Below are 54,514 nucleotides of genomic sequence, written 5' to 3'. Positions count from 1 at the left end.
GTGCCTGACCGGCGGGACAGGAGGGGCCGCGACCTCGAGCGCGCCAGCGCTCCAACAAACACTGTCAGACCGGCATGACATCATGCGAGCACCATGGAACTACGTAAGGGCGCGCACGCGCCGGTCCCGACATCGCTTCTCGCCGTGGTTCTTTCATGGCGGTCGGCGCATGCCGTCGATGCGCACGCACTGCTGGTCACCGAGTCGGGGCTGGTGCGCGGCGATCGGGATTTCGTGTTCTTCAACGCGCCGCGGCATGCCTCGCAGGCGGTGACGCTGGATCAGGAGCCCGCGCCGGGGACCGCGCGGTTGAGCGTGTCGCTGCCGCGGACCGAGGCGGAGGTGGCGCGCATTGTCGTCAGCGCGTCGCTCGACGAGGGCACCTTCGATCAGCTCACCGATCTCACGCTGACCGTGCACGCCGCCGACGGTCCGGTCGCCCAGTTCGTGCTGGACGGCATCGAGGACGTGCAGGCGATGATGTTCGGCGAGTTCTACCGGCGCGACGGGCAGTGGCGGTTCCGGGCGATCGGCCAGGGGTGGTCCGGCGGGCTCGCGGGGCTGGCCACCGAATTCGGCGTCACCGTCAACGAGCAGGCCGGCGGACAGCCCGGCGCCGAGCGATCGGGAACCCCTGCGTCGACTTCGGCGGCACGGCAGGCGTCGTCACGCACCGCCGATCGTGCAGAGTTCGCCCGGGTACCGCACGGCGACTCGACGTCGAGTGCGGCCGAGTTCTCCGACCACGACACCACCGCCGATCCCGGCACCCACGCGCACACCGGACGGTCGCCCTCGCGCCCGCCTGCCCTCACCCGGCGCGTCATCGATGTCCCGCCGCCACCACCACCGAACCCGGAACTGGCCGACTGGCATCCCGACCCGCAGGTCCCCGGGCAAGTGCGCTGGTGGGACGGCGACGAGTGGACGACGAGCACCCGCCCGCACATCCAGGACCACCGTGCCCGCTGCCCCCGCTGCGGCAACCCGTTGCGCCGCAAGATCTTCGGCGGACACGGCCAGTGCCGGTCGTGCGCGGGTGAGGTGGAGGAATTCCTCACGCACTGGCGCAACCGGGCCCGGCGGGTGCTCACCGGCCCCGGCACCATGTCCGATGACTGGCTCGAGGTGTGGGCGGCCTTGCGCTACCAGCGCATCGACGAGGAGCACGGGCGGGCGGTGCTGCGCGAGGCAGGACTGACCCAGGTGGAGCGGATGGTCGCGTTCGCCTTCGCCGACGGTGAGGTGTTCGCCGACGAACTGGACGCGTTCGAGCACGTGGTGAGCGAACTTGCCCTGTCCGGCCCGATCGTCGAGGACCTGCGCCGCCGGATGCACCGCGGCCGCACCCTGTCCCGGCTACGCGCCGGCGAACTGCCCACCATCGACACCCCGGGCCTGCACCTGGATCCCGAGGAGCGGGTGCACCTGGACCTGCCCGCCGTGCACATCAGGATGCTCGCGCGCGGCCCGCGCAATACCGAGGGCCGGTTGATCGGCAGCTCCAAGAAGCTGCGTTTCGTCGGCGACGGCACCGGCATCGAACTGCCGTGGAACCGGGTGGTTTCCGTGCACCCGGAGCACGGCACCGTGGTGCTCGCCGCGACCTCGGCGCGCGGCGGCGCCACCTTCGGGGTCACCGATCCCGACTATGTGGCCGCCGCGCTGGAAGGTGCGCTGCGCGTGGCGAAACGCCTGGTCCTGACACCGGGCCAGCGCGACAGCCGCAGCATCCCGCAGGACGTGAAAGCCCAGGTGTGGCAGCGCGACGGCGGTCGCTGCGTCGAGTGCGGTGACGGCCACTACCTGGAGTTCGATCACATCATCCCGCTCAGCCGCGGTGGTGCGACGAGCGCGGCGAACCTGCAGATCCTGTGCCGGGGCTGCAACCGCGCCAAAGGCGCCCGGATCTAGCCGAGGATGGCGTTCATGATGGTGCCGCCACTGGTGGCCACCACGCCGCCGATCATCGCGCCCGCGATCATCTTCGGCGACTCCATGGAGCTGCCGTTCCACTTCTCCCAGGCGAACTTTCCGCCCGCGACGGTGATGGCCAGCACACCGGACAGGATCATGAACCAGGTCAGGTACTGGACCATTTGCATGATCTTGTCCGACAGCGGCGGCGCCTCGGGCGTAGGATTGCTGACCTGCGCGAACGTCGTGACAGTCTCGGCCATCGACGTCAGAATGATGCTCATAGCCTGCTCCCCTTTTCGCATGATGCGAACTGCGTTCCAGCACTGCCGTATTCGAACGAGTCCAGGATACGGGCGCGAACCCCCGGCACACCAACAAAACCGATCGGTCCGCTCCGGGTGGGCGGCTGCGGCACCCGATTCGACCGGATAACATCAGCGACAGCAGTTCATCGCCGTTCCCCCCGAGTACCGAGTGAGAGCAAACATGATTCTGGCCGCCGTCACCGATACCTTGGCGCAGATGGGCAATCCGACTCCCGAAGCACCCCCGATGTCGGACAAGATCTTGCAGCTGGTGCGTTATTTCACCTGGTTCATCCTGCTGTCGGGCGTCATCGCCATCACCTACGCGGGCGGCAAGTTCGCCTGGGAGAAGTGGACCGGCGGCGGTCTCGAGTCGCCGAAGATGATCGCGGGCGCGATGATCGGCGGCGCGGTCGCCACCAGCGCGGGCACCATCATGAACGCCATGCTCTGATCCCTGTCCGCTCGCAGGCAGTCCGGGAGATTCCCGGGCCACCTCGACCGGCAAGGCACCCGACGACCCGAGTTCTGTTGTCCAGCAGGAGAACTCGGGTCGTCTGGCGTGCGGGGTCTCGAGTGTCGGCACATGGCAGCTACCTCCTTTGTCGGGTGGCGGGCGAATCGGCTAGGTGTACAGGCGGTCCAGGAAGGCGTAGAGGTTCTCGCGCACCCGCTGCGCCTTCTCCTCCGGCGTCAGGTCCTCGCGATACCGGCTGCCCAGCGCGGGCCGCTTCTTGTTGCGGGCATACAGCGAGCAGGCCAGATCGGTGCAGAGATAGCTGCCGATCGTGTTGCCGCGCCGTCCCGACTCACCGGCCTTGTTCGCGGTCATCAGCGAGACGCCGCCGCCGGTGTGGGTGGTCAGGCAGAACGCGCACATCTGTGTCTTGCCCGATCCGCCGGTCTCGTGCCGCAGGGCGACGCCGACCAGGTCGCCGTCACGCGGCACCGCGAGATAGCAGCGGCCCGGGGACGACGGGTCGGTCCAGCCGAGGAAGTCGAGATCGTCCCAGGGACGAGCATCGAGGTCACGCGGCACGGACAGGCGTTTGGCGTCCCCTTTCGAACAGTTGACGAACGACGACCTGATGTCGCGTTCGGTGACGGGCTCCATGGAGTGTCCTCTCGGTGTGTCGGTCACAAACGGTAGACACGCTAACGATGCCCCCTGAGCACTGACAACCGAGTTTTCTGCCGCTACTGGTCGAGGAGCGCCGCGACGGCGCGTTCGGCGCTCTGGACGGCGCTTTCCATCGTCGCCGACCAGTCGGTGCGAGTCCAGTCGCCGGCCAGCATCAGGTTCGGGACCGACGTGCGCTGACCGGGGCGCAGGTTGTCGGTGCCGAGGACCTGGGAGAACGTCGCCTTGGGCATTTTCACCACGTGGCCGGTCACGACCTTCGCCTCGGCGGCTTCCGGATAGTAGCGGCGGATGAGGTCCATCTGCTCGGCGACGATCTCGTCGTTGCTCTTGTGGACCTGCTCGTAGGCGCCGCTGGTGGTCAAGCAGTACAGCCAGGTTCCTTCGGGTGTGCGACCGTGCATGCGCTGCCGGTCGAAGACCTGATCGATCACGCCGGTGCCGCCGATCAACGCCTCCATGGCCGACTCGGTCTTCAGTGGCCGGTCCAGATACAGGTTCGTGCTCACGATCGGGGTGACACCCAGCTTGTCGGCTGCGGCGTATATTTCGGCATGTTCGGGCAGGTCGTCGAGGAGCCCGCCGATAGTGGAGTTCGGGACCGCGCAGATCACCGCGTCGGCCTCGATCACCGAGCCGTCCGCCATCTGCACGCCGGTCGCCCTTCCGTCGGTGACGACGATCTTGCGGGCCACCGCCCGGTAGCGCACATCGACGCCGTGGCGTTCGAAGACCTTCTCGGCGCCGGAGATGTAGAGGGTGTCCAGGTCCACGGTGGGGTACCCGATCGTGACAGCCACCCGGTCCCGCATCCCGATCCGGACCCCGGTGGCCAGCACGTCGGCGAACACCTTCGCCGACTCTCTGTCCACCGGCTCCGCCGCGATGCCGAGCGCGAGCCAATCCCACAGGGCTTCACGCGCTTTCGCCGGCATCCCGACACGCTGGAACCACTGTTCGGTGGTGATGTCGGCGAGGTCCCTCGGCTGCCACAGCGCCTGCCGGACCAACAGCAGCGAGGACCGCAGCGCACGCAGCCGATCCAGCGGGCCCGCGTCGGGATGCGCACCCATCAGCGTGCGCCATGCACCGAAACCCTTGGTATACAACATGACTGCGCGACCGCCCGGCCAGCGCAGACTCCCGGCACCCGGAAACTCCACGTACTGCCGGGTGCCGACACTGTCCAGATACCGCCACAGCATGTGGTACCCGCTGGCCACCACATGCTGGCCGTTGTCCGGGAGGTCGTTCACCTCGGCGACGCGCATCGCCTGCGTGCGGCCACCCAGCCGAGCTCGCCGCTCCAACAGCGTCACCTGCTTGCCGGCCTCCGCCAGCCACACCGCGGCAGCCAAGCCGGCCAGACCACCCCCGATGACGACGAACCGGCGCGAATCGCTTGTGCCCACCATTGAGACAATGTAGCTCGATTTCTCTCTTTATATCGCCGAACCGGCGCGGAGGAGTCCGGACAGGGCAGCATCGATGTCCTGATGTGTGGGGTGGACGACCTAGACGCCCCGACAGACTTCGCCAACACTGAATTCGTGAAGACAGTTCTCATCCTCGGCTTTCCGGGCGTCCAGGCCCTCGACCTGGTCGGCCCGTTCGAGGTGTTCACAGCCGCGACCCTGTACCTCACCGGCCAGGGGCACGGAGAGGACGGCTATTCGGTCCGCGTCGTCACCCGTACCGGGGAACCCGCCACCACACGCACCGGCCTCGCCCTGCTCGCTCAGCCATTGCCCGATCCGCGCGAGTCGGTCGACACGCTGGTGCTGCCCGGCGGCCTCGGCGTCGACGATGCGCGGCTCGACCCGGAGCTCGTCGAATGGATACAGGCTGCGGCCGAGGGCAGCCGCCGCATCGTCAGCGTCTGCACCGGCGCGTTCCTCGCTGCCCAAGCCGGCCTGATCGACGGCTGCGTGGCCACAACGCACTGGGCCTTCGCCGGCCGGATGGCCCGCGAATTCCCTTCGGTCACCGTCGATCCCGAGCCGATCTTCGTCCGCAGCTCCGAGCGTGTCTGGACCGCGGCGGGCGTTACCGCAGGCATCGACCTCGCCTTGGCGCTCGTCGAAGACGACTACGGCCACGAGGCCGCGCAGATGGTGGCGCGCTATCTCGTCATGTACCTGCGCAGACCGGGCGGACAGACCCAGTTCGCCGCGCCGGTCTGGACGCCGCGCGCCAACCGTGCGCCCATCCGCGAGGCACAGGAAGCGATCGAGTCCGAACCCGCTGGGGCACACAGTATTCCCGCACTCGCCAGCCGAGCGGCGATGAGCCCGCGGCACTTCACCCGGGTGTTCACCCGGGAGGTCGGTGAAGCGCCCGGCGCCTACGTCGAGCGAATCCGCACCGAGGCCGCGCGCCGCCGGCTCGAGGAGACCGACGACACCGTCACCGTCATCGCCGCCGGTTGCGGGTTCGGCAGTGCCGAATCGCTGCGCCGCATTTTCGTTCGACGACTGGGCATTTCGCCCGATCAGTACCGCAAGACCTTCGCCTGACAGAGGAGACGACAGTGCAGATCGCCATCGTGGTGTACCCCGGATACACCGCACTGGACTTCATCGGCCCCTACGAGGTGCTCGGGCGCCTGCCCGACGCCGAAGTACGCTTCGTCTGGCACGAGCCGGGCCCGGTCCCGGCCGACTCGGGAGTGCTGCTGATCGGGGCGACCCACTCTTTCGACGAGACCCCGTCGCCCGACATCATCCTGGTGCCCGGGGGCATGACGTCGATGGAGCACGCCCGCGACGGAAAGCTGCTCGACTGGCTCCGCCGCGCCGACGAGACGTCGACCTGGACGACGTCGGTGTGTTCGGGCTCGGCGATCCTGGCGGCCGCGGGCCTGCTGCGCGGCCGGCGCGCCACGTCACACTGGCTCATGCTGCCGGTGCTGCGGACATTCGGCGTCGATGCCGTCGGCGACCAGCGGATCGTGCACGAGGGCAAGATCGCGACGGCAGCGGGCGTCTCGGCCGGAATCGACCTGGCGATCTGGCTTTTCGGCCAGATCTGCGGCGAAGCACCGGCCAAGGCGGTGCAACTGCTCATCGAATACGATCCGCAGCCGCCGTTCGACTCCGGCCATGTGTCCAAGGCGTCGGCGGCCACCAAGGCGCGAGCGACAGCCCAGCTGACCAAGGAGTCCATCCAGCTGCATCAAGTGCTTCCGTCGGTGCAACTGCTGTGGGGCGCGGCGATCCAGCGGGTCCGTTCGAACCGATCCCGCGAGCGGGCTAGCGAATGATGCCCGCGGTGCGGGCGGCGCGGAGCCAGTCGGGGAATTCGCCGAGGAGGCGGCGGTAGAGTTCGGTGTCGTCGACCTGGTCGATGTCGTCGAGCGCGAAGAAGCCTGCGTTGTCGACGACGCGTCCGTCGAGTTCGTCGAGGGTGCGCAGGACGCCGAAGTTGGCTTTGCCGAGGCCGATGAACTGCCAGAAGGCGGGCAGGGCCGCGGCTTCGCGCATGAGGGCGGCGATTTCGCGTTTCTTGGCGAAGCCGCCGTCGGTGAAGAACAGGACCAGAGTCGGGACGGCGCCCGCGGTGAGGGTGTCGATGACGGCGCGCATCACCGGGAGTTCGTCGTTGCGGCCGCCGATGCCGTCGTAATCGATGCCGTCGTGGGTGCCGGTCAGATGCAGGTACGTCTGGGCCCACTGCTCCCCGCCCGCGACGGTGATGTCGGGCAGTTTGGCGAAGGTCAGCGCGTAGAGGTAGGCCTCGAGGGTGCCGTCGTCGTCGAGCTGAGTGGCGACGGGGATCATCCGCTCCACCACGCGGTGCACGGTGCCGCCGCGATACAGCTTCTGCATGCTGCCGGTCTTGTCGATGACCAGCACCACGCGCGCCCGCGTACCGAACGCGCTCTTGTCGATGAGCACTTTCGCGACCTCGTGCTTACGCATGTCCAGCTTCTGCCGCTTCTCGAACGACAGCGCCGCTTCTCCGGGCACGGTCCGAATCTCGGGCTGCGCCACGGCTTCCGGCTCGTCGTCGACGCTCACCCCATGATCGGTGACCAGATCCGCGAACCCACCGGCATATCCCTGCCCGACGGCCCGCACCTTCCACTGCTCGCCGCGCCGGTACAGCTCGAGCGCGATCACCACCGACTCCTGGTCGAGCCCGTCGATCACGTACTCGTACAGCACATTTCCCGCGGCATCGGCCACCGATGCCACCGGCGGCGCCGCACCACCGAACGTATCCCCTTCTGCCGCAACAGTGATCACCGCGCGAATCTGCTCGATCTCGGCGGGCACCACCCCGGGCGACACCGTGAGCACCGACCCGCTCAGCCGAACCCCCGGCGCCTGTGGCTGATTGAAGAACACGAAGTCGGCGTCGGACCGCACCTTCCCGGTCCCGGTCACCAGCAGCGCCGACAGATCCGCCGCCACCCCGCCCCGCACGGTCAGCACCACCTCCGGCTGTGTCAACCCCGCGTTCTGCCCCTTCACCAGCGCAGCAGCCACCGCCACTCCCTCATCCGTCCGCCGTAATGCACCACACCTTAGGCGCAGCGACCGGCGTGGGCAGCGCGATCCGCTCTAGATCCAGCCCTTCTCCCTGGCCTTGAGCGCGGCTTCGTAGCGGTTGGAGACGCCGAGCTTGCTCATCGCCGACGACAGGTAGTTGCGGGTTGTGCCTGGTGACAGGTGCGCGCGGCGGGCGATGTCGTCGACGGACGCGCCGTCGGCGGCGAATTCGAGCACGTCGGCCTCGCGGGCGGTGAGCACGGTGTCGCCTGCGCTGATGGCCTCGGCGGCCAGTTCCGGATCGACGTAGCGGCCGCCGTTGTGCACGGTGCGGATCACCTCGGCCAGGGTCGCCGCCGAGGTCGTCTTGGGCAGGAAGCCGCGCACGCCGGCCGACAGCGCGCGCTTGAGATAGCCGGGCCTGCCGTGACTGGTGACGATCAGGGTGCCCGCGCCCGGCGTGATCCGCTGGAGCTCGACCGCGGTGTCGATACCGTCCATGCCCGGCATCTGCAGGTCGATGACGGCCACCGCCACCGGTTCGGCCGCCTCGGCGCGACGTCGCCAGAGGTCGACGAGTTCCGTCCCGGAGCCGACGTGCGCGACGACCTCCAGGTCGGTCTCCAGATCGAGCATTGTCGCCAGTGCGGCGCGGATGAGGGTCTCGTCGTCGGCGAGGTAGACCGGAATCACTTATTCTCCCAGTGGATTTCGAGGATGAACTCGTCGCCGGTCGCGGTGACGTCGAGGGTCGCGCCGACCGCGGCGAGCCGCTCGGCCAGTCCACGCAGCCCGGAGCGTTCACCGGTCCCGCCGTGCGGGTTGTCGTTGCGCAGCGACATGCCCGCGCTGCCGAGCGCCAGCGTCGCCACGGTCGCCGCGGAGTGCTCGACGATATTCGTCGTGCCCTCGCGCACCACCCAGGCCGCGACTTCGTGGAACTGCGGCCCCACCTTGGCCGCGTCACCTTCGACGACGAGCTCGCAGCCAACGGCCGACAGCAGCGAGCGCGCCCCGGCCACTTCACCGCGCAGATCGATATTGCGGTAGCCGCGCACCAGTGTGCGCATCTGCCCCATCGATTCGACCGCGAGCTCCCGCACCTCCTCCATCTCCGCCACGGCCCGCTCCTGGTCACCGGAACGCGACAGCGCCACGGCCAGTTCGCTTTTCACCGCGATCGCGGAGAACCCGCGGCCGACGACATCGTGCAGATCGCGCGCGAATCGCAGTCGTTCCTCGGCGACCTGCAGTTCGGCTTCGACGAGTTTGGCCCGGTCGAGTTCGTCGACGACTCTGAGTCCCCACACGGTGAAGGCCGTCAAGCCGACGACGACTACTCCGGTGAGCAGATACACCGCCGCCAGCGCCAGTGCGGACAGTGGCGACGATCCGAACGCCAGACCGGTGGCGAGGCTCAGGCCGAGCAGCACCCACCACCGGTGCCGAATGAAGGGGATGACGGCGAACATAGCCAGCAGGGCCGCGAGTCCGCCCGCCACCCGCGCGTCGCGGACGGTCGACTCGGCCGTGGCCAGCCGGGCGATCGCCGCCGAAACCGCCCACATCGCCAGCAGTGTCACCGCCGCCAGCGGCGGCGTCCACTGCCGCGAGACCCCACCCGGCACCGTCGCGAAATCGTCCTGTGCCGCCACCGCGAGAACGGCGGTGATCCCGGCGACCACGATCACCGGGGCCGACCACAGCGAGCCCGCGGAATTCAGCATCACCACGACCACCCCGAGGATGCTCCCCTGGAAGGTGAGTCGCGTGGAGAGACGGAACTTGGCCGCACTCGACAGCTCGTGCCACCAATCAGTCCATCGGCTCACCCGCGATCGTCCCACCGGAAGCTCGTGCGGGTCAGCGCGAGCGCCAGGACGGTCCATATCGCCAGTGTCGCAAACGGGCGGCCCGCTTCGGTGACGGTGCCGGCGAAGCTCGATACCGCGTCGGACTCCGCGGCCGTCGCCGTCTTGCCGGACGCACCGAGAAAGACCAGGTCGGAGACGGCGGCGAACGGTGTCCAGTCGGCGAGCGTGGCCAGCCGGTCGGGCAGCACGGTGCGGATCGAGGCGAGGCCGACCATGGCGAGGGCCATCACCGGCAGCGAGGTGATCTGCGCGGCCTCGGCGTTCTTGGTCACCGCGCTGGTGGCCAGCGCGAGCAGCGAGAACACACCGATCCCGGCCACGAACGCCAGCACCATCAGCACCGGGTTGACCGGTGCGGGCGCGCCACTGCCGTAGACCGCCGCGGCGACGGCGGCGGTGCACACGAGGGTTACCAGGACACCGGGCACCGCGGGGGCGGATTGGATCTGCCAGTCGGCGGCCTCACCGGTGCGCAGCCGCTTCAGCACGCCCTCGCCGCGGCGCGTCGTCACCATCGACAGCACCGAGTAGTACTGCACGAAGATCAATGCCATGAGCGCGAGCATTTCGAAGGCGACCGCCGCCATCGCGGTCGTCGGCTCGGTGTCTTTGCGGGCGATGAAATAGGTGACCAGCGGGATCCCGACCGGGAACAGCGTCGCCATGTAGACGAGAGTCTTGTTTCGCCGGAACTGCAACCACTCCGCCTTGGCGAGCGCGGTGAGCGGGCGGGGGCGAGGTGCGGTGATGGTGGTCATCGTCGTGCTCCGATCAGTTCGGGGGTGTTCGGCCGCGCATCGGCGTCGCCCGCGATGTCGAGGAAGACCGATTCCAGGGAGGCCGCGCGAGCCTCGAGCCCGGTCAGCCGAACGCCGGCCTCGCGCGCCCAGGCGAGCAGTTCGAACAGGTGACCTTGCAGGTCGTCGGTGCTGACGGTGACGCGCTCGCGTGCTTCGATATTCGCGCCGCGCAGCGGCGGCACCGGCAGTCCGGGATGGTCGAAGACGATGCGCGCCGGATGGTCGTCGACGATCTCGCGCAGCGTGCCGCGCCGGGCGATCACGCCCTTGTCCATGATGGCGATGCGGTCGGCCAGCGACTCGGCCTCGTCGAGGTAGTGCGTGGTGAGCACCATCGTCACCCCGGCGGCCTTGAGGTCGGCGAGCAATTGCCATGTCCTGCGGCGGCTTTCCGGATCGAGTCCGGTGGTCGGCTCGTCCAGGAACAGCAGGCGCGGCTGACCGAGCAGCGCGCAGGCCATGTCGACGCGGCGCTGCTCCCCGCCCGACAGCGAACCGACCCGCACCTCGGCGCGATCGACCAGGCCGACCTGTGCGAGCACAGTCTCGACGGTGGTCGGGTTGGTGCAGGTGCCGCGCCACATCTCGAGTGTCTCGGCGACGGTCAGTTCGGCGGGCAGCCCACCGGATTGCAGCATGATGCCGACCTGCGCGCGGACCTGATCGCGGTGCCGGAGCGGGTCCAGGCCGAACACCTCGACCGCACCGGCCGACGGGGCGGCGAGCCCCTCCAGCAGGTCCAGCGTCGAGGTCTTGCCCGCACCGTTGGTGCCGAGCAGCGCGAAGACCTCCCCCTCGACGATGTCGAGATCCACGCCTTTGACGGCCTCGAAGGCCTGCTCGCCGCGGCCGTAGGTGCGCCGCAGTCCGCGCGCGGAGATGACGATGTCGTTCATCGTGTGCCCCTTTCTCACACCTTCCACGGTCGCCGACGGGGGCCGTCACCAGTAGTACGCGCGATCACCGATTACCGATGAGATCCGCATGGGCAGACGATGACAAAAGTCATCCCGCCCTCCGCAGCAGGGCGATGCCGTACGCGGCGAACCAGATCGTCCACAGCAGCCAGCCGGAGAGGCCGATCAGACCGAGCGGACCCTTCTCGTCGATGACGACCGGCGCGATCGTCGCGGCGGTGAATTGCAGTGCGGCGGCGAGAAATCCGAGCGTCGCGTGCCAGCGTGGAACGAGGCCACCGAAACGTCCGGCGATCGTCAGGCCGACGAGTGCCAGTGCGAGAAAGGTTCCGTTGAGCGCGAGCAGGGCATCATGCAGGGCCCACAGCGCACCACCGTCGGGCGAGATCCCCAGGGCGTAGCGGATTCCGACGATCACCGTGAAGGTGGCGTTCTGCAACAGCAATCCGGCGAAACCGACGAGCGACCATGCCGTGCCCGCCGCGCGTTCGATCGGCCGCAGCACCGTCAGCACGCCCGCGCCGAACAGCACGGCACAGAACCACGCCAGCGGTGTCGGCGCCATGACGGCGGCCACCAGGCCACGATGATCGGCGAAGAAGGCGGCCGCCTCGCCAGGGTCGGTGCCGGGCGTGGGAAGTCCGGCGGGCACCAGAATCAGATTCGCACCCAGGATGACCAGCACGAACACGATGCCCGCGAGACCGGCGACACGCCGGAACCCGGACCCGCTCGCGATATTGGATTTATCACTCATATTTTGAATATAGTGACCGTAAAACGAAAGGGGAACCGTTGTCCAGCGAGCCACCGCGCCGCCGCTACGACTCACTGCGCCGCACCCTGCAAGCCCAGGCCACCAGTGTCGAGATCGCCCAGGCCGCGCGCCGCCTGTTCGTCACCCAGGGCTGGGCCGCGACGACCGTCCGCGAAGTCGCCCGCGAGGCAGGCGTTTCCGTCCCCACCGTGTACTCGGCGTACGGCAACAAGACCGGCCTGGTCCAGGCCGTCGTCGACGCCGCCGACCTGTCCGCCGACGCCCCACGGATGCTCGCCGAACTCGAAGCCGCCGTGGGCGACCCACCCCGCCAGCTCGCCGCCATGGCGGGCTACGACCGCCGCCTCTTCGAACGCGCCGCCGACGTCATCGCTCTGGTCCGCGAGGCCGCCCGCACCGAACCCGACCTGGCCACCACCTACCTCGACGCCCGCCGCCGCGCCGACGACACCCGCATCCAGGTCTTCACCTCCTGGCCGGATTGCACCCTGCGCGAAGACCTCGCCACCTCGGTCGACATCTACGCCGCCCTGTGCACCATCGACGTCTTCACCACCCTCACCGCCGAACGCGGCTGGTCACCGGACCGCGTCGAAACCTGGTGGACCACAACCCTGTCCCGCGAACTCCTCGCCTGAGCGGTCAGCGGCGGCGCAGCGAGGCGTCGAGCAGTGACGGTGGGGTGTCGTGCTTCTCTTCGGGGGCGAGGTCGACGCCGGGGGCGACGATGGCGTCTATCGCGTCGAGAACGTCGGCGGGCAGAACGGTGTCGGCGGCCGCGAGCTGAGAGTGCAAGTGCGCCATGGTGCGTGGGCCGATGATGGCACTGGTGACGCCCGGGTGGGCGGTGACGAAGCCGAGGGCGAGCTGGATCATGGTCAGCCCGGCCTGGTCGGCGACCACGGCCAGCTGTTCGACGGCGTTCATCTTGGCTTGATTGGCCGGGATGGCGGTGTCGAAGCGATGTGGCATGAATGCCGAACGGCTGGTGGCTATTTCGCGGTCCGCGCGGATCGCGCCCGAGAGCCAGCCCGACGCCAGTGGGCTCCAGACCAGCACGCCGAGTCCGTATTCCTGGGTGACCGGCAGGACGTGAGTTTCGATGCCGCGCTGCAGGATCGAGTAGTTCGGCTGCTCGGTGACATACCGGCCCAGGTGATGTTCCCGTGCCGCCCACTGCGCCTGCACGATGCGGTACGCGGGGAATGTCGACGAGCCGAAGTAGCGGATCTTGCCCGCCCGCTGTAGATCGGTCAGCGCCGACAGCGTCTCCTCGTCGCTGACGCTCGGGTCCCAGCGGTGGATCTGATACAGGTCGACGTGGTCGACGCCCAGGCGGCGCAGGCTGTCCTCGAGCGCGGTGACCAGCCAGCGGCGCGAGCCGCCACGGTGATTGCGCTCCTCCCCCATCGGCATGCTCGCCTTCGTGGCCAGCACGATGTCGTCGCGGCGGCCTGCGATGGCCTTGCCGATCAGCTCCTCCGACTCGCCCTGCCCGTACATGTCGGCGGTGTCGACGAGGTTGATGCCGCCGTCGAGAGCGACGTCGACCATGGCGGTGACCTCGTCCTGCGTGGAATCGCCCAACCGGCCGAAGTTCATCGCGCCGAGCACGAGACTGCTGACCTGCACGCCGGTGCGACCGAGGCTGCGGTACTGCATGAATTGCTCCTCCGTGAGCTGTGCGACTTGGTCCAGGTCGCCGGATCTGACATCCTGAACAAACGGAACCACGTTCCGCTAATCAGCATACGGAACATTGTTCCGCTTGCCAACCCCTGGAGGCATGGTGGCCGACAAAGACAGCGCGCCCGCGGCGCCTCGCAAGCGCGCCGACGCGCGGCGCAATCAGCAGACGCTGCTCGACGCCGCCGCCGCGGCCTTCGTCGCGTCCGGCGTCGACGTCCCCGTGCGCGAGATCGCCACCGCGGCGGGCGTCGGCGTCGGCACGATCTACCGCCACTTCCCCACCCGTGCCGACCTCATCGTCGCCGTCTACCGCCACCAGGTCGAAGCCTGCGCCGCAGCGGGCCCCGCACTCCTGGCCACCAGCGCCTCCCCCCACGCCGCCCTCACCGCCTGGATCGACCAGTTCGTCGACTTCCTCGCCACCAAACACGGCCTCGCCGAAGCACTCCAGTCCGACGACGCCGCCTTCGAAACCTTGCACACCTACTTCCTCGACCGCCTTATCCCCACCTGCGCCCAGCTCCTCGAAGCGGCCACGGACGCAGGCGAAATCGCCTCCGGCACAGACCCTTACGAGTTCCTGCGCGCGGTCGGCAACCTGTGCATCGGAGCCGGAAGCCACCCCCGCTACAACCCTCGTCGCATGGTCGCGCTCCTGGTGCGGGGATTGCATAATCAGTAATCACCCCACGAACCACGCTGCGGTGGCGGATCATTGGGAAGATGAGGTTCGATGTCGCGTTTCTGCAATACGCCGGCTCGGGTCCGATGCGGCACGAGGAGCGGTTACTCACCGAAGGGCTGAAGCGTCGCGGCATTCCGGTCCGCCACTACAGCATGAAGCGAATCCACCACCGGCAGTTGCCCTTGGGGCCGGACACCTTCATCGCCGGCGATACCGACGCTATGCACGGCGCGATGCGCCAACTGCACATTCCGGTGCCCGAGCCCGACGACTACCCCGAGGCCCTGCGCGACTACCTCGGGCGCAAAGTGTGGACATCGACCCTGGGCGAGGTCGAGAGCGCCCTCGATACCGGTTTGGCGACACCGGTTTTCGTGAAACCCGCCGACCGACGCAAGCGCTTCACCGGAACGGTCTGCTATTCCGAACGCGATGCCATCGCGTGGCACAGCACCAGCCGGCGGCGGCGGGTCCGATGTTCCGAGGTCGTGGCCTGGCGCACCGAGTACCGCGTCTACGTGATCGACGGACGGATCGTGACCGTCGACCATTACGACGGCGACCGCACCATCACCCTGGACATGGGCGTGGTCGAGTCCGCCGTCGCGGCATACCACCGGACCGCGACCGCGCCGATCGCGTACGGCATCGACTTCGGCGTGCTGGCCGACGGCCGCACCGCCCTGGTCGAAGCGAACGACGGCTACGCCCTCGGGGCCTACGACATCACCGCCGACGACTACACCGAACTCGTCATCCAGCGGTGGAGCGAACTGCTCGCGAGCTCACGCGCCTGAAGTCGCCTCGCGCAGTGACTCGCGTCACGCACTGTCACATCGAGTGGTCCGGTGGCGTCTTATGCCCGAACCCTCGAGTGAAGGAGAAACCGATGAGCGAGAAGATCGATGTGGTCGTGATCGGTGGCGGGTACGCGGGTGTGATGGCGGCCAATCGGCTGACGCAGCGGGCCGAGGTGGCGGTGACGGTGATCAACCCGCGGGCACGATTCGTCGAGCGGATTCGGTTGCATCAGCTGGTAGGTGGGACCGACGACGCGGTCACCGAGTACAGCGAGGTACTGGCGTCGGGTGTGCGACTGATGGTCGATGCGGTGACCGGGATCGACGCGGCCGGGCGCACCGTGACGCTGGCCGGCGGCGACACGATCGGCTACGACTACCTGATCTACGCGGTGGGGAGCGGCAGTGCGGCGCCGCGCGTACCGGGCGCGGCCGAATTCGCCTATCCGATCGCGAGTTTGGAGGAAGCGCAGCGGCTGGCACCCGCGCTCGACGCCACGGCGGCGACGGCCACGGTGACGGTGGTCGGCGCGGGGCCGACCGGGATCGAGACGGCCGCCGAGCTGGCGGAGCAGGGTCGCGCCGTGACGCTGATCTGCGGCGATGTACTCGGCCCGTACCTGCACGCGCGCGGTCGGCGCGCGGTCGCCAAGCGGCTGACGGCGCTCGGCGTGACGGTCATCGAAGGCCCCGACGCGAAGGTCGTCGAGGTGACCGAGGATGCCGTGCGGCTCAGCGGCGGTCATATCCTCCGCAGCGCGGTCACCATCTGGACCGCAGGCTTCGGCGTCCCCGACCTGGCGACCCGCAGCGGCCTGCGCACCGACGCCGTCGGCCGCCTGCTCACCGACGAGACCTTGACCAGCATCGACGACGAGCGGATCGTCGCGGCAGGCGATTCGGCGGCACCGTCGAACCTGCCGTTCCGGATGAGCTGCCAGGCGGCGGGCCCCTTGGGCGCGCACGCCGCCGACACGATCCTGCACCGGATCACCGACCAGCACCCCGACCCGATCGACCTGGGCTTCGCTGGTCAGTGCATCAGCCTCGGCCGCCACGCGGGCGTCTTCCAGTTCGCCGACAAGGACGATGCCGCCAAGTGGTACCACCTCGGCGGCCGCCCCGGCGCGAAGCTGAAGGAGTTCGTGTGTGCCCACACCGTCAAGCAGTTGGCCACCGAGGCGCGTAAGCCGGGCACGCATACCTGGGCCAAGGGTGACAAGCGCGCTCAGCTGGTGCGGGACCGGACCGACACCGACGCGGCGCGATCCGCTGCGACGATCGGGCACGGGTGATCACCTGGCCCAGAACTCTTCCACTGCCCGAACGAACTCGTCCGGGCGCTCGAGCGGAAGGAGATAGGCCGCCCCCTCGATGACAGCCGCCGATCCCGACGGCAGAACAGCCGCGGACGCCCGCGCCTGCTCGGGAGTCCAGTCAGCATGGTCGCTGCCGGTGAGGAACAGCGTCGGCGCCTGAACCGCGGGCAGTGCCGGCGTGAGGTCGCGACGACGCAGCGAGACCGAGACGATCGCGTTCGCCATCGCGCGCCGGTCCGCCGCGCCGAACTCCTCGCCCACCATCGCGACGGCCGCCGGATCGCTCGCCCACGTGTGCGGCGACAGCAGCACCTTGCTCAGGATGTCGGCCAGGAACCGAGCCGGGCCGAGGACGCGGTAGAGCACGAGCAGCAGTCGTGTCCGCTGTCGCCCCTTCCACGTGTAGGCGTGCACGGGCGTGCCCGCGGTGACGAGCGTACGAACGAGTTCGGGGTGCCCGGCGGCGACGAGGATGCCCACATGACCGCCCCACGCGTTCCCGACCCAATCCACGGGCACATCGACGCCGAGCCGGTCGAGCACCTGGACCGCGGCATCGGCACATTCTCCTTGCGTGTACCGGCGGCCGCAGTCGCCGCTCGTCCCGTGCCCGGGACCCGTGACGATGACGAGCCGACGATCGCGGGTCAGCGCGGGCTCGACGCGCACCCAACTGCGACTGTCGACGAACAGGCTGTGCCAGAGGACAGCGGGCGGAAGCATGCCGTCCGGGTCCGTGTCACGCACGGCCAGCGGGCCGACGGTTGTCTCGATGATCTGCTCGGACATCGCTGCCATCCCTTCGATTGACAGTGTCAACCTAAATACAGCATCGTCCGGTAGATTGACACTGTCAACCATGTGGGGAGGTGCTCTGTGTCAGCGAATGCGACGCTGCGCGACCGGCTCATCGCGACCGCCCTGGACCTGCTCCGGGACGAACCTCCGGAAACATTGAGCATCCGCAAGGTGGCACAAGCTCTGGGCACCAGCCACCAGGCCCCGTATGTGCACTTCGGCGACCGTCGTCGCTTCCTCGCTGCCGTAGCGGGCGCCGGCCTCGCGGAAGCCGCGGCCGATGCCGAGACCGCGGTAGCCAGCGCGGGGCCCGCCCCCGAGGACCGACTGCGCGCCCTCGTGCGCGCCTACGTCGACTTCGTCGATACGCGGCCCCACGTGCACGCACTCGCATTCGGCCCACTCGTCGCGATGAGTGACGATCCCGTCCTGCACACCGCCGCGACCCGGTATTGGACCGTTCTGTCGACCACCGTCGCCGCCAACCAGCCCGCCGAGGTGGACGACGACGAAGTGGCACGCAGGACCGCGATGATCTGGGGGACGGTGCACGGAATCGCCGGACTAGCCGCCGCAGGCAAGATCCCGAGCCGCATTCCCGCCGATCGAATCACCCTGCTGGACAATGCCGTTCACGCACTGCTGACGGGTTGACCCATAGGGATGCCTCTCATGGACTCCATGGGACGTCGATGATCTGTTGGTGCACGCGCACTGGACTGGATCGACCCGGCGGCAGCGTGACGACATATCTGCTGGTCAGCGGGGGAAAGTGGGGCGGGTGGGGCTCGAACCCACGACCAGCGGATTATGAGTCCGCGGCTCTAACCGACTGAGCTACCGCCCCTGGTCGCGGGTGTCCGCGAACGAGTCGCATGATACCCGGTGGGGTGCGAGGTTGACCACTCGGCGAGCCAGGTGGCGGGGTACGGAGGGGCGGGCGAGGATGGGGGCATGACCGACATCTTCGTGCGGGTTCTTCGGGGGCATCAGTGGGTGTACGAGCACAGTGGTGGGCTGGTGGGGCACCGGTTGTTGTTCGGGAATCCGACCTTGTTGTTGCGGACGGTGGGGCGCAAGACCGGGCAGGCGCGGACCTCGGCGTTGACCTACGCCAAGGACGGCGCGGACTTCCTGGTGACCGCATCGAACGGCGGGTCGGCGCGACCGCCGGGGTGGCTGGCGAATGTGAAAGCGCAGCCGGAGTGCGAGATCCAGGTGGGGACCCGCAAGATCACGGTGACAGCACGGGCGACCTACCCGGACGATCCGGACTACGCCCGGCGATGGGAGCTGGTGAACGCAGTCAACGGCGACCGGTACCGCGCCTATCAGACGAAGACGCGGCGACCGATCGCCGTGGTGGTCCTGCGACCGAATCCTGATGCCGGCTAAGCCTTTTCAGCCTTCGGCCGACGTTCGCGTGCCCGCCCCTCGCGGTCACGCCGCTCCATACTGCTCCCCGGGTTACTGGCCAGCTTGATCACCCCGCCGACCAACAAGAGAACCCCAACTATCACCGCGATGACAATAATTCCCTGCACAGTATGAACTTATCGCGTATTCCCTTGCGGCGCATAATAAGTTACAATGACGCGCCGATCGTCAACAGGGTACGACCGAGTGCCGATCGGCTCTCGATCGCCGAGTGCGCCTGTTCTACCTGCTCGATCGGAAATGTCTGTCCGATAACCACTTCCAGCGTTCCCGCGACGACCTCGGCCTGCGCGCGGCGGGCGAGGGCCGACCAGTCGACCTCACCGGCGACAATGTCGAACAGTCCGAGCACCGTGACACCGCGGGCGGCAGCAGCCTCCGCGTCTACTGTCGCGAAACCCCCTGCCGCGGAGCCGTATCCGAGGAAGAGACCCTTGTCGGAAGCGGCGGTCAGCGCCTGGCCGCCGATGGCCCCACCCGTGCCGTCGAAGACGACATGCGCTCCCCCACCGGTGATCTCGCGGATCCGCTGGTCCCAGTTGTCGGTCGAGTAATCGACGACCGCGGTCGCGCCGAGTCGTTCCGCGAGAGCGAGTTTGCCCGCTCCCCGCGCCGCCGCTACCACCTTGGCGCCCGCCGCCACCGACAGCTGAATGAGCAGGGTGCCGAGCCCGCCCGCCGCCGCGGTGATCAGAACCCACGAATCCCGTTGGACGGCAGCACGATCGAATACTGCCAGCGCGGTACGACCGTCATGGGCGAGCGCGACGGCCTGCTGGGTGCTCAGCCCGTCGGCGATCTCGATCAGCGTCTCGGCCTTGGCGAGCGACTTCTCGGCATAGCCGCCGGTCGGCACACCACCGCCGATACCGCTGGCGGCGGTCTGGGTGACCACGCGCTTGCCGAGCCAGCCGGGATCGACCTCGGCACCCACCGCGGAGACGACACCGCCGATCGCGCCGCCGGGCACATACGGCGGGCTCAGCGGGAAGAAGTCCTGGCCCCAGCCACTGCGCAGCCGGGTGTCGAGGAACATCACGTCGGCGACTTCGACATCGACGACCACCTCGGCCGGACCCGGTTGCGGCACAGGGAATTCCCGCACCTCGAGCACTTCGGGACCACCAAATTCCCTGACCTGCACTGCACGCATCGCGACTCCTTCGTGGTGTTCACGGGACGCGTCCAGCATGGAACCTCGAGCGAAGTTCAGGTCAAGGGTGCTGAGGCGTGGATCACACGATCACGAGCCGCCGCCGCAACTGCTTCCGCCACCACAACTGCTGCTACTTCCGCCACCACAGCTGCTACTGCTCCCACCGCTACAACTACTGCTGCTCGAGCCGCCGCCACAGCTACCGGTGCTCCCGCCGCCACAGCCGCTGGTCGAACCACCACCGCAGCTCGATCCGTGACCGTGTGGCCCCGGCGACCCGTCGAACAATCCGAAACCGCCCGCCGACCCGGCCAACCAGCTCTGATCGACGTACCCGTGATCGTTGCGGGGCGGACTCAGCTTGCGGATCAGCACCACGATGGTCGTGACCAGCACCGCTACACCGATCACCAGAAACGCGAGCACGATCACCAACATCGAAACCATATCCGCAGGCTAGCCGCCCCGGCCGTCCCCAGCAGCACCTACGGGCGACCGCTCAGGGGGCTTACAGTGAATTCGTGGCGCTTTCGTTCCCCCGACGCGGTCCGCGACCGATCGACCTCACCACGGTCGACCGCACGGTCGCCGACCTGCACTTCCCCGACGCGATCTTCAAGACCTGCCCCTGGCAGCCGCGCGACCTGGTGGAAACCGGGCTGCGCCAATGGTTGCGCTGTTGCGGCGCGGCCATGCGCGACGACCAGGTGATCGGCATGCCCTCGCACGCGGTCGACGAGGCCTGGCACGGGCTCATCCTGTGCACCCAGCTGTACGCGAAGTTCTGCACCGAGGCCTACGGCCGGTTCCTGCATCACTTCCCCGACGGCGCGGGCGACAGTGCACCCGACCACGGGTCGATGATCGAACAGCTGGGCCGCACCGTGGTCGCCTGGTCGCTGGTGGCGCGACCGGGCGAAGAATGTGTGCTGTGGGATCTCGACCGCCAGGTCGGTGTCGAGAATCCGTGGGGCGTGGACGCCCGGCACGTCGCCGCCGTGGAGGAGCAACTGCGCCGGGCGTGATCGCCTAGACCAGCTTCATCCGGCGAGCCGCGAACCGCACCGCGCCGGGCGCGATCCGGTTGATCCGGTACTGCACCCACGATTCCGGCGTCACCGGCACGATCTCACGGCCGCTGCGCACCGCCTTCACGATCTGCGCCGCGACCTTGTCGGGGGTATAGCCGCGCCGCTCGTAGAGCTTGTCGAACTTGCGCTGGGTGGCCGCCTCTTCTTCGGCGGAGACACCCGAAATCCGGGTGGTGGCAACGATGTTCGTGTGCACGATGCCGGGGCACACGGTCGACACCGAGATGCCGCGATCGGCCAGTTCGGCGCGCAGGCAGTCGGAGAACATGAATACCGCCGACTTGCTGGTGGCATAGGCGGCCATGTCCCGCTGCGGGCTGTAGGCGGCCATGCTGGACAGGTTCACGATGTGCCCGCCGAGGCCGCGCTCTGCCATCGCGGCGCCGAAGGCACGGCAGCCGTTCACGACACCGCCGAGGTTGATCCGCAGCACCCGGTCGAACTCCTCGGACGGGGTGTCGAGGAAGCTGCCTGCCTGGCCGACGCCGGCGTTGTTGACCAGGATGTCGGGCACGCCGTGCACGGCGATCACTTCGTTCGCGTGCTCACGCACCGCGTCCGCGTCCGACACGTCGAGCGAATAGGCGTGCGCGACACCATCTTCGGCGAGGATGAGCTCGGCGGTCTCCTTGGCCGCGTTCTCGTTGACGTCGGAGATCACCACCTCGGCGCCGAGCCGGGCGAAGGCCAGCGCGGTCTCGCGGCCGATGCCGCTGCCGCCGCCGGTGATCACGACCAGCTTGTCGCCGAATTCCTTCCGGCCGCGGCCGACCTCGGCGCGCGCCAGGCCGCGGGGCACCTCGCCGCCGCCGAGCGCGTCGATCAGTTCGGTGGTCGCGGTGGCCAGCAGGTCCGGATGCGAGAACGGCATCCAGTGCCCGGCGGGGACGTCACGACGCCACAGCCGCGCGGTCCACTTGTGGGAATCGTCGTAACCGGCGGGGCGCACAGCCACGTCGCGTCCGGCGACGATCAGCTGTACCGGCACCTCGGTGCGGCGCTCGCGCGGCGACAGCATGCGCTGAGCGATATTCGCGCGGTAGATGAGCAGCCCGTCGACCATGTCACGCCGGAACGTGGGCCCGAGCACGACATTGGCCGGCGCGGTGTCGTTCATGACGGCGACGGCCCGCTGCCACACCTTCTCGGTGCCGATGGCGTTGAAGGTGGCGCGCGGCAGCACCGGGGTCATGAAGAACGCGGTGTAGGCCGAGGACAGCGCCTGGGTCACCGGCTGCCAGATGTTGCGCGGGGTCGGCCGCGAGAGCCGATCGCGCGTCCAGGCGGCCAGGTGATCGAGGTTCGGGCCGGACACGGAGGTGAACGAGGCGATCCGCTCGGTGGCCTGCGGCTCGCACACGGCCTCCCACACCTGTACCGAACCCCAGTCGTGGGCGAGCACGTGGACCGGGCGGTCGGGGCTCACCGCGTCGATGACCGCGTAGAAGTCGCGCGAGAGTTCCTCGAGCCGGAAGTCGGCGGTGCGCTGGGTGCGGGTGGACTCGCCGTGGCCGCGGGTGTCGTAGGCGACGACGTGAAAGCGTTCGGCGAGGCGCGGAATCACCTTGTCCCACAGATGATGTGTGTCGGGCCAGCCGTGCACGAGCACGACGGTGTCGGCCGCGGCGTCACCGTATTCGAACACGGCGAGCTCGAAATCGCCGTTGCGGACGGTGCGCCGGTTCGCGGCCGGTGTGGTCTCGACAGTCATATCTCTTCGGACTCCTTGTCCTGGAATCGAACTCACAGGTCGAGCACCAATCGCTCACCGTGCGAACGGGATACGCAGGCGAGCATCTCGCCTGCGGCGTGGTCGTCATCGGAGAGTGTGTTTTCCCGATGGTCGGGCGCGCCCGCCAGAACCCGCACCACACAGGTGCGGCAGAAACCCTGCCTGCACGAGTAGGGCTGGTCGGGGCGGGTGTCGAGGATGGCGTCGAGCGCGCTGCGATCGGCGGGCACCTCGATCACCGCGCCGGTGGAGGCGAATTCGATCTCGAACGCGGTGCCGTCGACGATCGGCGGCGGCGAGAACCGTTCGAAATGCAGTTCCACGTCGGGCATCGTTCGGACCGCGGCGACGATCGCCGAGGTCATCGGGGTCGGGCCGCACGAGTACACGGCGGTGCCCGCGCCGACGGCGGGCAGCAGGGCCGCCGCGTCGGGCAGGCCGTGCTCGTCGTCGGTACGCACGGTCACGTGCTCGCCGAAGCTCTCCAGCTCGGCAAGGAACGGGATGGTGTCGCGGGAGCGGCCGGTGTAGACCATCGTCCACGGCACCCCGAGCCGGTGCGCGAGCCGCGCCATCGGCAGGATCGGGGTGATCCCGATGCCGCCCGCGACGAAATGCAGCCGCTGCGCGGGCGAGCCGTGGCCCGGCACCGCGAACGGGAAGGCGTTGCGCGGGCCGCGGACGATGAACCGGCTGCCGACCGGCAGTTCGTCGTGCACCTCGAGCGAGCCGCCGCCGCCATCGGGGATGCGGCGCACCGCGATCCGGTAGGCGTGCGCGTCGGCGGGGTCACCGCACAGCGAGTACTGGCGCAGCCGGCCAGAGGGGAGCTCGAGATCCAGGTGCGCGCCGGGCCGCCACGCGGGCAGCTCCCGGCCGTCGGGCGACTCCAGGCGCAGGCTCACCACATCCTGGTCGTGCGCGACGATCCGGCGCTCGGTGACGACCACCGGGAACCGGCGATCGTCGACGCGCGGGCGCAGATCGCGGCGATTGACCAGGCCACTCCAGCGCAACCGGGCCGTCGCGATCGCGTCCAGCACCCGGGTGCCTGGATCGTGCCGGTGCTTGCCGTAGAGGTCGCCCGGCAGCGCCTGGGGTATGTCGCGCACGGTCACGAAGCGGCCGCCCGCGCGGCAGGCGACTGCGCGAGGTAGGCGACGGCCTGCGCGGTCGAACCGACATTCTCCGGGCTGTAGCCGGGCTGGAAGGTCGACAGCGCGCTGATCAGCAGCGACGGGATGCCGGGGAGCGCACCGCGCCACATCGCGGCCAGGACCGCGGCGATGACCCGCAGATAGCCGTGATCGGGCAGCCGCGGATCCTGCTGCACCAGGAACTTCGCGCCGCGCACCACCAGGGCGATGAAGATCGGGAACACCAGCACCATCGAGGCGCACCGGCGCACGTACCCGACGCCGAAGTACTCGGCGACATCGTGGGCGACGTTGCGGTGCTCGACTTCCTCGGCGCCGTGCCAGCGGAACAGGTCGGCCATGCGCGGGTCGGCGCCGAATTTCTCCAGGTCGGCGTTGATCACCCAGTCGCCGAGCCAGGCGAAGAAGTGCTCGAGGCAGGCGATGAACGCGAGCCGTTCGACCAGCATCTGCCGTCCGGCGCGGTCGTCGCCGCCGCGGGGGCCCAGCGTCTTGCGGAACAGATACTCCATCTGCCGCACATAGGGGCCCGCGTCGATGCCGTTGGCGGTGAGCACGTCGCGCAGGACCTTCTCGTGGGTCTCCGCGTGCATCGATTCCTGCCCGATGAAACCGAGCATGTCCTCGCGCAGCTTCTCGTCCTTCACGTAGGCCAGTGCCTCGCGATAGGTCACGATGAACATGCGCTCGCCCTCGGGCAGCAGCATGTTCAGCGCGCTGATCAGGTGCGACGCGTACGGTTCGGCCGACATCCACTGCAGGTCGACGCCCGACCAGTCGAAGGTCACATTGCGGGCGTGCAGAGCGACCTTGCCGGGATCTACCTCCGGTCGCCGTGCTGCCCGGCGAAGTAGCTTCATCGGTACTCCTCGTCTCACCGCGCGATACTCCTTCGAGCGCCGGGCGCGACGGTGCGCCGGTCGTGCGGTAAGGCAATGATACATGTACGTAGTATTTGAAGTAACACCTAATTTCGTGGCGTTTTGCCGAAATCAGGCCACGAGAAGCGCCGCGCAGCCGACGTCCGGCGACGGATCCGGCGCAGCGACACACCCGGATCCCAGGTCCCGTCGCGTCCGCGTGTCAGCGGGTAGCACGCGAACCCGATGACGGCGGCGCTCGCGTGCCCGATATCGGTGAAGGTCCGGCTCAGCAGGATCGGCGGAATCACCACGGCGAACACACCGAGCACGTACCACCAGCGCCACGGCCGCACCAGCCGATAGGCCAGCACGGCGGCGACGCCCGCCAGCGCGTAGCTGACGCCGATGTCGAGGGTGTACATCGCCCGCTCCGGCGCGTCGTCGTTGCGGATCGCCCACAGCAGCACACCCTCGCTGAGATAGGTGGCGCCCACGTGCGCGAGCACGGCCACCACCAGCCAGCGCACTGTGCCGAGCCACCGCTCGGCGTTGGCGTGAAAGATCGTGAACAGCACCGCGTAACCGAACCAGCCGCCGCCGTCGGTCCAGAACGCGCTGCCGATCAGCACCCGGACGGGGTCCTCGCCGAGGTGGTACAGATTGGTCGACCGATGCCCGAGCCAGGCCCTGGCCTCCCCGGGCGTGAGCCGGTCGATGATGACGGTCGTCACCGCCAGCGCGGCCAGCCACAGATACGTGCCCGGCGCGCTGCGCAGCCACCGCCAGATCCCGGCCGCCACCGCGCCGGCTCGCGCTCGCCCGCCGCCCGATGCGCTCACCTTCGCCAGTGTGCCGGACTCCGCCGCTGTTTCCGCGTGTGCGGCCCGGGTAGTCGGCAAACAGAAACCCCGATCGAGACGCGGAGGTGTAGCTATGCCGCAGCAAGCATGGAGCAACAAGCGCGAACGGCAGTACAAGCACATCAAGGAATCGCAGCAGGAACGCGGCGTCGGCGAGGACAGGGCCGAGGAGATCGCGGCGCGCACGGTCAACAAGTCGCGGGCGCAGTCCGGTGAGGCCGAGCGGTCGAGCAAGCTCTCCCGCACCGACACCTCGCCGCAGCGTCGTGGCGGCCAGCGGTCCCATCGCAAGGGCCCGCGCGGTCTGACCCGTGACCAGCTCTACGAGGAGGCGCGCCGCCGCCACATCGACGGTCGCTCGAAGATGAACAAGCAGGAACTGGCCCACGCCCTCGGTCGCGACTGACGGCAGGGAAGGCTCGCTATAGGCAGGTGAGCGCCGTGATCCGGGTCGGCACCTCCGGCTGGCAGTACCGCGACTGGCGTGGCGTGCTGTATCCGGACGGTCTGCCGATGCGGCGCTGGCTCGAGCACTACGCCGACGCGTTCACCACGGTCGAATCCAACAACGCCTTCTACCGGCTGCCGAGCCGGGAGACCTTCGCCGCGTGGCGGGAGCGGACACCGGCGGACTTCCTGGTCGCGGTGAAAGCCAGCCGGTTCCTCACCCACATCAAGCGACTGCGCGAACCCGAGGAACCCGTGCAGCGCCTGCTCGATCGGGCCGAAGGACTCGGCAGGCAACTCGGCCCGATCCTGCTGCAACTACCGCCGACCCTGCGCGCGGATGCCACGCTGCTCGACGACTGCCTGCGCTGCTTTCCCACGTCGGTGCGGGTCGCGGTGGAACCCCGGCACGAATCGTGGTGGACCGACGACATCCGCGCGGTGCTGGAAGCCCGGCGCGCCGCACTGGCCTGGGCCGATCGCGACTCCCGCCCGATCACTCCGCTCTGGCACACCACCGACTGGGCCTACCTGCGCCTGCACGCGGGCCGCGCGCACCCGGCGCCGCACTACGGCCGCCACGCGCTGGACAGCTGGGTGCACCGGCTGCTCGACGCCTGGCCCGACACCGCCGACATCCATGTCTACTTCAACAACGATCCCGGTGGCGCGGCCGTGCGCGACGCGATCACCTTCGCCCACCTCGCGGACCGGGCAGGCGCGTGTGTCACCCGCGTGCCCGAGTCCGCACCGGCTACCCCGGGAGGAATCGGATAACGACCGGTCACCAGCCCGGATCGACGTCCATCGGCACGTTGATCCAGCTCGGCCGGGCCGGGTCGAGCTCGAGGTGCTGGGTCCGCAGGCCGCTCTCGTTCAGCAACGGCCGCAACGGGATTCCGCTGGGGAAGTTGCTCGCGAACACGTCGACGCGCAGGCGGTGGCCCGGCAGCAGGACGCCGTCGGTGGCGCGGATGCCGATGTCGATCGTGGTCGGCTCGCCCGGCACGACCGGCTGACGGGTGGCCAGGGTGAGAATCGGGTACGGGTCGGTGTAGTCGCCGTTGGATGAGCGCGTCGACTTGCCGTCGTCGACCGCGCGCAGCGAGGCCACCAGCTGACCCTGCGACCACACCGTCGAACGACCGTCGGGCGCAACGTCGTTCACCGTCACCGTCCAGTAGCCGTCGGTCGCGTCGAGCACCGTGTTCAGGTGTGCCGCGATCGAGCCCGAGATGCGGGTCGGCTGGGTCACCGGCGCGGTGGTGAAGGTCAGCGCCGCGCCTTCACTGATCCTGGCGTCCTTGGCGCAGACGTCGGGCAGCGGGATCAGACCGGCGGTGCCCTGCGCGGCATCGCGCGAGCAGATGGTGGTCAAGCTCGGGTCGACCGAAACCCGCTGGGCGGCACCGGGTGCGGTGACCAGGCTGCCGTCGTGCCTGCTGCCCGGCGCGGTCCCCGAGGACGCGCCGTCGAGGTACAGGCGCCGGTGCTGCATGCCCGGCCGCGGGAACGCGACGTCGGTGGTCCACTGCTCGCTGCCCTGCTGCCATAGGGTGACCGGCTCGTAGCGGTCGACGCCGTTGTCGATGCCCTTGAGCCACTTGTCGAACCAGGCGCGCTGCAGCGATTCCAGCGGCGCGGGCGCATCGGCCTGACCCAGGCCCGAGCTCACGGTCACGTGGTAGACGTTGCCCATGACGAGCTTCTTCTGCTCGGCGGGCACATCGACGGCGTTGTAGATGCGCGGGGTCGAGTAGGTGAAGATGTCGTGCCAGCCGCCGTAGAGGAAGGTCGGCACCCGCACCTGATCCGGCGCACCGACCCAGGCGGTCCGCAGCGGGCTCTCGTCGTCGAGGATCGCGGCCATCTCCGGCGGGATCTGGTCCACGCTCGGGGTGGTCAGGGCGGCGATGAGCACATTGAAGAAGGTGAACGGGTCACGCACCCGGTCGGCCAGCCAGGTCCAGTCGAACTTGCCGGTCAGGATCGAGACCAGGTCCGGCAGCAGTTTCGAGCCGTCGACAGCGAGCAGCCAGGCCGGGATGAAGCCGATGCCGAGCGCGCCACCGGGAGCGGCGACATCGCGGATCAGGTCGCTGCCCGGCACGATCGGGAAGATCGCCTTGAGCGCCTCGGGTTGACGCTGCGCGGTGTGCAGCTGGTTGATCCCCGAGTAGGAGATGCCGCTCATTCCGATCTTGCCGTCGGACCAGCGCTGCTTGGCGGCCCAGTCGACGACCTCGACGCCGTCGAGCTGTTCGCGTTCGCCGAACACCTGCCAGGTGCCCTGCGAGAAACCGGTGCCGCGCACGTCGACGACGACCTGGGTGTAGCCGCCACGGATCAGGTTCCGGTCGACACCGAAGGTGCGCGCGGCGCCGCCGGGCAGGGCCTTCATCATGTCGCTGAGGCTGCTGAAACCGAAGGGTGAGAAGTCCAGGTTCTGCAGGACCGGCATCAGCAGGTCGGACAGGCCGGGCACCGCGAGCGTCGAGTCGGCGATGTTGGACACGAGCTTCGTGTACGGCGTCATGTTGACGATCGTCGGCGTCGGCTCGGCGATCGGCTGACCGTCAGCGCCCGCCGGGTGATAGACGTTGGCTTTCAATACCGTTCCGTCACTCATGGTGATCGGCACGTCCCACTCGATGAAGACGTTCGGGTATTGCTGCGGCCCGTTGTGGGTGGCGACGAATTGCGCGTCCAGCCCGTCGGTGGCAGGCAATGCCTGGCCCACCGGCGCCGACGCGACCGCCCCCGCGAACACGACGACAGATGCGACCAGCGCGGCCAGTCGCCCTCGTTGTTTGATCATGCTTCGGTCTCAGCCCTCCACCATCGGGAACCACGACGTTCCCGTACCGGAAAGTAACGTAGCCTGCGTCACGTTCGATCGCAAGAACATGTTCCCGGCCCACCTCCTGCACCGACCAGCCGCTGCGCCGACCCGATCGGGCCACCTGACAGAATCGACGATGTGAACGCGCCCGAACTCGATGCCGACGGACGCAGATACCGCGGCGCCGCTCCAGGGCAGCGTCAGCAGGAGCGCCGCGCCCGGCTGATCGACGCGGCGACCGAGGCGTTCGGCACCGATGGCTACCGCAACACCACGGTCACCACCATCTGCGCCGCCGCAGGCGTCGGCAAGCGATACTTCTACGAATCCTTCACCGACAGCGAGGATCTACTGCTCGAGGTGTATCGCGAGGTCGCCGCGCGGATGCTCGAGGCGATCCATGTCGGCATCGGCGACGTCGAGGCCGAGATCGCCACCAGGGTGCGTAGCGCGCTGACGGCGTACTTCCAGCTCATCCTCGACGACCCGCGAGTGCCGAGGATCGCCTTCTTCGAGATCCTCGGCGTGAGCCCGACCGTCGACCGCGCCTATCACGATGTGCTCGACGCCCTGATCGACATCTGCATGGCCCTGCTGACGCCGTATGTGGACCTGGACAACCATCCCGCCGTGAGCGTGCGGATGGTGGTTCTCGGACTGGTCGGCGCGATCCTGATCATCGCCCAGAAATGGGTGCTCGACGACTACCGCCAGCCACTGGCGGACGTCGTCGACAGCGGCTTCCTCGTGGTGACCGCCGTGCTGGAGCGGATCGGCTCGGTCGCCGAATAGTGTTGCGCTAGAAGGCTTTACGCGCGGCGATACCGTCGAGCAGAGCCGTCAGACCGAAGCGGAAGCTGCTGTCGGGCGCGGCGTTGTAGCCGGTGCCTGCGGCGCGCTCGATCCGGGCGCGCAGACGGGGGAACGTGCCCGCGATCTCGCTCGCCTCGGTCATCGCCTGCGCCAGCTGCGCTTCCGGGTCGGCGCCGCCTTTGCTCAGCCGCCTGCGCAGGGAGACGTTGGCGGCGGGGCCGGTCGCGTTGCCGAGGACGAACAGGAAGATCGCGGCGACGGCGCGATCGGCATCGTCGTCGTCGAATCCGGCCGTTTCGAAGATCGCCAGCGCGTTCTCGTCGTGCCGGGATTTGTTGGGTCCGTACAGCAGATGGCTCGCCTGCGCCTGCACGAGCCAGGGGTGCCTGGCCAGCGCCTCGTACATCCCGCCGGCCATCGTCTCGGCGGCCGCGCGCCAGTCGGCGGCATCAGGGTCGGGCAGGTCGATCTCGCCCCACACCTCGTCGACGGCCAGGCGCACCAGGTTGTCCTTGTTCTTCACATGCCAGTACATGGCGGTCGCGGCGGAGTCCAGGCGCTGGCCGAGGCTGCGCATGTTCAGCCCGTCGAGGCCCTCCTCGTCGAGCAGTTCGATCGCCGCGCCGACGATCTGTTCCCTGGTCAAGGTGTCGCGTGCCATGCCGCCACGATAGGCGCGCACGATCGACTTTCACAAAGTTCAAGAAAGTTCTTGCACTTAGTTCAAGTCTGACGCTATGGTTCTTTTACTTAGTTCAAGTCAGATCGGAGCACCCCATGAACACCCTCGTCGCCGCCATCGAGATCGCCATCGCCGCCGCCTTCGTGAGCATGCCGATCGTTCGCCACCGCTACGGCAAGGCCGCCATGGCGACCGCGCAGGCCGAGCTGTCGCGTCAGGGCGTGCGGACCACGGCGCTGCACGAGCACGGCATGCGGTTCGATGCCAGCGGACACGAGAGCGCGGCCCCGCTGAGCGTCGCCGCGATCATGCTCACCGCGGCCGGGCTGAACCTGGCAGGCCTCGACATCGCCCGCCCGGTGAACTGGGTGGTGCTGGCCCTGGTGTTCCTCGGCAACTGCGTGATCGTCTACAGCAACCACACCGCGGTGCGGTCGGTGACGGCCGCCTTCGCCCGCACCGGCGATCCCGAGCTGGCGCGGATCGACGTCCCCGCCCTGCTCGATCGCGCCGAAGCCGGGTTCCCGGCGTGGACCTGGACGCTCCAGAAGGTCCGTAACACAGTGGTTTTCGGTGGCGCTGTCATCGGGCTGGCGCTGTCGATCCTCGGCTGAGATCCCCTTCCCGAAGCCCCGGTTCCGGCCGGGGTTTCGTCGTGTCCGTCAGCCGATCCCGGCCGTGAACTCGGCGAACCGCTCGGCGATGCGGTCGGGGTATTCGCCGTTGATGGCGTGCGAGGCGTCCGGCCACACCTCGACCTGGGCGCCGGGGATCAGCTGCGCGGTGGCGGCGGCCTCGGTCGCGTCGTGCACGATGCTGCGCCCGGCGAACACGGCGAGCACGGGCACGGCGATCGCGCGCAGTTCTTCCTCGGTCGGGCGCGCCAGCAGCGGCTGGGCGTCGCGGTAGTCCTTCATGCCGGAGGCGATCAGCCTGCCCTCGGGGACCGAGTCGTCGACGGGGGCACCACCGGAGATCCAGCTCAGCAGGCGATTGCGCAGGCGGGCAGGCATCGCGGGGATGGCGCTGCCCAGCGAGACGATGATCATCTTCCCGCTCAACCGGGCGAAGGTGTTCGCCGGATCGAGCAGGGTGATCGAAGCGACGCAGCCGGGGCGGTGCATGGCGGTCTGCACCGCCAGGTTCGCGCCGATGCTCACGCCGAGCAGATGGGCGCGGGGAACACCCAGTCCTGCAATGGTTTCCGAGACCCAAGTGGCCTGATCGAGTCCGTCGATCAGCTCCCTGGTCTGGCCGCTCGCGCCCGGCTCGCCGACGCTGTCCACCGACCAGACGGTGTGCCGCGCCCGCAAGCCGGGCAGGTTGGTGGCCCACATCGGGGTCGATGCCTGCCTGCCGGACAGCAGGACCACCGGCGTGCCGCCGCTGGGGCCGAACCGGTAGGCGCGCACCTGCCCGAACGAAGTCGGCACCGCCGCCATCGCGTCGGGCTTCGGTAGTTCCGCCATGCCTGCGTGGTAGGCGGCGGCGAACCGGTGGAAACTCGCCTGGTCGGTGAAGTACCCGACCTTCTCCGCGGGTCGACCGATCGTGGGATCCAGGAAGAACTCGTCCTCGGCCATGCCGCCGAGGGTAGTCCGCGCACCGGGCCAGGTGACGCAGCCGGGCCGATCAGCGTCCGCGCAGCAGGGCGACGATCGCGGCCTGATCGAGGCGTTCGGCGTTCTGCAGTGCGGTGCGGCCGTCCGCGTCGCGGATCTGCGGGTCGGCGCCCGCGGCGAGCAGCGCGGTGACCGTCTCCTGGTAGCGCTGCGAGCCGTCGCCGTAGACGATCGCCTCCTGCAGTGCGGTCCACTGCGGCTTGTTGACGTGGTTGACGTCGACACCGGCGGCGATCAGCGTGCGCACGGTGCTCACGTGCCCGTGTTCGCTCGCCGGGATGAGCGCGGTGCCGCCGTACCGGTTGACGCTGCGCAGGTCGGCGCCGTGCCGCAGAGTCGGCTCGAGGATCTCGTCGAAGCCCTCCGCGCCCGCGTACAGGTAGGCGGAGTCCTGCAGGTCGTCCTTGGCGTTCACATCGGCGCCCGCCTCGATCAACGCCACCGCGGCCGCGCTCGCCCGGTTCTTGGTCGCCGCGACCAGCGGGGTGCGGCTCTTGTCGCCGCGGGTCTCCCTGTCGGCGCCGCGGGCGATCAGGTCACGCACCCGGCCCGCGTCGTTGTCCGCGGCGGCGGCGAACAGTTCGTCGTCGAGACTGTGATCGACCTGCCGGGTGGCCTGCGGTGCCTGCGTGGTCTGCGCGGATACCTCGGTGGTCACCGTGGCCTCGGCGGCCCGCGGCACGTCCGGGTCGGCGGAGCAGGCGCCGATACCCACCGCGAGCACCGCGAGCGCGAGCACGCGGGTGCCACGGGCTGTGGGGCGAGCCGGATTCATAGGTTTCTCCTCTGGTCAGGTCCCCTCCACCGTGCCCACCGGGCCCCACCGCGTCCAGGACGCAGTACCGATCGCCGCCATCGACACCGTCTATGGGTCTGTGGCGGTAACTGACGGGTGAACAGCGAAGAACCATCACGCTCGCTGTATTGCTTTGCGCGCCACCAGATGTCCAGACTGAGATCCGTTCGACAGCGCGGTCGATGTCTCCCGCGGCCCTGCGCGCGCTCGTTCCGGGCCGTGCTCAGGACGAGCCGAAGGACCCACGATGCCGTTTCTGCTGATCTCCGGAGTCTTCGTCGCCAAGGGCGCTCAGCCGGACGGTGATTCGGTGCGGTTCCGGCCCGGCGACCCCACCGAATGGGACCGGGTGGGCGGTCCGCACCGGGTCAAGCGCAATGCATCGGGCGCCGCGCAGCTGCGCCTGGACGGCATCGATTCCCTCGAGACGCACTACACTCCCCGGCACGGCACCCGCACCCATCAGCCGCTGCCGCTGGCCCATGCGGCCGCCGAGGAGCTGCTCGCCTGGCTGGGCTTCACCGGGGTGGTGCGCAACGCGAGCGAGACCGTCACCAGCACCGACCAGGCCGAAGTGCCCGGTTTCATCCTGACCCGCGGCGCCGACCTGCACGGGCGGTGCGTCGCGTTCGCCGGGCGCGGCCCGTCGCCCGGCGCCTCCGGCACGGAGATGTTCGTCGACATCGCCCTGCTGCGGCTCACCCTCAACCATCACCAACTGGCGACCGGACTCGCGTATCCGACGTTCTACCGCAGCCTGTTCCCCACCCTGCGCGAAGAATTCGCCGCGGTCGCGACGGCGGCCGCCACCGCACCCACGCCGCTCGGCGTCTGGGCGGCCGACGCGACGACCACCGGGGCCACGGTCAGCTCGCCGACCTCGCTGTCCGAGGACGTGATCCTGCTCCCGAAACTGTTCCGCCGCCTCGCCGACTACCTGGAACTCGGCGACGGCGACCTCTCCCTCGACGGTTTCCCCGCCTTCCTCGCCCAGGCCGCCGACCGCTTCTTCATCCTGTCCACCGGGCATTCCACCACCGGACTCGACGCGATCACCGTCATCGACGGCCAGACCGTGCGCCTGACCCATCCGCCGACGGATCTGGTCTTCGACGAAAAGTGACCGGTTGACCATCCCGGTTCCCGGGGTAACCCTGGGATATGACTACTCACGAGGATCAGCAACTCGACGAGGTCATCGAACGGTTGACCATCCGTTATCCCACCATCGCCCCTGCCGAAATCGCCGACATCGTCCGGCACACCTACGACCACTTCGCGAAGGTGCACGTCCGCGACTTCGTTCCGCTGCTCGTCGAGCATCATGTGCGGGAAGAGCTGGGCACGCCGACCGGGAATATCCCACCCATCCCGGACTGATCGGGCCGCGGCACCGCTAGCGTTGGCGTAGCACACGCCGACACTGAGGAGTTCCGCATGCCCGAGACCGTCCGTGGAGTCATCGCCCGCGCGCAGGATGCCCCGGTCGAAACGGTCGACATCGTGATCCCCGATCCGGGGCCGCACGATGTGATCGTCCGTGTGCAGGCCTGCGGGGTCTGCCACACCGACCTGCACTACCGCGAGGGCGGGATCAACGACGAGTTCCCGTTCCTGCTCGGTCACGAGGCCGCCGGTGTCGTCGAGACCGTCGGCGCCGCGGTCACCCACGTCGCCGAAGGCGATGTGGTGGTGCTGAACTGGCGCGCGGTGTGCGGCGAATGCCGGGCCTGTCGGCGTGGCCGCCCCTGGTACTGCTTCGACACCCACAACGCGAGCGCCCCCATGACGCTCACCGACGGCACCCCGCTGACCCCGGCACTCGGCATCGGCGCGTTCGCGGACAAGACCCTCGTGCACGAAAAGCAGTGCACGAAAATCGATCCCGAGACCGACCCGGCGGTGGCGGGCCTGCTCGGCTGCGGCGTGATGGCAGGTATCGGCGCCGCTGTGAACACCGGCGCGGTCTCGCGCGGCGACAGCGTCGCGGTGATCGGCTGCGGCGGTGTCGGTGACGCCGCCGTCGCGGGCGCTCGCCTGGCCGGGGCAGGCACGATCATCGCGATCGACCGCGACCCGCGAAAGCTGGAGTGGGCGAAGGATTTCGGCGCGACGCACACCATCGACGCGAGCACCGGTGACGTGGTCGAGCAGATCAAGGAGCTCACCGACGGCTTCGGCGCCGATGTCGTGATCGACGCGGTCGGCAGGCCGGAGACCTGGCAGCAGGCGTTCTACGGTCGCGACCTCGCGGGCACCGTGGTACTCGTCGGCGTCCCGACACCGGACATGAAGCTCGAGATGCCACTGATCGACCTGTTCTCGCACGGTGGCTCCCTCAAGTCGTCCTGGTACGGCGACTGCCTGCCCGAACGCGACTTCCCGATGCTCATCGATCTCTATCGCCAGGGCAGGCTGCCGCTGGACCGCTTCGTCACCGAGCGCATCGGCCTCGACGAGGTCGAGCAGGCGTTCACCGCCATGGGCGAGGGCCGGGTGCTGCGTTCGGTGGTGGTGTGGTGAGCGCCCGTATCGAGAAGGTCGTCACCTCAGGCGTTTTCGCGCTCGACGGCGGGACCTGGGAGGTCGACAACAATGTGTGGCTGATCGGCGACGACGACGAGGTACTGATCGTCGACGCCGCCCATGATGCCGACGCCATCGCCGCAGCGGTCGGCTCCCGGCACGTCACCGCGATCCTGTGCACGCACGGCCACAACGACCACGTGACCGTCGCGCCCGAACTCGCCGAACGCCTCGACGCCCCCGTCCTGCTCCACCCCGGCGACGAGCCGCTGTGGCGGATGACCCACCCCGATGCGGGCTACCGCTCGCTGGCCGACACCACCCGGATCACGGTGGCGGGCACCGACATCGACCTCCTGCACACCCCCGGCCACTCCCCCGGCTCGGTCTCGCTGCACCTGCCCGAACTGGCGGCGCTGTTCACCGGTGACACCCTGTTCGCGGGCGGTCCGGGCGCCACCGGCCGCTCGTTCTCCGATTTCGGCACGATCATCGATTCGATCCGCGACCGATTGTTCGCGCTGCCCGAGGAGACCACCGTCCACACCGGCCACGGCGACACGACCACCATCGGCGCCGAGAAACCCGCCCTCGCCGACTGGATCGCCCGCGGTCACTGACGCCACCGATCCGGACAATCGATCACCAGGCTCCGGCGGAGCCTGGTGATCTTGTTTCGCGAATCAGGAGTCGCGGCTCCGCGCGGCCGATCGGCCTATGCCCGGCACGAATCTGCCTGTCGTGGCGCAGTAGTCCCGATAGCTCGCGCCGTGGACCCTGGCCAGGTACGGCTCCTCGACCACCCTGACCTGTAGTTCGATCGTCACGAGGAGCAGCAGGAATGCCGCCAGCGCGACGACGTTCGGGATGATCAACGCGATCCCCGCGCCGAAGACGAGCATGGCGGTGAAGATCGGGTTGCGCACCAGACCGAACACGCCGGTGCGGACCAAAGTCGTTGTCTCGCTGGCGTCGACACCGATGCGCCAGGATTCGCCCATCTCGTTCTGCGCGTAGAGGGTCGCGCCGATTCCCGCGATCGCCAGAACGAATCCGGCCGCTTGGATCGGCGCGGCGGTGAGCGTGGCGATCGGGCCGAGTACGCCGCCGAGTTGCAGAGCCACACCGGCGAGCCCGACGACAATCGCCGCGATGAAGCCGACACCGGCCAGCCATTCCAGCGACCCGGGGCGTCCGCTGATACCCCGGAAGCCGGTGGAGCCGGTCGCTCGATACTGCCGCCAGCTGCGCCAGCCGAATCCGAGCGCACCGAAAATCACGTACAGGACCAGTGCCGAGACAGCCATGGCCGGTTCCTTTCCTCAGTCGTCGCAGCAGTCGCGGGCCGCGACCGTGCCCAGTGGCGGTGTCGCGCAACAGGTGTCGCCCCGCCACGCGTCGCGACCTTCTTTCACGGCGATGACCGCGATCACCAGGGCGGCGATCGGGTCGGCCCACGACCAGCCGAACAGGGCATTGAGCAGCAACCCGGCCAGCAGCACCGCGGACAGGTAGGTGCACAGCAAGGTCTGCTTGGAGTCGGCGACCGCCGAAGCCGAGCCGAGTTCGCGACCCGCGCGGCGCTGCGCCGCCGACAGGACCGGCATGATCACCAGACTCGCCGCCGCCAAAGCGATTCCGACCGGCGAATGCCGTGCTTCCCCCACTCCGAACAGCGCGCGCACCGCGTCGACGGTGACGTAGGCGGCCAGCGCGAAGAACGAGAACGCGATGATCCGCAGGGCGACCTTCTCCCTGGCCGCCGGGTCGCGCCCGGCGAACTGCCACGCCACCGCGGCCGCGGAGGACACCTCGATCACCGAGTCGAGCCCGAAGCCGATCAATGCCGACGAGGACACCCGGGTGCCCTCGGTCAGCGCGATGACCGCCTCGATCACGTTGTAGCTGATCGTCGCGGCCACCAACCAGCGGATCCGGGTGGCGAGCACCTCGCGACGATCCGGAAGTACCAGCGGCGCACCGATTTCCGGCATCAGCAGCACTCCTGGGTCGCGGCCGCCGGGCAGCAGGCCGGATCGACTTCCAGCACCAGGCCGAGGAGGTCGTCGAGTGCCCGGCCGATCCGTGGATCGGCCAGCTCGTAGCGGCTACGCCGGCCTTCCGCAACGGCGACAACCAGCCCACAGCCGCGCAGACAGGCCAGGTGGTTGGACAGGATCTGCCGCGACACCCCGATCTTGTCCGCCAGCTCCGACGGATACCCGGGCCCGGCTCGCAGGCTCAGCAGGATCTGCGTCCGGGTCGAGTCCGACAGCGCATACCCGAAGCGGGACAGTGCGTCGCCGTGCATCACGGTGTCCATAGTTCTACTGTACAGAGATTTCTGTATTCAGAAAACCCTGTACAAATACTGCCGCACCGCCTAGCGTTCAGCGCCGGCAGACGCGACCGCCGGCACCTGAGCCTGCGCAGGCCCCTCGTCCGAGCTCCGCATCCAGACGACGAGGGCGATGATCAGAGCGAAGGCGGCCAGCGCGGTTCCGGTGCGCAGGAAGTGGAACGCGTCCCAGCGGGCGAGAATCGTGGCGTAGTCCGCCGGAGCTCCAGCGACCGCCCACTCGTTGATCCGGTGGTTGATCGGCACATTGCCCAGTCGCGTGATGAGGAACGAGGCGACCACCAGCGCCGTCGCGACGGCGGCGACGATCCGGTGCCGACCCGTCGCCAGGACGGCGGCGACCAGGCAGCTCAGCGCGGCGGCGGCCATCGTGGCCTGCATGCTGATGCTGTTGTTCTGCATGAGTTCGGTGTGGAAATCGAGGCGCATCTGCAGCGGCACCCGGTCGAAGGTCGGAACGAGGTTGGCGGCGCCGTAGCCGAAGGCGCCGGCGAGCAGTCCGGTGGCGAGCAGGGCGAACGAGCGGATACTTCGGACGAGCACAGGAATCTCCTCGGGGATCAGGCGGCGGGAACGGTGCGGGTGAGCTGGTCGGCGCGGCGGAGCTTGCCGTCCGGCGTGAATTCACCGAACAGGAAGACCTCCGTGGTGACGGTTCCCGTCGTGCGCATCGTGGCGTGGATGGTCATCCGCACGGCCATCCGATCGCCGTCCGCGATCACCTCCGCGACCTCGAACCGGTAGTCGCGCAGGTTCTTTCGCACGGGACGGAGGTGGGCGACCAGCCGGTCCCGATCCAGCCTGATCCCGTCGGCGACCTGCACGATGTCGGGCGTGTGGAATCGGTCGACGACGTCGGCCGGATCGTTGTCACCATCCAGCGCGGCGGCGGTGTACTCGGTGAAGAAATCGGCGATGAACTGCTCGGGTGAGCGGGGCGGTGCGGGGTCCATGACACTCCAGCCGTAGAATTCTTACAGTGCTGTAAAGGTTAGACATAGCCACGCAACTTTGACAAGGGTGTAAGACTTTGACCGGATCAGAGGAACCGAAACGACGCGCGGACGCCACCCGCAGCAGGGCGGCCGTCCTCGACGCCGCCACCCGGCTGTTCGCCACCCAACCGGACGCCGGGATGGCCGCGGTCGCCGCCGAGGCAGGGGTCACGCGGCAAACCGTCTACGCGCACTTCGCTTCCCGGGACGATCTGGTCAACGCCGTCGTCGATCGCACGACCAGACAGGCCGACGAAGCCATGCGGGCGGCCGACCTGGACAGCGGCCCGGCCACCGATGCCCTGGTGCGGATGCTCGACGTCGGCTGGCGGTTCTTCCGGGTCTCCCCGCTCGCCCACCATGTCGGCGCGTTCGCGCGCCGGCACGACGAGGATCGTCAGCTCCCCATCAACTACCGGCTGCTCCGTCTTGTCACCAGAGGGCAGCGTGCGGGCGAGTTCGACGGGGCTATGTCGCCGCAGTGGCTCGTCACCGCGATCGTCGCGGTCAGCCATGCGGCGGGCGACGAGGTCAGGGCAGGTCGGATGACACAGCCGCAGGCGCAGACGGTGCTGCGCGACAGCGTCCTTCGGCTGGTCGGCGGGAGCGTAAACATTCCGTAAGGCGGTTCGGCGACAGTGGCATCACACCGCACAACGAAGGGATGCACATCATGCGCAAGTTCAAGCTCCAGGTCCAGACCACCATCGACGGCTTCATGGCAGGCCCGAACGGCGAGATGGACTGGCTGACGTTCGCGTGGAGCGACGACCTCGCCGCCCACATCGGTGCGCTGACCGAGCCGGTCGACACCATCGTGCTCGGCCGCAAGCTCGCCGAAGGGTTCATTCCGCACTGGGCCGCGCAGCCCGAGCACGAGACCCAGGAGGCGATCGACACCATGAACAAGACCCCGAAGGTGGTCATCTCGCGGACCATCACCGAATCACCGTGGGACAACACCGTTGTCGCGGCCGACGCGGCCGCGACGATCCGCGAACTGAAGGCGCGGCCGGGCGGCGACATCATCGCCTACGGCGGTGGCGAACTCGTGTCGAGCCTGATCGCGCAGGGGCTGTTCGACGAGCTGAACCTGTTCGTCAACCCGACCGCGATCGGCGCCGGACTCCCGGTGTTCGCCGCGACCGGCGCGAACCAGCAGTTCGAGCTGGAGTCCGCGACGCGATTCGAGTGCGGGATCGTCGGTCTCCGCTACGTGCCCGTTGCGTGAGCTCGCAGGCGCGGATGTCGAGAGCCCTGGCTCGCAGGCAATGCGGCGACGGCGTCGATGAGTTCGCGTGCCGCGGCGGCGGTCAGGTCGAGGCCCGCCGTGTGCGCAGCGATGAAGGCATCAGCGCCGAGCCCGGTGCGCACCGTCGTGGTTGCCCGGTCGATATCGGGCTGTTCGGCCGGCAGCAAGGGCATTCCGGTGCTGGTCCGCAGCGCTTCCGCGGCGCCGAGCAGGCGTGCGGCGGTGTCGAATTCGCCGAGGGCGGCGGTAGCAGCGGCCGCACCGCCCAGCGCGAAGGCGGCATCGCGGGGTGCGTCGATGCGTTGCGAGCCGTCGAAGGCGCGCAGATGCTCGGTCAGGCCGGCAGCCGGTTCGCCGCGCTGTTCCAGCAGATAGCCCAGTTCGACCTGGAGCATCGGCACGAACAGCGGCGTCTCGGATTCGTCGGCCGAGTCGGCGAGCAGACCTCGCAGGAGCCGTTCGGCCTCCTCCGGCCTGTCGTCGCGACGGGCGGTGAAGGCCAGCACGATCGAGGCGAACAGCCGGCCCGCACCATCGCCCTGTTCGGCCGCCAGCACCATGGCCTGCTCGGCGAAATCGCGGGCCTCGTCGAATTCGGTGTGCTGCATGGCGATCCAGCCGAGCCAGCACAGATGCGCCGAAGCCTGGCCCCATAGCTCCAGCTCCCTGGCCAGGACGAGGGCCTCCCGGTGGATGTCGGCCGCGCCGTGCAGGTCGCCGGTCAGCTCGGCCAGACCGCCCAGCCATTCGGCGGCCTGCAGCCGCCCCCACCGGTCGCCGAGTTCGGCGAACAGCCGCGCGGCCTCGGTGGCGTAGCGCGCCAGGGCAGCCACGTCGGCGCGGCTGTGCGCGGATTTCGCCAGCGCCACCTGGATGGTCGCGACGCTCCAGCGGTCACCGAGGTCGCGGCATTCCGCGAGCAGGTCCCGCACGGAGGTTTCCAGGTCCTGGTCGGTGCCCGCTTCCAGCGCCGACATCAGCAGGATGACCTCGGCGCGCACCCGCACGGCCGGGTCGTCGAGTGCGGCCAGGGCGGCCGACACCTCCGCGCGGCGCGCGCTCACGTCGAGGAAGTCGCCCTGCCGGAAGGCGGCCGTGAGACGCCAGGCAGCGACCGGCGCCCGGCGCTGGGCGGTCCCGCCGAGGGCCAGTGCCGCGTCGAACCAGCGGCGGGCGGGACCCAGCCGACCGCGAAGCAGCCAGTACCAGGCCAGCGCGTCGGTGAGGCGCAGCGCCGCGTCGGCGTCGCCTTCGCGAAGGGAATCATCCAGTGCCGAGCGCAGATTCGCGTCCTCACTGTCGAGCTGAGACAGCCAGCGCTGCTGGTCGGCGCCGTACAGTTCCGGCGCGGCGCGCTCGGCCAGCGCTCGGTAGTACGCGTGATGCGCCCGGCGCACCGCGGCTTCTTCGCCCGCCTCGGTCAGGCGGTCCAGGCTGAACGCGGCCACCGATTCCAGCAGCCGGTAGCGTCGCCCGCTCTGCTGGACCAGCGATCTGTCGACCAGCCGCGCGATCAGATCGGCGACCATCGCGGGCTCGACGGGCGCATCGTCTCCGGGTACCGCTGCGGCACACACGGATTCAGCGGCCTCGAGGGTACAGCCACCAGCGTGCACGGCGAGGCGCCGCAAGACGACCCGCTCGTCCTCGTCGAGCAGCCCCCAGCTCCAGTCGATCATCGCCGTGAGGGTCTGCTGTCGCGGTGGTGCCCCGCGATGCCCGGTAGCCAGCAGCCGGAACCGGTCGTCGAGCCGGGCCACCATCTCGTGCACACCGAGCGCGCGAACCCTGGTCGCGGCCAATTCGAGGGCCAGCGGAATGCCGTCGAGCCTGCGACACAGCGTCGCGACCGCGTCGGCGTTCGCCACGTCGAGGGCGAACTCGCGCGCACCGGCCTGCGCGCGAGTCACGAAGAGCCGCACCGCATTCGACTCGGCGATGACCTCCACCTCGCTGCCCTTCGGCGGAACAGGGAGCGGTTCGACCGCGACGACATCTTCCCCGGCCAGGCGCAGTTGTTCGCGGCTGGTCGCGAGAATGCGCAGGCCTGGAGCCGCGCCGAGCAGGGCTTCGGTCAGATCCGCCACCTGGTCGACGATGTGTTCGCAGTTGTCCAGCACCACGAGCAGTTCCTGCTCGGCCAGCGCCTCCCCCAGCGCCGCCGACGCCGAGCCGTCGCCGAGGCGGATTCCGGCGACCTGGGCCACCGTCTCCGCGATGCGGTCGACGTCTGTCGTGGTCGCCGCCAGCGGGGCGAGTTCGACGAGCCAGGCGCCGTGCGCAAAACGGTCGGTGAGGTCGGCCGCGGTCGCCGTGGCGAGGCGTGTCTTGCCGACGCCGCCGGGCCCGGTCAGCGTGACCAGGCGCGAGGCGTCGACCGCGCGGCTCAACGCGTCGAGATCGGTGGCCCTGCCGATCAATTCGGTGCGCTGGGCGGGAATGTTCGTCATCCGCCGGCGAACCACCGCGCGCGGCCTCGTGACGACGAGACCGGGATCCTGGCCGAGGATCGACCGGTGCAGGTCGACCAGTTCGGGACTCGGGTCGAGACCCAGTTCGTCGGCCAGCTGCCTGCGCAGATCCTCGTAGCTGTCGAGCGCTTCGGCCTGGCGGCCCGCGCCGTACAGGGCTCGCAGTTGTGCCGCGCGGAGTCGTTCCCGCAGTGGGTTTTCCGTAACGAAGCGCGTGAGATCGCTTGCCACCTCGCCGTATTCGCCCTCGTCGAGCCGGGCTTCGGCCAGTTCTTCGACGGCGACCAGCCGCAGCTCGTCCAGCTGGGCGATGGCCGACCTGGTGAACTCCGCGTCACGGAAGTCGTCGAAAGCCGGTCCGCGCCATAGTCCGAGCGCGTCGGTGAGTGTCTTGATGCGCGTGCCCGGGTCGGTGTGGGTGCGTGCCTCGGCCAGCAAGGCGCGGAAACGCAGCGCGTCGACCTCGGTGGTGGCCAGGCGGTATCCGGGCGGCGGGGACACCACCAGGTCCCGGCTGCCCGGCTCGGCGTCCTCGAGCGCGCGCCGCAGCTGCGACGCCTTGGCGGCCAGGGTGCCCGCGGGGTTGCCGGGCGGGTCCTCGCCCCAGATGTCGTCGACCAGGCGGTCGGCGGACACCGGCTGACCCGCGGCGAGCAGCAGGTCGGCCAGCAGGGCACGGACCTTGGTGCCGGGGATCGGCACTACGGCGCCGCCCTCGGTCCACACCGTCAACGGACCGAGCACACCGAAACGCATAACCGCACCCTAGCTGGTTCCGATCGCACCGGAATCCGACCGTAAACAAACCGGAAGGCACCGGGCGCACTGTGGTCACAACGAGTTCGACACACCACAGGAGAACGACATGAAACTCACCGCCTTCGCCCTCGCCGCCGGCCTCGCCGCCACCGCGCTGCTGACCGCCTGCGGGTCCGGCAAGACCGCCGCACCCGTCGAACCCGGCGCCTACGCCGAGGTCAACGGCTTGCGCATGTACTACGAACGCCACGGCGTCGCCACCGATCAGCCGCCGCTGGTGCTGCTGCACGGTGCGCTGTCGGGCATCGGGACCGACTTCGGCGAGCTGATCCCGGAGCTGTCCAAGACCCGCGAGGTCATCGCCATCGAACAGCAGGCGCACGGCCGCACCGCCGACATCGACCGTCCGCTGCGGACGCCGCAGATGGCCGACGACACCGTCGCGCTGCTCGGACAGCTCGGCATCCGGCAGGCCGACATCCTCGGCTACAGCATGGGCGCGGGCGTGGCGCTCGACATCACGCTGCGGCACCCGGACCTGGTCCGCAAGCAGATCCTGCTCTCCGGCGGCCTCGGCGCCGAAGCCATGCACCCCGGCCTGATGGAGGGCATGGACGAGTTGAAGCCCGAGCACCTGCACGGCTCGCCCTTCCACACCGACTACCTGAAGAACGCGCCCCGGCCGGAGGACTTCCCCCAACTGGTGGCCAGGGTCCTCGACCACGACCTGAACGGCATGCCCTCGGTGTCCCCGGAGGCCGCCCGCACGATCAAGGCCCCGACGCTGACCGTCATCGGCGACTCCGACATCGTCCGGCCCGAACACTCCGTCGAGATGTTCCGCCTCTTCGGCGGCGGCATCATGGGCGACACCCCCGCAGGCCTGCCGAACTCCCAGCTCGCGATCCTGCCCGGCACCTCCCACATCACCGCGCCGCACCGCCCCGAGCTGCTGCTCCCGATGATCCCCGCCTTCCTCGACGCCCCCGTCAAGGACGCCTGATGCGCGAGCCGATGCGGGTGGCCATGATCCTCGGGTCCACCCGCACAGGCCGCTTCGGCCCCTTGGTCGCCGAGTGGTTCGCCGGGCGCGTGGCCCGCCGCCCCGACCTCACCCTCGACCGCATTGACCTGGCCACCGCCGCCCTCCCCGACCAACTGCCCGACTTCGACGAACCGCTCCCGGATCCCGTGCGCGAGTTGGGTTCCCGCCTGGCGACCGCCGACGCCTTCGTCATCGTCACCCCCGAATACAACCGCAGCTTCCCGGCCGCAGTGAAGAACGCCATCGACTGGTTCGACACCGAATGGGCCGCCAAACCCGTCGCCATCGTCACCTACTGTCGCGACGCCGAAGGCGGGCACGGCGCCGCCCAGCTGCGCCAGGTCTTCACCGAACTCAACGCCGTCCCCACCCGCCGCACCGTCACCATCCCCAAAGCCTGGCAACGCTTCACCGTCGAAGGCACCTGGCCCCGACCCGACCCCGAACTCCACGAAGCCGTCGAATCCGCCCTCGACCAACTCACCTGGTGGGCCCGAGCACTCCACACGGCACGAGCGGCATCCCCGTTCGTGCCGTGACGGTGGCCCCCGCTGTCAGACCGCGACCGGCAGGTCGACCGGATCGCCCGCTTCCATAGCGGCGCCGCGCACCACCGCGGCCAGCAGACCGAACAGGACGAACTGATCGCGCGGCAACAACAGCGCCTCCGGCGCCCAGTTGTGCACGAATCCGACGGCCAGCCCGGACGCGGGATCGGCCCAGCCACCGGAACCGACGAAGCCGATGTGCCCGAACGCATTCCGCGCGCCCGTCACCGGCATGGAGTGATAGCCGAGCCGCCAGCCCATCGGCAGGCACAGGTTGCGATCGGGCAGCACCGATTGCAGACGCGCCATGGCGCGCACCCTGTTCCGCGAGAACAGCGGCGACTCGGTCGCGATCGCGCTGTAGACGGCGGCAAGCGAGCGCGCGGTGAAAACACCGTTCGCCCCGGGCAATTCACCACGCAGGATGGCGGGGTCCGCGCCGTGGGCCAGCCGGTCGATGCCCTGGGTGTAGATCGACCGCAGGAATCCCGCACCGGGCACCAGGGTGCGTGAGGCGAGCCGGATCACCATGTCGGCCTGGGGAATTCCGAGTGGAGTGGTCGACCCGTGCGTCACCGCCACGGTGGTGCGCGCGCCGGGCCCTGGTGCCCCGAGGTGTAGCCCGTCCAGGCCGAGTGGTTCGGCCAGTTCCGTGCGGTACAGCTCGCCCATGCTCTTGCCGGTCACCGCCCTGGCGATTCCCGCGATGATGGTTCCGTACGAAATCGCGTGGTAGGCGGGGAAACCGCGGAACCGGTCCGGCGCCGCGGCGGCGAGACGTTCCTCGATCAGCTCATGGTCGGCGAGTTCGTCGGCGGTACGGGCGAAGACACCGATCCGCGACAACCCCGCCCGATGGCTCATCGCCTCCGCGACGGTGATGCTGGCCTTCCCGTTCGCGCGGAACTCCGGCCAGTACTCCGCGACCGGCGCCCGATAGTCCACCAGCCCGCGCTCGGCCAGCACATGCAGCACCGTGGAGGTGACACCCTTGGAGGTCGAATACGACAACGCCGCCGTGTTCTCCTGCCACGGCACCGCCCCCGCGGCATCCGCGCACCCGGCCCACACGTCGACAACCCGCCGCCCGTGCTGATACACCGCCAGCGCGCCCCCGCCTCGTCCACCGTCGAACAACCGCCCGAACCGGTCGATGGCTTCCTGGAACTGGGGTGCGGCGCTCCCCCGGAGGGAAGTGCCCGACGGCCCCGGACCGGACGATGCTCCACGCATAAAGAACCTCACATGTCACCATTGACAAACCGCTCCCGGGTCGCTGCCCGAAATCAGCCAGAAGGTTCACGTTACCCGAGATCAATAGGCATATCGAGCCCACGACAGTCCCTCGACGCCCGTCGGGCCGAATTCCTCTCGAACGAAGAAATACATCCGGTGAATTCGTCTCCGAAGACGAACGATCGGTACGGCCACCCAGGGGGAATCAGCCGATCGGGGTGGGCAGCAACCCGGCGGCGATGAATCCTTCCACGTAGCGCAGCAGCACGGCGTCGTCGATGCGGGGACACCGCACGCCCAGCTCGGCGAGGACGGCCCTGGTGCCGGTGTCGTCGACGAGCAGGGCGTCGCCTCCACCGTTGAGATAGTTCTCGGCGATCAGTGCCGCGCGCATCAGGTCGGGGTGCCGCGACAGCTGACCGGTCAGCCGGTCGGCCGCGGTCTCGACCGACACCGTCTCGATGGGAAACCCGCTGCGGCGCAGGGTATTCAGGATGTCGCCGACCCCGGTGGGCGCACTGTTGACGAGGTGATAGATCTCCCCGCCGGGCTGCCGGTGGGTCGCGAGCGCGACCAGGGCGCGTGCGACGTAGTCCACCGGGGCCAACGTGACGTCGGCATTCTCGATATCGGGTGCGACACCCAGATGCGCCGCCGACCGGATCAGCGTCCAGAACGCGTCGTCGGTGCTGATCGCGCCGCTGCCGATCGCCCCGGCGACCAGGCCCGGCCGGTGCACCGCGACCGGCAGCCCACGTTCGGCTGCCGCCACGACAAGCTGTTCGGCCACCCACTTGGTGGCCAGGTACCCGTTGCGCGGAACCTGGTCCACGGTGATCGCCGTGTCCTCGGCGACGACACCGGTGTGTCCCGTGGCGACCGCGGCCGACACCGTGGACACGTAGTGCAGGGTCTTCACCCGCGTGGCCACCGCCAGCCGCAGAATGTCCACGGTTCCGGCGATATTGGCGGCCCGCAGGGTCGCATAGGATTCGAGATGGTTGACGCGGGCACCGTTGTGGTAGATCACCTCGATGCGCTCGGCCAGTTCCGCCCAGGCCTCGTCGGTGAGGCCGAACCGCGGCGCGGCCAGGTCACCGGGCACGGCGACGACCCGCTCGAGCCCGTCCCGGGCGAGCCCGTACCGCTTCAGCGTCGCGCCGAGCCTGCGGTACACCCCGTCGGCGTCGTCGGCGCGCACCAGGCACCAGATGCGCGACGAGGTGCGGTCCAGCAGCTCCCGGAGCAGATGAATACCCACGAAACCGGTGGCACCGGTCAGCAGGACCGCGGCGGGGTCGGTCGGGGCAGGTGTGAACTCCGCGGGAACCGTGATCGCCGGATCCAGGCACGCGTCGGCGGCCAGCGTCGCCGTCCAGTGCGCCTCGGTGGCGGCGAGCGATTCCGCCGAGACCGCCGCTGTCACCGCGCGTGGTGTCGGCGCCTCGAACAGGGTGCGCGGGTCGGCGTCGATGCCGAGCTGGCTGCGCAGTTCGGCGCGCAACGTGAACACCAGCAGTGAGGTGCCGCCGAGAGTGAAGAAGTCCTCCTCGACCCCGATCGAGTCGCGTTCCAGCACCTGGGCGAACACCCGGGCCACGGCGAGCTCGCGCACGGTGGCGGGCTCGACAGCGGCCGCGGGAATCGCCGCATGCTGCGGGGTTTCCTCGACAGCCCGTCCGATTGCGCCGAACCCGGACGTGACGACGTCGCACAGCTGCTCGATCGTGGCCTCGGGGTGCGCGACGATCGCGGCGAGGATGTGGTGGAACCGCGCCGCGAAGCCCTCCACCGTTGCCAGGTCGTAGAGGTCGGTGGCGTACTGGAAGCCCGCCGCGAGACCACCCGTTCCCGGCTGCTCACGCAATGTCAGCGAGAGATCGAAATGTGTTGTTCGCCAGGGAATGTCGAGCGTGCTCACCTCGACCGCGCCCAAGCGCAGCGACGGCAGCGCAGGCAGGTTCTCATAGGAGAACACCGCCTCGAACAGCGGATGCGCGGTGTCGTCCCGAGGCGGATTGACCGCCTCCACGATGTGATCGAAGGGCACGTCGGCATGGCCGAGCGCGCCGAGGGTGACCTCCCGTGCGCGCGACAGCACGGCGGTGAAGCTCTCCTGCGGGTCGATGGTCAGGCGCAGCGGCAGCGTGTTGACGAACATGCCGACCAGACGGTCCAGCGCCGGATGACCGCGACCGGCCACCGGGGTTCCGACGGTCACATCGGTCGCACCGGCGAGGTGGCCGAGGAGCACGGTGAAGGCCGCGTATCCGGCCATGAACGGAGTCGCGTCGTGGTGCCGGGCCAGATCGGCCATCGCCGTCGCGATCGCTGCCGAGATCTCGAATTCGACCCGCCCGCCTTCGCCGCCGCCGGGTCGACCGGCACCGCGGGCGCGGATCCGGTCGGTCGGCAGCGGCAGCCGGGCCGGCGCGCCGCCGAGCGCCTGCACCCAGTGCGCGAGCTGACGCGCGGCAGGCGACTGCGGGTCGCGCCGGTCGCCGAGCCTGTCGTGCTGCCACAGGGCGTAGTCGGCGTATTGCAGGGGCAGCGGGTCCCAGTGCGGCCTGCTACCCGCCGCCCGCGCGGTATAGGCCGCGGACAGGTCGGCGACCAGCGGGCCGTGCGACCAGCCGTCGGCGGCGATGTGATGGGCGACCAACGCCAGCACATGCTCATCGGCGCTCAGGCGCCACAATGCCAGCCGGATGGGTGCGTCGGTGGTGACGTCGAACGGCGCGGCGATGGTCACCGCGAGTTCGGCGTCCAGCTCCGTCGGCACGAGGGGGCGGGCGACGAGCGGCGTGTTCGCCAGTGCATCGTCGGCGGACAGGATGCGCAGGTGCGGTCCGGTACTGCTGTCGGGGTAGACCGTGCGCAGTACCTCGTGCCGCTGCACCACATCCCGTGCCGCGGCGGCCAGCGCCGCCTCGTCCAACGGGCCGGACAGGCGCAGCACGATCGGCAGGTGATACGCCGACGAGTCCCGGTACAGCTGATTCAGCAGCCACATCCGCAGCTGCGCGGGCGCGGGGGCGAGGTGTTCGGGGCGCGGACCCGCCACCGGTGCGGGCACGGCGACAAGCTCGGGGTCGCCCAGCCGCACGGCCAGCGCCGCGACGGTCGGCGCGTCGAAGACAGCGCGGACATCGACGCCGAGCCGGGCCGCGAGTGCGGTGGCGGTGAGCGAGGTGCCGCCCAGCTCGAAGAAGTCGTCGTCGGCACCGGGCGAATCGACCGAAAGTACCTCGGCCATGGCCGCCGCGACGGCCTGCTCCGCGGGCGTGGTAGCGGCCCGGGAACCGTTCTGGGCGAACACCGGGGCAGGCAACCGCCGGCTGTCGAGCTTGCCGTTGGGTGTCAGCGGCAAGGTGTCGAGGACGAGGTAGGCGCTCGGCCGCAGGTACGGGGGCAGGCTGTCGGCGATCCGCGCTCGCACCGCCTCCACGTCGAGTGGCCCGTCCGGCACCAGATAGGCCACCAGATGGGTGCCGCGGCCATCCTCGTGCGCGGTGACGGCCGCGCGGCCGACGCCGGGGAGTCCCGTGAGCGTGGTCTCGATCTCGCCCGGCTCGATGCGATGCCCACGGACCTTGATCTGGAAATCACTGCGGCCGTGGTAGATCAGTTCCGGGTCGGGCCCCGGGGTGACGGTGACGAGGTCGCCGGTGCGGTACACCCGGCCGCCGGGCGGGCCGAACGGGTCGGCGACGAACCGGGCCGCGGTGAGCGCGTGCCTGCCGTGATAGCCGCGGGCGAGCGCCGGGCCGCCGATGTAGAGCTCGCCGATCACCCCGGGCGGAACCGGTCGCAACCGGGCGTCGAGCACCAGCGCGTGAAACCCGCGCAGGGGCGCGCCGATGGTGACCGCCCGGTCCGGCTCGAGCTCGGCGATGGTGGCGATGTCGGTGGCTTCGGTGGGGCCGTACCCGTTGCGCATCAGCCGGGTTCGCGACCACGCCGCGACCAGGTCGGGGCGGATCGCCTCGCCGCCGACCCCGAGGACTCGCAGGTCGGGCAGCGTCTCGGGATCCAGGGTGGCCAGCACCGCCGGAGTGATGATGGCGTTGGTCAGCCGTTCCCGCCGGATGAGCTGGGCCAGATCCGGTCCGGCCATCACATAGCGGGGCGCAACGACCAGCGTCGCCGCGCCCGCCAGCCCGCACAGGATCTCCCCGACCGCCATGTCGAAGCCGGGGGAGGCATGGTGCAGAGTGCGCGCGCCCGGCCGCAGCGCGTACCGATCACGGCGTTCGGCCGCGAGGTTCGCCAGCCCGCCGTGGGTCACCAGCACACCCTTGGGTACGCCGGTCGAGCCGGACGTGTAGATGAGGTAGGCCGGATTCTCGGGACGGATCGTCGGCCGGGTGCGCGCCACGGTCGCCGAGGTGTCCTCGTCGGCGGGCCCCGCGACGTCAACGAACGTCCAGCCCACCGAGTCCGGCAGATTCGAGCGCTGCTCGGCGGTGGTCACGCCCAGCGTGGCGCCGCAGTCGCCCAGGATGTGCGCGATGCGCTCGGCGGGGTATCCGGCATCGATCGGGACGAACCCGGCGCCGGTCTTGGCGATGGCCCACACGGCGCCCACCGACGCGGCGGATCGTTCCATGACCATCGCGACCAACGTCTCCGGGCCTGCGCCCGCCGCTTGGAGGGTATCGGCGATGCGGTCGGTCCACGCGTCGAATTCGCGGTAGGTCCAGCGCTTTTCGTCGTAGACGACAGCCGTGCCGTCCGGGTTCTCGGCGACGGCGGCCGCGATCAGCTCGCTCAGTGTCGCCGGTCTGCGCGCCTGCGGACCGCGCCACGGAACCAGCAGTTCCCACTCGGAGCCGGTGAGCACCGGCAACTCGGCGATCGGGACATCGTCGGCCGCCGCGGCGAACGCGGTGAGGAAGCCGACGAAGCGGTCCAGGTGCGCGGTGACCTCCGCACTGGTGTAGCGATGGCGGTTGGCTTCGAACTCGACCCGCAACCGGGAACCGTCGACCGGATACACGTTGAGCGCGAGATCGTCGACCGGTCCGGTCGACAGCAGGTGGATCGTGCCGCGCGCCTGCCCCAGCACCTGCTCGGTGTGGAAGTTCATGATGTTGACCGCGGGTCCGAAGCCCAGCGATCGTGCCTGCCGTCCGCTGTCACGAACCATGTCGGCGCCGCGGTAGCGCTGATGGCGCAGCGCGCCGCTCAACCCGGCACCGGCACTGGCGATGACGCTGCCGACGGTGTCGCCCGAGCAGCTCAGCGGCACGATGTTCGAGGTCATGCCGCCACATTCGCGCAGCTTGGCGACAGTACGCCCGGTGACCGGCAAACTCAGCGTCACCGGATCGGCATCGGTGAGCCGACCGAGGAACGCGGCGAACGCCGCCACCAGCACCACCGTGTTGCCGGGGAGATTCCCGCGGTCGCGCAGCTGGGCGACCAGCGATTCCGGGAGTTCGACGCGGGCATGGATCGGCAACGGGTCGGGATCACCGGACCGTGCCGCCAGGCTGACCGGTGCGGGCAGCTCGTCGACCTGCCCGCGCCAGTACTCCCGGTCGATCGCGTACCGCCGGGACGCCCGATAGGTCGCCTCGGCCTCGGCCAGTACCGCCGTCGAATCCACCGGCGCCGAAGGCGCTGGCGCGCCGACCAGCGCTGCCTCGTAGTGACGAGCCAGCAACTGCTGCAACCGAATTGCACCGTACCCGTCGAGCGCCACGTGGTGGGCTCGCGTGTACACCAGGTGGCGCTGCGCGCCCAGCCGCAGCACGGTGGTCACGATGGGCGGATCGACGGCGAGATCGAACGGCGCGCACTGATCGGCGCGCATCCACGCCATCGCCGCGGCCCACGGATCGGGTTCGGCCGCGTAGTCCCGGACGACGATGCGATCGTCGATACCGGGATCGAGCAGCTGCCCCGGCTCGCCGTCGACGGTGGTGAACCGCAGGTAAGCGCCGAGATCGCGGGCGGCGCCGCGGGCCGCGCGCTGATAGATATCGAGGTCGAGCGGCCCGTTCAGATCCACGTACTGCGCCACGGTCAACGGCACCGGTCCGAGTAGCTGCTGAGCGAACCACACCTCGCGTTGTGCCGCGGTGAGCGGTCGGACAGCAGGGGTCGGATCAGGGTGCGTCATGGTGCCTCTGGTGCTGGGAAGTACGAAGGAACTGGTGGCCACGCGTGCATGGCCACCTCGGGGATGCGACCTCAGGCCGGGTCGTCGGTGAGATAGCCGCCGCGGGCGAAGAATTCGGCGCCATCGTGTTCGGCGCCGTCGGCAGTCCTGACCCGCGTGATGACCAGCGCCTCGCCGCCGCCGCGATGCGGCTGCGTACCGCAGACGACCGCGCCGCCGCCTTCCTGAACGATGACCCGCCCCGCGGTGCCGCCGTAGCGAGCTTCGGAGATCATCGCGTCGAGCACCTCGATACGCTGCCCGCGATAGTGCGAATAGGCGCGCGGGTACGGCGCCGACAGCGCCCGCACGAAGCGTTCCAGGTCGACCGCGTCCCAGGACCAGTCGATCCGGCTGTCACGATCGGAGCGCTTGTGGAAGTAGGTGCGCTCGGTCTTGTCCTGCGGCGTCCATTCCGCGGTACCGTCGGTCAGCGCGGCGAGGGCCTCGTGCACCGCACCCGGAATCAATTCCATCCCGGCGAGGACGAGTTCCGTGCCGGTGGCGCCGACGGGGATCGGCAGGCGCTTCTGGATCAGGATGTCGCCGGTGTCGAGCTGTTCGTCCATGCGATGAACAGTGAGGCCGAATTCCTCGGCCCCGCTGATCAGCGCCCACAGCACCGGGGAGAAGCCGGTGAACTTGGGCAGCAGCGAGTCGTGCAGATTCAACGTGCCGTGCGGCGGCAGATCGTACAGCTCGGCAGGCATCCAGGTGTACCAGCTGTTCACCACGATCACATCGGGTTCGGCCCGCTTGACCAATTCGATGGTCTCGGCATCCGCGCGCTCGGTCAGATGGACCGGAATGCCGTGCTCGGCGGCCAGTTCCTCGACCGAATCGTTCCAGATCGCCTTGTAGGAGGATTCCGTGGCCGGATGGGTGACCGCGAGAACCACCTCGTGATCGGAATCGATGAGTGCCTGGAGGGTCTTGCGACCCCAAGTCTGAAAGCCGAACGACACGATGCGCATGAAACTAGCCTCTCGAATTTGCGTAGGCTTACCTTACATTGCCGAACGGGCCTCGCCGACCCTGGCACATGCCCCTACCTGGACAAATGACCGCTTGACCGTCCGAAACCTGACATATCAACCACACCAAGCCATTCCGGCGCCGCGCGTCGTCAGTGCCGAGCGTCGCGGGTGTCGTACCACCGATCACCGGCCGGCTCACCGGCCAGATTCCGCGCCAACCCGTGTCGCCCGGAAACCGACGCCGATCCCCAAGCCGATCACCCCCGATGCGACCCTGAACCACGGGACCGCTTGTACGACAACATCGAATCGAGGGAGTCGAATGCGTATCGGAGTATCCGGACCACACGGAACCGGCAAGACAACGCTGGTTCACGAACTGTGTTCCCGCTTCGACGAACTCACGCCGATCGAGGAACCGTATGTCCTCCTCGAGGAAGACGGCTACGACTTCGAATACCCGCCATCGCGCGCCGACTACCGAGCCCAGCTGACCCGCTCGATCCAACTGCTGACCACCGAGCCCGACGGATCGGTCTTCGACCGAACCCCATTGGACTTCCTGGCCTACCTGTCAGCGACCGGGCTCGACATCGAGTTCGCCGGCGATACCTCCGCAGTCCACAATGCCTTGGCCACACTGGATCTCCTGGTACTCGTGCCCATAACCCCCGAAACCGAGCGACTCCTGCCCCCGGCGGAGATGCTCGGTCTCCGCCGCACGGTCAACGACACGCTGCTGGAGTTGGCCTACACCGACCCGCTGCACCTCCTCACCGACATTCCGGTGATCGATTTGAGCGTCCCCCTGGCGGATCGAGTCGAAACAATCGGCGCCATGGTCCGGTAGCCAGGTCGCGCATACCTTCAGGTGGACCAGTCGGCGACGCCCCCACCCCCACGAGCGATCAACGCCGCGGGTGATGCCGTGATGGGTGGCATGGGTCCGGCCGATGGCAAGATGCCGACGCGGGGCGACTTTTCGGAGACTTTCCGGAACTTTGGCGCCTGATGGTACGAGAAAGGCCCCTGACCGTCGCACATAGGTGCTGGTCAAGGGCCTTTTATGCTCCCCCATCTGGACTCGAACCAGAAACCTGCCGATAAAAGGGGCAAGTTCGCATCGGCGCAGGTCACAGCGTTGGAAGATCTGCGGCGGCGCT

54 protein-coding genes and 1 tRNA gene are annotated in these 54,514 nt (G+C 69.1%); 24 read left to right on the top strand and 31 right to left on the bottom strand.

Features of this window, described 5'->3' with window-relative positions; genetic code table 11:
• Nucleotides 1-93: 93 nt before the first annotated feature.
• Nucleotides 94-1,914 (top strand): TerD family protein, encoded by a 1,821-nt coding sequence (locus ACFWF2_RS17055; RefSeq protein WP_379308386.1) that lies wholly within the window; start codon nucleotides 94-96, stop codon nucleotides 1,912-1,914.
• Here ACFWF2_RS17055 and ACFWF2_RS17050 read toward each other — a convergent pair.
• Entirely contained in the window at nucleotides 1,911-2,201 is a 291-nt protein-coding gene (locus ACFWF2_RS17050) for a hypothetical protein (protein ID WP_379308385.1), read from the bottom strand. The genes ACFWF2_RS17055 and ACFWF2_RS17050 overlap by 4 nt on opposite strands.
• Before the next feature lie 205 nt (nucleotides 2,202-2,406).
• On the opposite strand from ACFWF2_RS17050, the gene ACFWF2_RS17045 reads away from it, so the two are divergent.
• Nucleotides 2,407-2,679 carry a hypothetical protein gene (locus ACFWF2_RS17045; RefSeq protein WP_379038438.1) on the top strand — a complete coding sequence of 91 codons (273 nt, stop codon included), beginning with the start codon at nucleotides 2,407-2,409 and terminating at the stop codon, nucleotides 2,677-2,679.
• A 171-nt stretch (nucleotides 2,680-2,850) separates the two neighbouring features.
• Here the strand turns inward: ACFWF2_RS17045 and ACFWF2_RS17040 are convergent, their stop codons facing one another.
• Together ACFWF2_RS17040 and hpnE are read right to left on the bottom strand one after the other, a co-directional pair.
• Nucleotides 2,851-3,339: an FBP domain-containing protein gene (locus tag ACFWF2_RS17040; protein ID WP_379308384.1), complete on the bottom strand. Its 489-nt coding sequence runs from the start codon at nucleotides 3,337-3,339 to the stop codon at nucleotides 2,851-2,853.
• Nucleotides 3,340-3,422: 83 nt separating this feature from the next.
• A complete protein-coding gene (gene hpnE, locus ACFWF2_RS17035; RefSeq protein WP_379308383.1) occupies nucleotides 3,423-4,781 on the bottom strand; it encodes a hydroxysqualene dehydroxylase HpnE in 1,359 nt (452 codons plus the stop codon).
• Between the two features lie 81 nt (nucleotides 4,782-4,862).
• On the opposite strand from hpnE, the gene ACFWF2_RS17030 reads away from it, so the two are divergent.
• Both ACFWF2_RS17030 and ACFWF2_RS17025 read left to right on the top strand, forming a co-directional pair.
• Nucleotides 4,863-5,882 (top strand): GlxA family transcriptional regulator, encoded by a 1,020-nt coding sequence (locus ACFWF2_RS17030; protein WP_379308382.1) that lies wholly within the window; start codon nucleotides 4,863-4,865, stop codon nucleotides 5,880-5,882.
• Nucleotides 5,883-5,896: 14 nt separating this feature from the next.
• The gene (locus ACFWF2_RS17025) at nucleotides 5,897-6,628 is read left to right on the top strand and encodes a DJ-1/PfpI family protein (RefSeq protein WP_379308381.1); all 732 of its coding nucleotides are present in this window, start codon (nucleotides 5,897-5,899) and stop codon (nucleotides 6,626-6,628) included.
• Here ACFWF2_RS17025 and ACFWF2_RS17020 read toward each other — a convergent pair.
• The 6 genes from ACFWF2_RS17020 to ACFWF2_RS16995 all read right to left on the bottom strand — a co-directional run bounded on the left by ACFWF2_RS17020 (nucleotide 6,618) and on the right by ACFWF2_RS16995 (nucleotide 12,207).
• A complete protein-coding gene (locus ACFWF2_RS17020; protein ID WP_379308380.1) occupies nucleotides 6,618-7,856 on the bottom strand; it encodes a VWA domain-containing protein in 1,239 nt (412 codons plus the stop codon). The two genes, ACFWF2_RS17025 and ACFWF2_RS17020, sit on opposite strands and share 11 nt — an antisense overlap.
• Nucleotides 7,857-7,931: 75 nt before the next feature.
• On the bottom strand, nucleotides 7,932-8,552 hold the full coding sequence (locus tag ACFWF2_RS17015; RefSeq protein WP_379308379.1) for a DNA-binding response regulator: 621 nt from the start codon (nucleotides 8,550-8,552) through the stop codon (nucleotides 7,932-7,934).
• The gene (locus ACFWF2_RS17010; protein WP_379308378.1) at nucleotides 8,549-9,691 is read right to left on the bottom strand and encodes a sensor histidine kinase; all 1,143 of its coding nucleotides are present in this window, start codon (nucleotides 9,689-9,691) and stop codon (nucleotides 8,549-8,551) included. The genes ACFWF2_RS17015 and ACFWF2_RS17010 overlap by 4 nt, the downstream gene beginning before the upstream one ends.
• Nucleotides 9,688-10,491, bottom strand: coding sequence for an ABC transporter permease (locus ACFWF2_RS17005; protein WP_379308377.1), 804 nt, complete (start codon nucleotides 10,489-10,491; stop codon nucleotides 9,688-9,690). The genes ACFWF2_RS17010 and ACFWF2_RS17005 overlap by 4 nt, the downstream gene beginning before the upstream one ends.
• Complete coding sequence (locus tag ACFWF2_RS17000) at nucleotides 10,488-11,429, bottom strand: ABC transporter ATP-binding protein (protein ID WP_379308376.1); 942 nt, start codon at nucleotides 11,427-11,429, stop codon at nucleotides 10,488-10,490. The genes ACFWF2_RS17005 and ACFWF2_RS17000 overlap by 4 nt, the downstream gene beginning before the upstream one ends.
• Before the next feature lie 109 nt (nucleotides 11,430-11,538).
• Nucleotides 11,539-12,207 carry a hypothetical protein gene (locus ACFWF2_RS16995; protein WP_379308375.1) on the bottom strand — a complete coding sequence of 223 codons (669 nt, stop codon included), beginning with the start codon at nucleotides 12,205-12,207 and terminating at the stop codon, nucleotides 11,539-11,541.
• Nucleotides 12,208-12,245: 38 nt separating this feature from the next.
• On the opposite strand from ACFWF2_RS16995, the gene ACFWF2_RS16990 reads away from it, so the two are divergent.
• Nucleotides 12,246-12,866 (top strand): TetR/AcrR family transcriptional regulator, encoded by a 621-nt coding sequence (locus tag ACFWF2_RS16990; protein WP_379308374.1) that lies wholly within the window; start codon nucleotides 12,246-12,248, stop codon nucleotides 12,864-12,866.
• A 4-nt stretch (nucleotides 12,867-12,870) separates the two neighbouring features.
• Here the strand turns inward: ACFWF2_RS16990 and ACFWF2_RS16985 are convergent, their stop codons facing one another.
• Nucleotides 12,871-13,890 carry an aldo/keto reductase gene (locus ACFWF2_RS16985; protein WP_379308373.1) on the bottom strand — a complete coding sequence of 340 codons (1,020 nt, stop codon included), beginning with the start codon at nucleotides 13,888-13,890 and terminating at the stop codon, nucleotides 12,871-12,873.
• 127 nt (nucleotides 13,891-14,017) lie between these two features.
• Between ACFWF2_RS16985 and ACFWF2_RS16980 the strand changes: the two genes are divergently transcribed.
• The 3 genes from ACFWF2_RS16980 (at nucleotide 14,018) to ACFWF2_RS16970 (ending at nucleotide 16,697) form a co-directional block, all read left to right on the top strand.
• Nucleotides 14,018-14,599 (top strand): TetR/AcrR family transcriptional regulator, encoded by a 582-nt coding sequence (locus ACFWF2_RS16980; protein ID WP_379308372.1) that lies wholly within the window; start codon nucleotides 14,018-14,020, stop codon nucleotides 14,597-14,599.
• Between the two features lie 41 nt (nucleotides 14,600-14,640).
• Nucleotides 14,641-15,399 carry an ATP-grasp domain-containing protein gene (locus tag ACFWF2_RS16975; protein WP_379308371.1) on the top strand — a complete coding sequence of 253 codons (759 nt, stop codon included), beginning with the start codon at nucleotides 14,641-14,643 and terminating at the stop codon, nucleotides 15,397-15,399.
• 92 nt (nucleotides 15,400-15,491) lie between these two features.
• Nucleotides 15,492-16,697 carry an NAD(P)/FAD-dependent oxidoreductase gene (locus ACFWF2_RS16970; RefSeq protein ID WP_379308370.1) on the top strand — a complete coding sequence of 402 codons (1,206 nt, stop codon included), beginning with the start codon at nucleotides 15,492-15,494 and terminating at the stop codon, nucleotides 16,695-16,697.
• On the opposite strand, the gene ACFWF2_RS16965 is transcribed toward ACFWF2_RS16970, so the two are convergent.
• Nucleotides 16,698-17,510, bottom strand: coding sequence for an alpha/beta fold hydrolase (locus ACFWF2_RS16965; protein WP_379308369.1), 813 nt, complete (start codon nucleotides 17,508-17,510; stop codon nucleotides 16,698-16,700). It lies immediately after the preceding gene.
• 87 nt (nucleotides 17,511-17,597) lie between these two features.
• Here ACFWF2_RS16965 and ACFWF2_RS16960 point away from each other — a divergent pair, with 87 nt between their 5' ends.
• On the top strand, nucleotides 17,598-18,173 hold the full coding sequence (locus tag ACFWF2_RS16960; RefSeq protein ID WP_379308368.1) for a TetR/AcrR family transcriptional regulator: 576 nt from the start codon (nucleotides 17,598-17,600) through the stop codon (nucleotides 18,171-18,173).
• A 119-nt stretch (nucleotides 18,174-18,292) separates the two neighbouring features.
• On the opposite strand, the gene ACFWF2_RS16955 is transcribed toward ACFWF2_RS16960, so the two are convergent.
• A tRNA-Ile gene (locus ACFWF2_RS16955) sits at nucleotides 18,293-18,366 on the bottom strand.
• A gap of 107 nt (nucleotides 18,367-18,473) precedes the next feature.
• Between ACFWF2_RS16955 and ACFWF2_RS16950 the strand changes: the two genes are divergently transcribed.
• Nucleotides 18,474-18,914, top strand: a complete 441-nt coding sequence (locus tag ACFWF2_RS16950) for a nitroreductase family deazaflavin-dependent oxidoreductase (RefSeq protein ID WP_379308367.1) — start codon at nucleotides 18,474-18,476, stop codon at nucleotides 18,912-18,914.
• 190 nt (nucleotides 18,915-19,104) lie between these two features.
• Here the strand turns inward: ACFWF2_RS16950 and ACFWF2_RS16945 are convergent, their stop codons facing one another.
• Together ACFWF2_RS16945 and ACFWF2_RS16940 are read right to left on the bottom strand one after the other, a co-directional pair.
• Nucleotides 19,105-20,109, bottom strand: coding sequence for a zinc-binding dehydrogenase (locus tag ACFWF2_RS16945; RefSeq protein ID WP_379308366.1), 1,005 nt, complete (start codon nucleotides 20,107-20,109; stop codon nucleotides 19,105-19,107).
• A gap of 90 nt (nucleotides 20,110-20,199) precedes the next feature.
• The gene (locus ACFWF2_RS16940; protein ID WP_379308365.1) at nucleotides 20,200-20,559 is read right to left on the bottom strand and encodes a hypothetical protein; all 360 of its coding nucleotides are present in this window, start codon (nucleotides 20,557-20,559) and stop codon (nucleotides 20,200-20,202) included.
• Nucleotides 20,560-20,633: 74 nt separating this feature from the next.
• On the opposite strand from ACFWF2_RS16940, the gene ACFWF2_RS16935 reads away from it, so the two are divergent.
• Nucleotides 20,634-21,137 (top strand): hypothetical protein, encoded by a 504-nt coding sequence (locus ACFWF2_RS16935; protein ID WP_379308364.1) that lies wholly within the window; start codon nucleotides 20,634-20,636, stop codon nucleotides 21,135-21,137.
• A 4-nt stretch (nucleotides 21,138-21,141) separates the two neighbouring features.
• On the opposite strand, the gene ACFWF2_RS16930 is transcribed toward ACFWF2_RS16935, so the two are convergent.
• From ACFWF2_RS16930 to ACFWF2_RS16915, 4 genes are all read right to left on the bottom strand, one after another.
• A complete protein-coding gene (locus ACFWF2_RS16930; protein ID WP_379308363.1) occupies nucleotides 21,142-22,914 on the bottom strand; it encodes an SDR family oxidoreductase in 1,773 nt (590 codons plus the stop codon).
• Between the two features lie 32 nt (nucleotides 22,915-22,946).
• Nucleotides 22,947-24,053, bottom strand: coding sequence for a PDR/VanB family oxidoreductase (locus ACFWF2_RS16925; RefSeq protein ID WP_379308362.1), 1,107 nt, complete (start codon nucleotides 24,051-24,053; stop codon nucleotides 22,947-22,949).
• Nucleotides 24,050-24,952, bottom strand: coding sequence for a metal-dependent hydrolase (locus ACFWF2_RS16920; protein WP_379308361.1), 903 nt, complete (start codon nucleotides 24,950-24,952; stop codon nucleotides 24,050-24,052). The genes ACFWF2_RS16925 and ACFWF2_RS16920 overlap by 4 nt, the downstream gene beginning before the upstream one ends.
• Before the next feature lie 107 nt (nucleotides 24,953-25,059).
• The gene (locus ACFWF2_RS16915) at nucleotides 25,060-25,794 is read right to left on the bottom strand and encodes a rhomboid-like protein (protein ID WP_379308360.1); all 735 of its coding nucleotides are present in this window, start codon (nucleotides 25,792-25,794) and stop codon (nucleotides 25,060-25,062) included.
• A gap of 94 nt (nucleotides 25,795-25,888) precedes the next feature.
• Between ACFWF2_RS16915 and ACFWF2_RS16910 the strand changes: the two genes are divergently transcribed.
• Nucleotides 25,889-26,221 (top strand): plasmid stabilization protein, encoded by a 333-nt coding sequence (locus tag ACFWF2_RS16910; protein ID WP_379308359.1) that lies wholly within the window; start codon nucleotides 25,889-25,891, stop codon nucleotides 26,219-26,221.
• A gap of 35 nt (nucleotides 26,222-26,256) precedes the next feature.
• Nucleotides 26,257-27,039, top strand: a complete 783-nt coding sequence (locus ACFWF2_RS16905; RefSeq protein ID WP_379308387.1) for a DUF72 domain-containing protein — start codon at nucleotides 26,257-26,259, stop codon at nucleotides 27,037-27,039.
• A 7-nt stretch (nucleotides 27,040-27,046) separates the two neighbouring features.
• On the opposite strand, the gene ACFWF2_RS16900 is transcribed toward ACFWF2_RS16905, so the two are convergent.
• Nucleotides 27,047-29,080 (bottom strand): CocE/NonD family hydrolase, encoded by a 2,034-nt coding sequence (locus ACFWF2_RS16900; RefSeq protein WP_379308358.1) that lies wholly within the window; start codon nucleotides 29,078-29,080, stop codon nucleotides 27,047-27,049.
• A 162-nt stretch (nucleotides 29,081-29,242) separates the two neighbouring features.
• On the opposite strand from ACFWF2_RS16900, the gene ACFWF2_RS16895 reads away from it, so the two are divergent.
• Nucleotides 29,243-29,896: a TetR/AcrR family transcriptional regulator gene (locus tag ACFWF2_RS16895; protein WP_379308357.1), complete on the top strand. Its 654-nt coding sequence runs from the start codon at nucleotides 29,243-29,245 to the stop codon at nucleotides 29,894-29,896.
• A 7-nt stretch (nucleotides 29,897-29,903) separates the two neighbouring features.
• On the opposite strand, the gene ACFWF2_RS16890 is transcribed toward ACFWF2_RS16895, so the two are convergent.
• A complete protein-coding gene (locus ACFWF2_RS16890) occupies nucleotides 29,904-30,578 on the bottom strand; it encodes a TetR/AcrR family transcriptional regulator C-terminal domain-containing protein (RefSeq protein ID WP_379308356.1) in 675 nt (224 codons plus the stop codon).
• Nucleotides 30,579-30,694: 116 nt separating this feature from the next.
• On the opposite strand from ACFWF2_RS16890, the gene ACFWF2_RS16885 reads away from it, so the two are divergent.
• Nucleotides 30,695-31,213: a hypothetical protein gene (locus tag ACFWF2_RS16885; RefSeq protein WP_379308355.1), complete on the top strand. Its 519-nt coding sequence runs from the start codon at nucleotides 30,695-30,697 to the stop codon at nucleotides 31,211-31,213.
• A 48-nt stretch (nucleotides 31,214-31,261) separates the two neighbouring features.
• Here the strand turns inward: ACFWF2_RS16885 and ACFWF2_RS16880 are convergent, their stop codons facing one another.
• Together ACFWF2_RS16880 and ACFWF2_RS16875 are read right to left on the bottom strand one after the other, a co-directional pair.
• Nucleotides 31,262-32,182 (bottom strand): alpha/beta fold hydrolase, encoded by a 921-nt coding sequence (locus ACFWF2_RS16880; protein WP_379308354.1) that lies wholly within the window; start codon nucleotides 32,180-32,182, stop codon nucleotides 31,262-31,264.
• A 49-nt stretch (nucleotides 32,183-32,231) separates the two neighbouring features.
• Nucleotides 32,232-32,996 (bottom strand): ankyrin repeat domain-containing protein, encoded by a 765-nt coding sequence (locus ACFWF2_RS16875; RefSeq protein ID WP_379308353.1) that lies wholly within the window; start codon nucleotides 32,994-32,996, stop codon nucleotides 32,232-32,234.
• A 268-nt stretch (nucleotides 32,997-33,264) separates the two neighbouring features.
• Here ACFWF2_RS16875 and ACFWF2_RS16870 point away from each other — a divergent pair, with 268 nt between their 5' ends.
• From ACFWF2_RS16870 to ACFWF2_RS16855, 4 genes are read left to right on the top strand one after another with little or no spacing between them, the layout of a single operon-like run.
• Complete coding sequence (locus ACFWF2_RS16870) at nucleotides 33,265-34,140, top strand: hypothetical protein (RefSeq protein ID WP_379308352.1); 876 nt, start codon at nucleotides 33,265-33,267, stop codon at nucleotides 34,138-34,140.
• Nucleotides 34,141-34,178: 38 nt separating this feature from the next.
• A complete protein-coding gene (locus ACFWF2_RS16865; protein ID WP_379308351.1) occupies nucleotides 34,179-34,397 on the top strand; it encodes a three-helix bundle dimerization domain-containing protein in 219 nt (72 codons plus the stop codon).
• 57 nt (nucleotides 34,398-34,454) lie between these two features.
• Nucleotides 34,455-35,540: an S-(hydroxymethyl)mycothiol dehydrogenase gene (locus ACFWF2_RS16860; protein WP_379308350.1), complete on the top strand. Its 1,086-nt coding sequence runs from the start codon at nucleotides 34,455-34,457 to the stop codon at nucleotides 35,538-35,540.
• Nucleotides 35,537-36,163 (top strand): MBL fold metallo-hydrolase, encoded by a 627-nt coding sequence (locus ACFWF2_RS16855; protein WP_379308349.1) that lies wholly within the window; start codon nucleotides 35,537-35,539, stop codon nucleotides 36,161-36,163. The genes ACFWF2_RS16860 and ACFWF2_RS16855 overlap by 4 nt, the downstream gene beginning before the upstream one ends.
• Before the next feature lie 63 nt (nucleotides 36,164-36,226).
• Here ACFWF2_RS16855 and ACFWF2_RS16850 read toward each other — a convergent pair whose 3' ends face one another.
• Genes ACFWF2_RS16850 through ACFWF2_RS16830 form a run of 5 tightly spaced genes read right to left on the bottom strand, consistent with a single transcriptional unit; the run spans nucleotide 36,227 to nucleotide 38,855 of the window.
• Nucleotides 36,227-36,850, bottom strand: a complete 624-nt coding sequence (locus tag ACFWF2_RS16850; protein ID WP_379308348.1) for a methyltransferase family protein — start codon at nucleotides 36,848-36,850, stop codon at nucleotides 36,227-36,229.
• 15 nt (nucleotides 36,851-36,865) lie between these two features.
• Entirely contained in the window at nucleotides 36,866-37,537 is a 672-nt protein-coding gene (locus ACFWF2_RS16845; protein WP_379308347.1) for a cation transporter, read from the bottom strand.
• On the bottom strand, nucleotides 37,537-37,866 hold the full coding sequence (locus tag ACFWF2_RS16840) for an ArsR/SmtB family transcription factor (RefSeq protein WP_379308346.1): 330 nt from the start codon (nucleotides 37,864-37,866) through the stop codon (nucleotides 37,537-37,539). The genes ACFWF2_RS16845 and ACFWF2_RS16840 overlap by 1 nt, the downstream gene beginning before the upstream one ends.
• Before the next feature lie 60 nt (nucleotides 37,867-37,926).
• The gene (locus ACFWF2_RS16835; protein ID WP_379308345.1) at nucleotides 37,927-38,445 is read right to left on the bottom strand and encodes an anthrone oxygenase family protein; all 519 of its coding nucleotides are present in this window, start codon (nucleotides 38,443-38,445) and stop codon (nucleotides 37,927-37,929) included.
• Nucleotides 38,446-38,462: 17 nt separating this feature from the next.
• Complete coding sequence (locus ACFWF2_RS16830; RefSeq protein WP_379308344.1) at nucleotides 38,463-38,855, bottom strand: nuclear transport factor 2 family protein; 393 nt, start codon at nucleotides 38,853-38,855, stop codon at nucleotides 38,463-38,465.
• Nucleotides 38,856-38,932: 77 nt separating this feature from the next.
• Between ACFWF2_RS16830 and ACFWF2_RS16825 the strand changes: the two genes are divergently transcribed.
• Nucleotides 38,933-39,520: a TetR/AcrR family transcriptional regulator gene (locus ACFWF2_RS16825; protein ID WP_379308343.1), complete on the top strand. Its 588-nt coding sequence runs from the start codon at nucleotides 38,933-38,935 to the stop codon at nucleotides 39,518-39,520.
• Between the two features lie 50 nt (nucleotides 39,521-39,570).
• On the top strand, nucleotides 39,571-40,128 hold the full coding sequence (locus tag ACFWF2_RS16820) for a dihydrofolate reductase family protein (RefSeq protein WP_379308342.1): 558 nt from the start codon (nucleotides 39,571-39,573) through the stop codon (nucleotides 40,126-40,128).
• On the opposite strand, the gene ACFWF2_RS16815 is transcribed toward ACFWF2_RS16820, so the two are convergent.
• Nucleotides 40,110-43,376 carry a BTAD domain-containing putative transcriptional regulator gene (locus ACFWF2_RS16815; protein WP_379308341.1) on the bottom strand — a complete coding sequence of 1,089 codons (3,267 nt, stop codon included), beginning with the start codon at nucleotides 43,374-43,376 and terminating at the stop codon, nucleotides 40,110-40,112. The two genes, ACFWF2_RS16820 and ACFWF2_RS16815, sit on opposite strands and share 19 nt — an antisense overlap.
• A 109-nt stretch (nucleotides 43,377-43,485) precedes the next feature.
• On the opposite strand from ACFWF2_RS16815, the gene ACFWF2_RS16810 reads away from it, so the two are divergent.
• Nucleotides 43,486-44,382 (top strand): alpha/beta fold hydrolase, encoded by an 897-nt coding sequence (locus tag ACFWF2_RS16810; RefSeq protein WP_379308340.1) that lies wholly within the window; start codon nucleotides 43,486-43,488, stop codon nucleotides 44,380-44,382.
• Nucleotides 44,382-44,963 carry an NADPH-dependent FMN reductase gene (locus ACFWF2_RS16805; protein WP_379308339.1) on the top strand — a complete coding sequence of 194 codons (582 nt, stop codon included), beginning with the start codon at nucleotides 44,382-44,384 and terminating at the stop codon, nucleotides 44,961-44,963. The genes ACFWF2_RS16810 and ACFWF2_RS16805 overlap by 1 nt, the downstream gene beginning before the upstream one ends.
• A 15-nt stretch (nucleotides 44,964-44,978) precedes the next feature.
• Here ACFWF2_RS16805 and ACFWF2_RS16800 read toward each other — a convergent pair whose 3' ends face one another.
• From ACFWF2_RS16800 to ACFWF2_RS16790, 3 genes are all read right to left on the bottom strand, one after another.
• Nucleotides 44,979-46,205 (bottom strand): serine hydrolase domain-containing protein, encoded by a 1,227-nt coding sequence (locus ACFWF2_RS16800; RefSeq protein ID WP_379308338.1) that lies wholly within the window; start codon nucleotides 46,203-46,205, stop codon nucleotides 44,979-44,981.
• A 208-nt stretch (nucleotides 46,206-46,413) separates the two neighbouring features.
• Complete coding sequence (locus ACFWF2_RS16795; RefSeq protein ID WP_379308337.1) at nucleotides 46,414-52,335, bottom strand: amino acid adenylation domain-containing protein; 5,922 nt, start codon at nucleotides 52,333-52,335, stop codon at nucleotides 46,414-46,416.
• A 71-nt stretch (nucleotides 52,336-52,406) separates the two neighbouring features.
• Nucleotides 52,407-53,348 carry a methionyl-tRNA formyltransferase gene (locus tag ACFWF2_RS16790; protein ID WP_379308336.1) on the bottom strand — a complete coding sequence of 314 codons (942 nt, stop codon included), beginning with the start codon at nucleotides 53,346-53,348 and terminating at the stop codon, nucleotides 52,407-52,409.
• 325 nt (nucleotides 53,349-53,673) lie between these two features.
• Here ACFWF2_RS16790 and ACFWF2_RS16785 point away from each other — a divergent pair, with 325 nt between their 5' ends.
• Complete coding sequence (locus tag ACFWF2_RS16785) at nucleotides 53,674-54,201, top strand: AAA family ATPase (protein ID WP_379308335.1); 528 nt, start codon at nucleotides 53,674-53,676, stop codon at nucleotides 54,199-54,201.
• Nucleotides 54,202-54,514: the final 313 nt, after the last annotated feature.

This window comes from Nocardia sp. NPDC060259 (genome assembly GCF_042728775.1).
Taxonomy (GTDB): domain Bacteria; phylum Actinomycetota; class Actinomycetes; order Mycobacteriales; family Mycobacteriaceae; genus Nocardia.
This window is presented reverse-complemented; position numbering and strand designations above follow the sequence as displayed.

Bases quoted from the DNA above. Each gene is read 5' to 3' on its own strand.
- ACFWF2_RS17055 (WP_379308386.1), top strand. From the start codon at position 94: ATGGAACTACGTAAGGGCGCGCACGCGCCGGTCCCGACATCGCTTCTC.
- ACFWF2_RS17050 (WP_379308385.1), bottom strand. From the start codon at position 2,201: ATGAGCATCATTCTGACGTCGATGGCCGAGACTGTCACGACGTTCGCG.
- ACFWF2_RS17045 (WP_379038438.1), top strand. From the start codon at position 2,407: ATGATTCTGGCCGCCGTCACCGATACCTTGGCGCAGATGGGCAATCCG.
- ACFWF2_RS17040 (WP_379308384.1), bottom strand. From the start codon at position 3,339: ATGGAGCCCGTCACCGAACGCGACATCAGGTCGTCGTTCGTCAACTGT.
- hpnE (WP_379308383.1), bottom strand. From the start codon at position 4,781: ATGGTGGGCACAAGCGATTCGCGCCGGTTCGTCGTCATCGGGGGTGGT.
- ACFWF2_RS17030 (WP_379308382.1), top strand. From the start codon at position 4,863: ATGTGTGGGGTGGACGACCTAGACGCCCCGACAGACTTCGCCAACACT.
- ACFWF2_RS17005 (WP_379308377.1), bottom strand. From the start codon at position 10,491: ATGACCACCATCACCGCACCTCGCCCCCGCCCGCTCACCGCGCTCGCC.
- ACFWF2_RS17000 (WP_379308376.1), bottom strand. From the start codon at position 11,429: ATGAACGACATCGTCATCTCCGCGCGCGGACTGCGGCGCACCTACGGC.
- ACFWF2_RS16995 (WP_379308375.1), bottom strand. From the start codon at position 12,207: ATGAGTGATAAATCCAATATCGCGAGCGGGTCCGGGTTCCGGCGTGTC.
- ACFWF2_RS16985 (WP_379308373.1), bottom strand. From the start codon at position 13,890: ATGCAGTACCGCAGCCTCGGTCGCACCGGCGTGCAGGTCAGCAGTCTC.
- ACFWF2_RS16975 (WP_379308371.1), top strand. From the start codon at position 14,641: ATGAGGTTCGATGTCGCGTTTCTGCAATACGCCGGCTCGGGTCCGATG.
- ACFWF2_RS16970 (WP_379308370.1), top strand. From the start codon at position 15,492: ATGAGCGAGAAGATCGATGTGGTCGTGATCGGTGGCGGGTACGCGGGT.
- ACFWF2_RS16965 (WP_379308369.1), bottom strand. From the start codon at position 17,510: ATGTCCGAGCAGATCATCGAGACAACCGTCGGCCCGCTGGCCGTGCGT.
- ACFWF2_RS16950 (WP_379308367.1), top strand. From the start codon at position 18,474: ATGACCGACATCTTCGTGCGGGTTCTTCGGGGGCATCAGTGGGTGTAC.
- ACFWF2_RS16945 (WP_379308366.1), bottom strand. From the start codon at position 20,109: ATGCGTGCAGTGCAGGTCAGGGAATTTGGTGGTCCCGAAGTGCTCGAG.
- ACFWF2_RS16940 (WP_379308365.1), bottom strand. From the start codon at position 20,559: ATGGTTTCGATGTTGGTGATCGTGCTCGCGTTTCTGGTGATCGGTGTA.
- ACFWF2_RS16930 (WP_379308363.1), bottom strand. From the start codon at position 22,914: ATGACTGTCGAGACCACACCGGCCGCGAACCGGCGCACCGTCCGCAAC.
- ACFWF2_RS16920 (WP_379308361.1), bottom strand. From the start codon at position 24,952: ATGAAGCTACTTCGCCGGGCAGCACGGCGACCGGAGGTAGATCCCGGC.
- ACFWF2_RS16910 (WP_379308359.1), top strand. From the start codon at position 25,889: ATGCCGCAGCAAGCATGGAGCAACAAGCGCGAACGGCAGTACAAGCAC.
- ACFWF2_RS16900 (WP_379308358.1), bottom strand. From the start codon at position 29,080: ATGATCAAACAACGAGGGCGACTGGCCGCGCTGGTCGCATCTGTCGTC.
- ACFWF2_RS16890 (WP_379308356.1), bottom strand. From the start codon at position 30,578: ATGGCACGCGACACCTTGACCAGGGAACAGATCGTCGGCGCGGCGATC.
- ACFWF2_RS16885 (WP_379308355.1), top strand. From the start codon at position 30,695: ATGAACACCCTCGTCGCCGCCATCGAGATCGCCATCGCCGCCGCCTTC.
- ACFWF2_RS16880 (WP_379308354.1), bottom strand. From the start codon at position 32,182: ATGGCCGAGGACGAGTTCTTCCTGGATCCCACGATCGGTCGACCCGCG.
- ACFWF2_RS16875 (WP_379308353.1), bottom strand. From the start codon at position 32,996: ATGAATCCGGCTCGCCCCACAGCCCGTGGCACCCGCGTGCTCGCGCTC.
- ACFWF2_RS16870 (WP_379308352.1), top strand. From the start codon at position 33,265: ATGCCGTTTCTGCTGATCTCCGGAGTCTTCGTCGCCAAGGGCGCTCAG.
- ACFWF2_RS16865 (WP_379308351.1), top strand. From the start codon at position 34,179: ATGACTACTCACGAGGATCAGCAACTCGACGAGGTCATCGAACGGTTG.
- ACFWF2_RS16860 (WP_379308350.1), top strand. From the start codon at position 34,455: ATGCCCGAGACCGTCCGTGGAGTCATCGCCCGCGCGCAGGATGCCCCG.
- ACFWF2_RS16850 (WP_379308348.1), bottom strand. From the start codon at position 36,850: ATGGCTGTCTCGGCACTGGTCCTGTACGTGATTTTCGGTGCGCTCGGA.
- ACFWF2_RS16845 (WP_379308347.1), bottom strand. From the start codon at position 37,537: ATGCCGGAAATCGGTGCGCCGCTGGTACTTCCGGATCGTCGCGAGGTG.
- ACFWF2_RS16840 (WP_379308346.1), bottom strand. From the start codon at position 37,866: ATGGACACCGTGATGCACGGCGACGCACTGTCCCGCTTCGGGTATGCG.
- ACFWF2_RS16830 (WP_379308344.1), bottom strand. From the start codon at position 38,855: ATGGACCCCGCACCGCCCCGCTCACCCGAGCAGTTCATCGCCGATTTC.
- ACFWF2_RS16820 (WP_379308342.1), top strand. From the start codon at position 39,571: ATGCGCAAGTTCAAGCTCCAGGTCCAGACCACCATCGACGGCTTCATG.
- ACFWF2_RS16815 (WP_379308341.1), bottom strand. From the start codon at position 43,376: ATGCGTTTCGGTGTGCTCGGTCCGTTGACGGTGTGGACCGAGGGCGGC.
- ACFWF2_RS16810 (WP_379308340.1), top strand. From the start codon at position 43,486: ATGAAACTCACCGCCTTCGCCCTCGCCGCCGGCCTCGCCGCCACCGCG.
- ACFWF2_RS16805 (WP_379308339.1), top strand. From the start codon at position 44,382: ATGCGCGAGCCGATGCGGGTGGCCATGATCCTCGGGTCCACCCGCACA.
- ACFWF2_RS16800 (WP_379308338.1), bottom strand. From the start codon at position 46,205: ATGCGTGGAGCATCGTCCGGTCCGGGGCCGTCGGGCACTTCCCTCCGG.
- ACFWF2_RS16795 (WP_379308337.1), bottom strand. From the start codon at position 52,335: ATGACGCACCCTGATCCGACCCCTGCTGTCCGACCGCTCACCGCGGCA.
- ACFWF2_RS16790 (WP_379308336.1), bottom strand. From the start codon at position 53,348: ATGCGCATCGTGTCGTTCGGCTTTCAGACTTGGGGTCGCAAGACCCTC.
- ACFWF2_RS16785 (WP_379308335.1), top strand. From the start codon at position 53,674: ATGCGTATCGGAGTATCCGGACCACACGGAACCGGCAAGACAACGCTG.